This is a genomic window from Pararhizobium sp. LjRoot238, from assembly GCF_964252955.1.
Classification (GTDB): domain Bacteria; phylum Pseudomonadota; class Alphaproteobacteria; order Rhizobiales; family Rhizobiaceae; genus Pararhizobium.
On sequence record NZ_CAXUPP020000001.1, the window covers coordinates 217,755 to 273,428 of the forward strand.

Consider the following 55,674-nt stretch of genomic DNA (forward strand, 5'->3'; position numbering starts at 1 on the left):
GTTCGGCATGGCTGTGCAGGGCGGCGATCTGCTGCTCGTCCATCTTCAAGCCGTTTTCCAAGATTGGGGTGCGCGTCAGTCCGGGGCTGACGGCGTTGACGCGGATTTTTCGCTCCTTGAGATCATTGGCAAGCGTTCGGGCAAAAGAGCGCACAGCCGCCTTCGACGCATTGTAGAGGCTGAGCTCCGCCATTCCCTTGTTGGCAACGATCGAGGCATTGAGCACGACGGCCCCGCCATCCGGAACGAGCGGCAAGAGGGTCTGCACGGTAAAAAACAGGCCTTTGACGTTGATATCGAAGGTCTTGTCGAATTCGGCCTCGCTCGTTGCGCCGAAGCTATTCTTTTCCGCGATGCCGGCATTGGCGAAAAGCACATCGACATTGTCGCCGCGCTTCTCGATTTCCGCCTTGAGCTTCTCAATATCGCCGATCTTCGAGACATCCGAGACCACCGGAACGGCACGCTCGCCGAGCGCCTCCACTGCTGCATCGAGGCTCTTGCGCGTACGCCCGGTGACATAGACGCGCCTTGCCCCTTCCTTAAGAAAGGCGCTCGCCGTCGCCAGACCGATACCGGTCGAGCCGCCCGTTACAACCACCACCCGATCGTCAAATCTCTTCGTCATAAACATTCCTTCCTTATTTCCGTATTACGGTATTTCGAAATTACCGAAATATTGAAGTCTGTCAATCGGTGTGTTATCTGCGGTTCATGAGCCAGTTCTTTCATCCGTCGCGAGACGACATAACCCTGACAGGCGTCATGACCGCGCTCGGAGACCCGACGCGGCTGGCGATCGTAAAAACACTCTATTGTTCGGCAGACGGCAGGAATTGCGGCGAAGCGGCCGCCCCTTTTCCCGACATGGCACGCTCGACCCTTTCGGGCCACTTCCGGGTCCTGCGAGAATCAGGCGTCATTCAGACCACCAAGAAGGGTGTCGAGAATATCAACGTGGTACGTCTCGACGATCTCGAAGCCCGCTTTCCGGGGCTTTTGGCAAAGGTCATGTCCTATTAACGATGCCGCCAGGGCGGTGCCCAAAATAATGCTCGAGCGGCGCCGGCCGCCGACCCTCACCCCGCGCGGTGTTCGACGAGTTTGGCGAGTTGCTCGACAACGGTGCCCCAGCCGTCGTAGAAGCCCATTTCCGCATGCATGTTCCGGTCGGCATTGTTCCTGTGCATCACATGGGCCGTATAATCCGTGCCGTCCGGGTGATCCTGCAGCGTGATGATCGCCGTCATGAAAGGCTGTTCGGCAGGCCGCCAGCCACCGACCAGCGCGTTGGTAAAGACGATCCGTTCGCCATCGGCGATGTCGAGGAAGCAGGCGTCCAGATGCGGCGTGAAGTCGCCGCCATCCTCGCTCATCCGGGTGACGAACGCGCCGCCGGGGTGCATATCCATGTCCACGACCTTGCATCTGGCCGGTGCCGGGATCCACCATTGTTCGAAGCTGGCGGGATCGGTCCAGGCGCTCCAGACGCGCGAACGCGGTGCCCTGATGACACGCGAAATCGTCAGATCGAGATCGGGGTTGAAAGATCGGGTCATTGGGTTTCTCCCTTCGTTTGAGCGGCGGCAACGAACCGCTCGAGCCTGTCGGTGCGGCCTTCCCAGAGGGCGCGCTGTTCGGATAGCCATGCTTCGACCGCGGCGAACTGCCTCTTCTCGATGACACAGGTCCTGACGCGACCTTCCTTGCGCGTCCGGATCAAACCGCTGCCCTCAAGAAAATGGATGTGTTTCATGAAGGAGGGCAAAGCCATCTCGAACGGCCTTGCGAGATCGCTGATGCTTGCCGGGCCCCTGCCCAACCGCGCCAGAACGGCCCGGCGGGTGGGGTCCGCCAGCGCTTGAAAAACGCCGTTCAGCTGTTCCGAATACTGTTCCATAAGGCTAAGTATCATCGCAAGACACTTAGCGCAAGAGCTAAGTAAGTTTAATGCGGCATGGCTTTGGGAACGGCGGATCGTCAAGCCGCGTCACCTTGCCGGGAAAGGTCAGGCGTCCTGTCCAATATTTTCGCTTTGCCTAATTTATCAAAAGGAGCAAACTGCGCGCCGTGGGTGCTTTTGGTGAGCATCTCCTCAAAGCTATGGGGGGTATCATGACACTTGCAATCAATGATCTCGCGCCGGATTTCACGGCAACAACCACCGAAGGTGAGATCCGGTTCCACGACTGGATTGGCGATTCCTGGGCGGTGCTTTTCTCGCATCCGAAGGATTTTACGCCGGTATGCACCACCGAACTGGGGTATATGGCCCGGATCAAACCCGAATTCGACAAGCGCGGCGTGAAAATCATCGGCCTTTCGGTCGATCCGCTGGACCGTCATTCCGGCTGGGTGAAGGACATCGAGGAAACGCAAGGGTTCGCACCAAACTTCCCGATGATTGCCGACACCGACTACACCGTGTCGAAGCTCTACGGCATGCTTCCGGCAGCAGTATCGGGCGACCCGACACAGCGCACCCCGGCCGACAATCAGACCGTGCGAAACGTCTTTGTCGTCGGCCCGGACAAGAAGATCAAGCTGATCCTCGTCTATCCGATGACCACCGGCCGCAATTTCGACGAGGTGCTGCGCGTGATCGACTCGCTGCAACTCACCGCCAAGCACAAGGTCGCGACGCCGGTGAACTGGAAGCAGGGTGAAGACGTGATCATCGCCGGTTCCGTGACGGACGACGACGCGCGGAAGCAATACCCGCAAGGCTGGCGCGCGCCCAAACCCTATATCCGGATCGTGCCGCAGCCGCAGGGATAGTGGCGATGCTCAGGGCCAGTGCAAGAGACGCGCAAAGGAGCCGCCGATGATCTTCCGTCAGCTGTTCGATAGCGTGTCCGGCACCTATACCTACCTCATTGCCAGCCGGCATGGGGGAGAGGCGCTGATCATCGACCCGGTCCTGGAAAAGGTCGATCGCTACCTGCAGCTGGTGCGAGAGCTTGATCTCAGGCTGGTCAAGGCCGTCGATACGCATCTGCACGCCGATCACATCACCGGGCTCGGTGCATTGCGCGACCGCACGCACTGCATCACGGTAATGGGCGAGCAGACACAGGCCGACGTGGTCTCGATGCGTGTGACGGAAGGCGACCGCGTTGCGATCGAGGGCCTGAGCCTCGATGTGCTCTACACGCCCGGCCATACGGATGATTCCTATTCCTTCTTGATGGGCGGCCGGGTGTTCACCGGCGATACGCTGCTCATTCGCGGTACCGGGCGCACCGATTTCCAGAATGGCGACCCGCGCCAGCAATATGATTCCATTTTCAACAAGCTGCTCAAATTGCCGGACGAGACGCTGGTCTTTCCTGCCCATGACTACAAGGGCGATACCGTTTCGACCATCGGCGAGGAGAAGCGGTTCAACCCGCGCCTCAGGGTTCAATCGGTCGACGAATATGTCGACATCATGAACAATCTGAACCTGCCCAACCCGAAGATGATGGATGTGGCGGTGCCCGCCAATATCCATGTCGGCCTTCACCAGGAGGAGATTGCGCGTAGAGGTTGGGCAGTTTCGGCGGCCGAGGCATTGGCGCTCAGCGGCCGCCCCGACATTGCGATCGTCGACCTGCGCGAGAAGGCGGAACGCGAAAAGCACGGAACCATTCCGGGCGCGCTGCACGCACCCTATCCGGAATTGCAGGAAAACATCGGTGCGGGCGGCATGCTGCATGAGCTGGCGGCAGCCACCGGCAAGCGGATCGTCTTCTATTGCGCCTTCGGCGAGCGTTCGGCGATGGCGGTCGAGGCCGCCCAGGATGCCGGCCTGACGAGCGCCTGCCACCTCGAGGGCGGCATCGACGCCTGGAAGAAGGCGAACGGACCGGTGGTCCGATAACCCGCTTCGCCGGCTTGGCGGTGACTTGCGGGCGCGATGTTGATCGCCGGGGCAATTCCGTTGAGCCTTCGCATGGCTTGGCCACGTTTCATTGTGATGGCCGCCCCGGCAGATCGCTCGACCCAGTGGCTAAGTGGATTGCCGCAATGAAACCGCGATGGGCGCTTCTTGCTACTTTTTGTCTTCTTGGGGGAAGTCCGTCTGCCGAGCAATATTCAGTTGCCGTAGATCTGGAACTGGTCATTGCCGTCGATGTCTCCTACTCAATGGAAATCGATGAGCAGCATTTTCAGCGTCAAGGCTACGTGGACGCATTCCGCAGGCCGGAGATCCTCAAAGCCTTGCAGAGCGGAACGCTCGGCAGGATTGCGGTCACCTATATCGAGTGGGGCGGCTCGGCCGTCCAAATCGTGCCCTGGACGCTGATTGAAGGTCCGGAGACGGCGGCACAGTTTTCGGAGATGTTGCGCCAACAGCCGATAAGGCGAATCTCCTTCACCTCGATCTCCAACGCGCTTGCGTTTGCACGAGAGCTTTTTCAAACCAGCCCATTTCGAGGGGCCCAGCGCGTGATCGATGTCTCCGGCGATGGACCCAACAATGCCGGGGTCCCGGCGCCGGTCGGCAGAAATACGACCGTTGCTCAGGGCATCGTCATTGACGGCCTTCCCATTATGTTGAAGGCCGCGCCGGATTCGGCATCGATTCCGGATCTCGATGTCTATTATCAGGAATGCGTCATCGGCGGAGATGGGGCATTTTTGTTGAAGGTAACGAATGTGTCCCAATTTGCCGAAGCTATCCTGCGCAAGCTCATTATCGAGATTTCAGGACTAGAGGTAAGCGGCCCTCTGCGGCGCCAAACAGGACTGATACGGGTTGAATACCCTCAGCCCTACAATTGTTTTATCGGCGAAGAGATGCAGGAGCGTACCATTGGAAAGTAGCTCAACCTCGCTTCGCCCTGTGGCGATGGACGGTGAAACCCTCCGCCTTCCCTCTCACCGCTTCTTCTTGAACGGCTCCATGCCCTTGCGGGCCAGTTCGTCGGCGCGCTCGTTTTCCGGGTGGCCGGCATGGCCCTTGACCCAGTGCCAGGTCACCTTGTGACGCTGGTTGGCAGCATCGAGCGCCTGCCAGAGTTCGCCGTTCTTCACCGGCTTCTTGTCGGAGGTCTTCCAGCCGTTTCTCTTCCAGCCGTGGATCCACTTGCCGATGCCGTCCATGACGTATTTCGAGTCGGTGTGCAGATCGACCTCGCACGGGCTCTTTAGGCTGTTGAGCGCCGTGATCGCCGCCAGAAGCTCCATGCGGTTGTTGGTGGTCTCGGGCTCGCCGCCGCACAAGTCCTTCTCGACCTCGCCATAGCGCAGCACCGCGCCCCAACCGCCCGGCCCCGGATTTCCGGAGCAGGCTCCGTCGGTGAAGATATCAACATGTTTCATGCGGGTTGGCTTTCGGCGATAAGGCCATATTCGGCGGCAGTGGCAACGGAGCGGTGGAACTGCAACTTCTTCAGATATTCGAGTGGGTCTTTCTTCACCACCAGCGCGCCCGGCGGGGTCATCAGCCAGTCGTAAAGCCGCGTAAGGAAGAAGCGCAAGGCTGATCCGCGCGCGAGCAGCGGCAGGGCCGCGATCTCGGCTGCGGTCAGCGGCCGCACGCTCTGATAGCCGGACAGAAGCGCCATGCCCTTGGTCATGTTGAAGGCGCCGTCCTTTTCGAAGCACCAGGCGTTCAAGCAGACGGAGACGTCATAGGCGAGGAAGTCGTTGCAGGCGAAATAGAAGTCGATCAGGCCGGACAGTTCGTTGCCGAGGAAGAAGACGTTGTCCGGGAAAAGATCGGCATGGATGACGCCTTCCGGCAGGTTCTTCGGCCAATTGGCTTCGAGAAAATCGAGCTCGGTGGCGATCTCGGTTTTCAGGCCCGGCTGCACCTCGTCGGCACGGTTGCGGGAATTGTTCCAGAGCGGCCGCCAGCCTTCGACGGACAGCGCATTGCGGCGGCGGATCTCGAAGCCCTCTCCCGCCACATGCATCGCCGCCAGCGCCTTGCCGACCTCGCGGCAATGATTGGCGTCGGGCTTGCGCAGCCACATGCCTTCGAGGAAGGAGATGACGGCGGCCGGCCGGCCGGAAAGTTCGCCGAGCAATTTGCCGTCGGCGCGCGGCAGCGGCAGCGGGCAGGAAAGCCCCTTGTCGGCCAGATGATGCATCAGTCCGAGGAAGAACGGCAGGTCGTTCTGGTCCACCCGCTTTTCATACAGCGTCAGGATGTAGGAACCCTTGGTCGTGTGCAGCAGGAAATTGGTGTTTTCCACGCCCTCGGCAATGCCCTTGTAGGAGGTGAGCCGGCCGACATCGTACTGCTTCAGGAAGCCGCTGAGATCGTCTTCGGTGATGTCGGTGTAAACTGCCAAGGTCTGTTCTCGCGGTTGTGAGTTTTGAAATTGTTTTGCCGGGGCATGGATCCTCGGGTCAGGCCCGAGGATGACGGAGGGAGGGAGCAATCGCAACGGTGACGGCTGGCTTGAGAATGGCAGGAAACCCGAGGTCGTCATCCTCGGGCCTGACCCGAGGATCCATGCCACCTGCCCTCATAGCCTAATCCCCATTCACGAACGCCATGTCCTGGGCGGTCAGCGGCACGTGGCGAAGCTCGCGGTTGACGAGGAAATTCTCGGTCTCCTCGACCGTATCGGCAAGCTCGACTGCAGCATCGTAGCGCTCGCGAAAAGCCTCGATGATCTCGTTGACGATGACTTCCGGTGCCGACGCGCCGGCCGACAGGCCTACGGTAGAGATATCGCCGACCGCATCCCAGTCGATTTCCGACGCGCGCTGGACAAGCACGGATTTTTTTGCGCCGGCCCGAAGGGCAACCTCGACCAGCCGCTTGGAATTGGACGAATTCGGCGCACCGACGACGAGGAAGAGATCGCAGCCGGGAGCGGCCTGCTTCACGGCTTCCTGGCGGTTGGTCGTGGCATAGCAGATCGAATCGGCGGCGGGTGCCGTCAGGTTGGGAAAGCGTTCATGCAGCCGCTTGATGACGCCGGCCGTGTCATCGACCGACAGCGTCGTCTGGGTAACGAAGCCGAGATTGTCCGGATCCGGCGGCACGTAATTGTCCGCGTCCTCGACGGTCTCGATCAGCGAAACGGCGCCTTCGGGCAATTGCCCCATGGTGCCGATGACTTCCGGATGGCCGGCATGGCCGATCAGCACGACATGGCGGCCGAGACGCTGGTGGCGCATCGCCTGTTTGTGCACCTTCGACACCAGCGGGCATGTCGCATCGAGATAGAAAAGATTGCGGCTATCGGCATCGGCGGGCACGGATTTCGGCACGCCATGGGCAGAAAAGACGACCGGCTGCTTGCGATGTTCGGCTGGGATCTCGTCCAGTTCCTCGACGAAGATCGCCCCCTTGGCTTCCAAGCCCTCGACGACATAACGATTGTGCACGATCTCGTGGCGGACATAGACCGGGGCGCCATATTCCTTCAGCGCCAGAACGACGATCTGGATCGCCCGGTCGACGCCGGCGCAGAAGCCGCGCGGGCCGCAGAGGCGGATGGTGATCGGTTTCTTTGCGATGAGAGAAGACGCCATTTATCAGGATGCCAGAACAGTGAATACAAGTGCCAGGATCGCCGGGCCACCCTGCACCAACAGGATGCGCGGCTTGACCGACCATGCGCCATATATAGCGGCAACGATCACGCACACAAGGAAGAACAGTTTCAACTGAAAGGCAAATTCCGCCGGCGAAGCCACGAGAGACCAGACAAGGCCGGCGGCGAGAAAGCCGTTGTAAAGCCCCTGATTGGCCGCCAGCACCTTCGTTGCCTGTGCCTGCTCGGCGGACATGCGAAACACTTTATGTCCCTGCGGCCCGGTCCAGAGAAACATTTCGAGCACGAGAAAGCCGATATGCATCACGGCGGTCAAGGCAATCAGGATAGTGGCGATGATGGTCATGAACTCCCCCGGCAGTCGTTATATGCGTTGAAGGCAACGCGTCCGAATTATCTTTTCCGCCGGAAGATGAACACGCCGCTGACTGCGACCAGCGCCGCGGCCAGGCCATACCAGGTGACGGCATATTGCAGATGGTTGTTCGGCAGGTCGAATTGCGTGACGCCGCCGATCGGCATGCCGCCCGGATTGGGCGTTGCGTCCGCATCGACGAAGAACTGGACGGTACGGGCCGGATCAAGACCGGCGCTCGATGCCATGACGTCAAGATCCTTCCAGTAGAAGATGTTCTTGGCGATATCATTGTCCGGCACCACCCAGGACGGCTTCGCGGCGAGTTTGACGCGGGAAAGACCAGTGACGGTCTGCTCGCCGGTCAATTGCCCCTGCTTGCGCATCTCCGGCTCCTTGCGCTCGAAGGAGACGAAGCCGCGATTGACGAGAAGGGCGCGGCCATCGGCGAGTTCAAGCGGGGCATAGACATAGTAGCCAGTCCGGCCCTCGTAGGTCGCGAAGAAGTGCCGTTCCTTGTCGTTGAGATAGGTGCCGGTGACCTGCACCGTGCGATAGTCGATGTCCTCGCCGGAATTCGCCATCGCCTCGACTGCGGCCAGATCAACCGGCGGTGCGTTGCGGCGCTCGGTGATCGCTGCCAGCAGACCCTCTTTCCAATGGAGCCGCTGCATCTGCCATGTGCCGAGCGACAGTAGAATGGCAAGCGCGAGCAGAACAAGAACAATGCCCGCGGCGCGGCCGAACAGCCCGCCGCGCTCTCTTCCGCCTGCAGTCTCAGCCACGATCGATCTCGCCTTGGCGCGCATTGTTGCGGAATTGCAGATTGATCAGGATGCCCTTGAGTATGCGCATCAAAACGAGGCTGAAGATACTGGCAAGCGGGATCCAGAGCAGGAAATGCACCCAGAGCGGAGGGTTGATGTTGACCTCCATCCACAGCGCTGCGCCAACGACGATGAAGCCGACGATCAGGATCACGAACACCACCGGGCCATCGCCGGAATCGGCGAACTTGTAATCGAGACCGCAACTGGCGCAGGCTGGCCTCATCTTCAGGAACCCGTCGAACAACTTGCCCTGACCGCAGCGCGGGCAAAGTCCCCTGATCCCGGCCTTGACCGGATCGACCGGCGGGAAATGTGCGCTGTCTTCGTTCATCTGTTCTTTACGTCCCTGTTTGCCTTCTACTTTCCATAACGCATTCGTCGCGCAAGCGATATATCGGCCACCGCGACCTTTGGGCTCATTCGAGCGGCGTGCCGGACAAATCCATCGCCGTAAGGCAGCGTTGCCAACAATGAAAAAGGCGGGCGCCTTGGCACCCGCCTTTTCGATTTCGCAGTTGACGACCCGATCAGCCGTGGGCGAGCGGTGCGCCCCAGCCGCCCCAGACGTAGATCGAGAAGAACAGGAAGAGCCAGACCACGTCGACGAAGTGCCAGTACCAGGCGGCGGCCTCGAAGCCGAAATGGTGCTTCGGGGTGAAATCGCCCTTCAGCGCCCGCAGCAGGCAGACGAGCAGGAAGATCGTGCCCACCAGAACGTGGAAACCGTGGAAACCGGTGGCCATGAAGAAGGTCGCGCCGTAGATCGAGTCCTTGAAGGCGAACGGTGCGTGGGCATATTCGTAGGCCTGGACGGTCGAGAACAGGATGCCGAGCAGCACGGTCAGCGTCAGGCCGCTGACAAGACCCTTGCGGTCGTCGTGCAACAGCGAATGGTGCGCCCAGGTAACGCAGGTGCCCGAGAGCAGCAGGATCACGGTGTTGTAGAGCGGCAGGTGCCAGGGATCGAGAACCTCGATGCCCTTCGGCGGCCAGACGCCGCCGGTAAAGGCCGTGCGCGTTGCCTGGATGGCTTCGCCCGAAAAGAGACTTGCGTCAAAGAAGGCCCAGAACCAGGCGACGAAGAACATCACTTCCGAAGCGATGAACATGATCATGCCATAGCGCAGATGCAGCGACACGACGCGGGTGTGGTGGCCCTCATGCGCTTCCTTGATCGTGTCCGACCACCAGCCGAACATCGTGTAGAGCACGACGACAAGACCGATGAAGAACACCCAGGGGTTGGCAAGCTCGAGGCCGAACATCTTGAACGAACCACCGGCCAGGTAGCGCATGTAGGCAACGCCGCCGAAGGCCATGATGAAGGCACCGATCGAGGCCAGAAGCGGCCAGGGGCTCGGGTCGATGATGTGGTAGTCGTGGTTTTTCTGATGCGCACCGGCCATGTGATAATCCCCGATAAGTCTTTCTCGTGTCGTCGTTTCCGGCTTAGCCGAAAACGGTGATCTGTCAAAGTTTGTTGTCAGTCTCCGCCGGCTTCACCGTCAGGCCGGCAATCGGCTTCGACGGTTCGCGGGCGTAGAACGTGTAGGAAAGCGTCAGCGTGTTGATGCCCTTGGTCTCGACCGTATTGACGATCTCCGGATCGACGAAGAACACCACCGGCATCTCCATCTTTTCACCGGGCTGCAGCGTCGTCTCGGTAAAGCAGAAGCACTGCACCTTGTTGAAATAGGCGCCGGCTGCCATCGGCGTGACGTTGAAAACCGCCTGACCGGTCGTCGGCTTCTTCGACAGGTTCGTCGCCTCGAACTCAACCTGCACCGTCTCGCCGATCTTCAGTTCGATCTCGCGCTGGACCGGCTTGAAGTCCCAGGGCAGCCCCGGTGCCGTGTTGGCGTCAAAGGTCACCTTGATGGTCTTGTCGAGGATGACGTCGGAAGCCTGCTCGACGCGCTTCGTCGTGCCGTTGTAGCCGGTGACCTTGCAGAACATGTCGTAGAGCGGCACGGCGGCATAGGCCATGCCGACCATGCCGAGCACGAAGGCGAGGCAGGACGCGACGATGACGCCGTTTGCCCGGTCCTTCTTCTGGTCTGCCTTGTTCGCCGTTGTCATGATCTTTTGATCCTACTGGACCATGCCGCTGCTGAATTTGATCAGCGTCACGACATAGAAGGCAGCAACGAGACCGAAGAGCACGACGCCGAGCGCGATGTTGCGGCCACGGCGCGATTTCTTCTGGGCGTCCGTCAGTCTCACGAGTTCCATCAGGCAACCTTTCCGACAGTGAGCCACATCGTGGCAATCAGATGATCGACCATCAACGCGGAGAAGATCGCGAAGAGATAAAGGATCGAGAAGGCAAAGAGCTTTTTGGCCGGGATCATCTTCTCGTCGCCCTCCGGCATGCGGTGAACGCCGATCGAATACCAGATGAAGCCGAGACCAAGACAGGCAGCGAAGGCGCCGTAAATGGTGCTCGCAAAGCCGAGTGCGGTCGGCACGACGCCGATGACGGCCGTCAGCAACGCATAGATGACGATCTGGTTCTTGGTCGTCGCCTCGCCGCAGACATTCGGCATCATCGGCACGCCGACTGCGCCATAGTCGCGCATCTTGAACAGCGCGAGCGCCCAGAAATGCGCCGGGGTCCAGAGGAAAGTGATCAGGAAAAGCACGATGCTTTCGATCGAAATTCCGTTCGTCACGCAGGCCCAGCCGATCATCGGCGGGAATGCGCCGGCGGCTCCGCCGATGACGATGTTCTGCGGCGTCGAGCGCTTGAGCCACATCGTGTAGATGACGACGTAGAAGAAAATAGTGAAGGCGAGCAGCCCGGCCGACAGCCAGTTGACGACGATGCCGAGAATGCAGACGGAGAAGGCCGAAAGCGTCAGGCCGAAGGCGAGCGCCTCGTGCGGAAGGATCTTGCCCGCCGGGATCGGCCGCTTGGCCGTGCGGGTCATCACCGCATCGATATCGGCGTCGTACCACATGTTGAGGGCACCGGAGGCTCCGGCGCCCACGGCGATACAGAGGATCGCGATAAAGCCGATGAAGGGATGGATGTGGCCCGGCGCCAGCACCATGCCGGCAAGCGCAGTAAATACCACCAGCGACATGACGCGTGGCTTCAACAGCTCAAAGAAATCGCGCGCAGTGGCTTCCGAAAGACGGGCGCCGCCTTCCGTGCCGATTGCCTCGTGATTGTCGATGACCCTCATGTCCTGTCCTTGAATTCGTCCGGCGCGTATCCCGCGCCGTCTTGCCGGTCCTCCCCGGCGTGGAGCGAAGCCGCCGTTGCCGGCGGCTTCGGATTGAAAGCGGCGCTTACTTGATGCGCGGCAGCTGTTCCCACTGGTGGAACGGCGGCGGCGATGTCAGCTGCCATTCCAGCGTGTTCGCGCCCTCGCCCCACGGATTGTCGCCGGCAACACGCTTCCTGGCGAAGGCTTCGAAGACGCAGAAGAGGAAGATCAGAACGCCGACGGCCGAGATGTAGGAGCCGTAGGACGATACCATGTTCCAGCCGGCATAGGCATCCGGATAGTCGATGTAGCGGCGCGGCATTCCGGCAAGACCGAGGAAGTGCTGCGGGAAGAACACCAGGTTGACGCCGACGAACATCACCCAGAAGTGCAGCTTGCCGAGGAATTCCGAATACATGTAGCCGGTCATCTTCGGGAACCAGTAGTACCAGGCAGCAAAGATCGCGAAGACGGCGCCGAGCGACAGAACGTAGTGGAAGTGGGCAACCACGTAGTAGGTGTCGTGCAGCGAACGGTCGAGGCCGGCATTGGCGAGCTGAACGCCCGTGACGCCGCCGACGGTGAACAGGAAGATGAAGCCGATCGCCCAGACCATCGGCGTGGTGAAGCGGATCGAGCCGCCCCACATCGTCGCGATCCAGGAAAAGATCTTCACGCCCGTCGGAACAGCGATGACCATCGTCGCGAAGACGAAGTAACGCTGCGTGTCGAGCGACATGCCGACCGTGTACATGTGGTGCGCCCAGACGATGAAGCCGACGGCGCCGATGGCGACCATGGCATAGGCCATGCCGAGGTAGCCGAAGATCGGCTTCTTCGAGAAGGTCGAGACGATGTGGCTGACGATGCCGAAGCCGGGCAGGATCAGGATGTACACTTCCGGGTGACCGAAGAACCAGAACAGGTGCTGGAACAGGATCGGGTCGCCGCCGCCTTCAGGCGCGAAGAAGGCCGTGCCGAAGTTGCGGTCGGTCAGAAGCATCGTAATGCCGCCTGCCAGAACCGGCAGCGACAGCAGAAGCAGGAAGGCGGTGATCAGCACCGACCAGGCAAACAGCGGCATCTTGTGCAGCGTCATGCCCGGAGCGCGCATGTTGAGGATGGTGGTGATGAAGTTGATCGCACCGAGGATCGAGGAGGCGCCGGCAATGTGCAGGCCGAGGATCACCAGATCCATGGCCGGCCCCGGCTGGCCCGATGTCGAATAGGGCGGATAGACCGTCCAGCCACCGCCCGAACCATAGGCACCCGCCGGGCCTTCGACGAACATCGACAGAAGCACGAGCAGGAATGCCGGAACGATCAGCCAGAAAGAAATGTTGTTCATGCGCGGGAAGGCCATGTCCGGCGCACCGATCATGATCGGCACCATCCAGTTGGCGAAGCCGCCGATCAGCGCCGGCATGACCATGAAGAAGATCATGATCAGCGCGTGGGCGGTCGTGAAGACGTTGAACATATGCTTGCCGGCATCGATGGATGCATCGGGCTCGAAGCCGTACATCATCTGGGCCAGACCGTGAAAGATCTGGATGCCCGGCTCCTGCAGCTCGGCGCGCATGAAGACCGACAGCGTGCCGCCGATGATGCCCGCGAAGATCGCGAAGATCAGGTACAGCGTGCCGATGTCCTTGTGGTTGGTCGAGAGGAACCAGCGCTGGAAGAAGCTCAGCGGCTTATGGGCCTGGTCGTGATCATGGTCGTGCCCATGCCCCTGATGGGCGCCCGGGGCATGGTCATGAAGGTGATCGTGTTGCGCGGTTGTTCCGGCCATGGGTCGAGCTCCCCTTCGAATTACTGTGCGGCGTTTGCAGCGACGTCTACGGTCTTTGCCGCGCCGTCGATGGAAGCCATGAGTGCCTTGTTTGCGTCACCGATATTGGTGGCGGCGGCGGCAAGCCAAGTGTTGTACTTGTCTTCGCTGACCACACGGATGGCGATCGGCATATAGGCATGGTCCTTGCCGCAGAGCTCGGAACACTGGCCGTAGTAGAGACCTTCGCGGTCCGCCTTGAACCAGGTTTCGTTGAGGCGGCCGGGAACGGCATCGATCTTGACGCCAAACGCCGGCATGGCGAAGGCGTGGATGACGTCGGCAGCGGTCACGAGAACGCGGACGGTCTTGCCGACGGGCACGACGACTTCGTTGTCGACAGCGAGCAGACGCGGGTATTCGGCCTTGTCTTCCTTGCCGAGCGAAGCGCGGTCTTCTTCCTTCATCATCAGGCTGTCGAAGGTGAGCGGGCTTTCGCCGACTTCATACTCGTAGGACCAGTACCACTGGTTGCCAGTCGCCTTCAGCGTCAGGTCCGGATTTGCCGGCGGCGTGAGCTGCGCGGTCAGGAGCTGGAAGGACGGGATGGCCAGGAAGAGCAGGATGATGACCGGACCGAGCGTCCAGGCGATCTCGATCATCGTATTATGGCTGGTCCTGGAGGGAACCGGGTTGGCCTTTTCGCGGAACCGGACCACGATCCAGATCAGAAGGGCGAGGACGAACAGCGTGATCGGGATGATGAACCAGAGCGTATACTGCTCGAACCATGTAATTTCTTCCATGATTCCCGTTGCTGCCGGCTGAAAGGTAGTCTGCCAAGCGACCGGCTTGTCGGCAAAGGCGTTCGTAGCAAAAAGCAGACAGGCAATCGATGCCAGAACTGCATAAGCCTTGTTTCTCACAATATGTCTCCCTGGGCGCTTGATCAGGATCAAACCGAAAACGCAGAATCCCTGCGATACTGAAGCGCTTCAAACCACAGTTTGATGAGCGCCGCAACATCTGTCCATTCAAGCCCATGCGGCATTTTTGCGCAAAGCATGCTTTTCGCACAGGCTCTTAAGCGATGCGGCTGTTCCGAAGGTACGGCGGAGAAGACCGCACCGGCACCATCGGCATTTCACGTCGATGCCGGACCTATACCATATTAAAGACAGCCGGCACTACACGGATGTCCTCTTATATATAGCGGCTTCACCACCGGCTTTGCCGTCTGCACGTCCTGCAAGAGCCCCATTTCCGCCACACCGGACTGGAATGTACCGGGCCGGGGCTTTTCATTTGCGTGTACGCACTTCAAGAATAGCCGGACTGATTCTTAAGTTTGAGGTTTACATGGGCCTGTCCCTCCTTTCCCGGCTGCCAATCGCGGCGTTCGGACTTGCCGCCACTCTTCTATCTTATACGGCAGCGGCCCAGCAGCCGGGAGCGCAACAGCCAGGTACACCGGGTACTGTAAAGTCGAACCATGGCGCGTGGTCGATCGTCTGCGATCAACCGGCAGGGGCAACTGCCGAGCAATGCGCGCTCATGCAGAACGTCATTGCCGAGGATCGTCCGGAAGTCGGCTTGTCGGTCGTCGTCTTGAAGACCGCCGACCGCAAGGCGAAGATCCTGCGCGTGCTTGCGCCGCTCGGCGTTCTGCTGCCGAACGGCCTCGGCCTCAATGTCGATGGCAAGGATATCGGCCGCGCCTATTTCGTCCGCTGCTTCTCCGACGGCTGCTATGCGGAAGTGGTTCTGGAAGAAGAACTGTTGAAGACATTCCGCAACGGCGCGACCGCCACGTTCATCGTCTTCCAGTCGCCGGAAGAAGGCATCGGCATCCCGGTCGACCTCAAGGGCTTCGGCGAGGGATATGACGCTCTGCCTTGAGGCGGTGAGCGTCTATCGCGCTCGCTGAGGGTTTACCCCCCTCTGTCAGCTGCGCTGACATCTCCCCCACAAGGGGGGAGATCGTTCTTTTCCATTCGTGGCTCCGTGTTAGGTGGGCAGCAGCGTCGCGGCTAATCTCCCCCCTTGTGGGGGAGATGTCGGCAAAGCCGACAGAGGGGCGTAAGCTCTCCCAGCAATAATAGCCGCAACTCTGCACCGCACTTGCCCCTCCCTCCTCCGCCCCCTAAATAGAGCGCACGCCGACCATCAAGGAGCCTCGCCCATGAACACCGATCTCATCAAACTGTTCGACAGCGACGAGGCGGCCGTGCGCGAGGTGCTGGCGCAGACGCTTTCCGGCGCCGATGACGGCGAGTTGTTCATCGAGCACAGCCAGTCGGAAACTTTGTCCTTCGACAATGGCCGCCTGAAGGGCGGCAGCTTCAATACCGATCAGGGATTTGGCCTGCGCGCCGTTGCCGGGGAAGCGGTCGGCTATGCGCATGCGGGCGATCTTTCGCTTGTCGCCCTGAAGCGGGCGGCCGATGCGGTCGGCGCGGTGACCCGCGGCTATTCCGGCACCTATGCGGCGGCTCCGCAACGCACCAACAGACGCCTCTACGGCGAGGAGAACCCGATCGGCGAACCGAGCTTCGAGGCCAAGGTTTCGCTGCTTGCCGAGATCGACGCCTATCTGCGGGCCAAGGACCCGAAGGTACGGCAGGTGACGGCCTCGATCGCTGCCAGCTGGCAGGTGGTCGATATCCTGCGCGCGGACGGCGAGCGCATGCACGACATCCGGCCGATGACGCGCCTCAACATTTCCGTCGTCGTCGGCGAAGGCGACCGGCAGGAATCGGGAACCTACGGCGTCGGCGGCCGGCGCGGCTTCGGCGATTTCGTCGCCACCGACAACTGGCAGCGCGGCGCCGATGAGGCCCTGCGGCAGGCGCTGGTCAATCTGACCGCCATCGACGCGCCGGCCGGAACCATGGATGTGGTTCTTTCTTCCGGCTGGCCGGGCGTGATGCTGCATGAAGCCGTCGGCCACGGGCTCGAGGGCGATTTCAATCGCAAGAAGACATCGGCCTTTGCCGGACTGATGGGCCAAACGGTCGCCGCCAAGGGCGTGACCGTCGTCGATGACGGCACGATCGAGGCCCGGCGCGGGTCGCTGACTATCGACGACGAGGGCACACCGTCGGGCTACAACGTGCTGATCGATGACGGCAAGCTCGTTGGTTACATGCAGGACCGCCAGAACGCCCGGTTGATGGGCATGAAGCCGACCGGCAACGGACGGCGCGAATCCTACGCGCATGTACCGATGCCGCGCATGACCAACACCTATATGCTTTCCGGCGACAAGACGCCCGAAGAAATCATCGCCTCGGTTAAGAAGGGCGTCTATGCCGTCTCCTTCGGCGGCGGCCAGGTCGATATTACCTCGGGCAAATTCGTCTTCGGCTGCACCGAGGCCTATCTGATCGATAACGGCAAGATCGGCGCGCCGGTCAAGGGTGCCATGCTGATTGGCAACGGGCCGGACGCGATGCAGCGCATCACCATGATCGGCAACGACATGAAGCTCGATACCGGCATGGGCAATTGCGGCAAGGGCGGCCAGTGGGTGCCTGTCGGCGTCGGCCAGCCGCATCTGCGCATGAATGAGATGACCGTCGGCGGCACGCAGGCCTGACGGCAGGCCCCGCCACCGCAGCTCAGATCATCATCACCCGCGCCACTGTTGCCGATGTGCCCGCCATCCGTCGCGGATTCAACCGGTGTTAACGCCGCTGCCGCTACAGTCCGGTCGTCGAAACTCGATCGCCAAGCGTCGGAAAAGCCCGTGAAAGCCATGTTGCGAAAATTCGTCAAACGCGCCGCCATTACCGGGGGGCTCGAAGCCGCGCGGCTGGCGAATGCCACCGGCCTGATGCGGCGCGCGCGCGGGCGCGGCGCGATCTTCACGCTTCATCACGTCCGCCCGAAAAAGCCCCGTGTGTTCGACCCCAATGCCCATCTGGAAATCACGCCGGACTTTCTCGACACGGCGATCACCCGGCTGAAGCGCGACGGCTACCGGTTCATTGCGCTCGACGCGCTGCCCGCTCACCTCACCTCGAACGATCTCCAGCCAGTTGCGGCGTTCACGCTCGACGACGGTTATCGCAACAATCTCGACTACGCGGCCCCGGTCTTCTCCAGGCATGGCGTGCCCTTCACCGTCTTCGTCGCCGGCGGTTTTATCGATCGAACCGAAATTCTCTGGTGGGAAGTGCTGGCCAGCCTGTTGGAGCGGCAGACGAACCTCAAGTTCCAATTCGACACGGAGATCGAGACGCTGCCAGCCGCGACGCTGCAGCAGAAGCAGGCCGCCTTCGATCGCATCGCCGCCTTCATCCATGCGATCGACGAAACGACGGCCGTGGAGCGGCTGAAGGCCATGGCCAGTCTTCAGGGCGTCGATGCACTGAAGCTGACGGCTGACCTCACGCTGGATGAAGCCGGCCTCCGGAAACTCATTGAAAACCCTCTGGCCAGCCTCGGCGCCCACACGATCACGCATCGCGCCCTGGCGCGCCTGACCGACGATGCCGTGCGAACCGAGATGGAACGGTCGGCCATGCGCGTCGAGCGGATCACCGGCCGCCGGCCGGCGTCGTTTGCCTATCCCTATGGCTACAGGGGAACCGTTTCGCAACGCGATCACCGGACGGCGAAAGAACTCGGCTTCACAACCGCCGTTACCACGCAGCCGGGCACGCTGGCCGATGGCATTGAAACAGCCGCACTGCCCCGCATCTCGCTGAACGGTCACTTCCAGAAGGCGGGTTATGTCAGCGCGCTCGCCTCCGGGACGCCGTTCAGGCTGACGGGAGGCAGCTAGCTGTTTGATCCCCGACTTTGATGGTGCAATCTTCTCACAGGCACGGAGGGATTCGCTATGGGGCAGATTTTACATGGGAGCGCCACGACGCGGCCTACAATTTCGGCCGTCGGCTCAAGACCCGCAAAGGCGTTGAGGCAGTTCCCACGCTGAGATCCGCTCGAATTTCAGCAGCGAGCGCCTTAACTGCCGACGCGCTGAAGGTTCCGCTCGACTGTAGCAGACAAATATCGAGGAATGGCAGGGTCACGGGGCATCGAGCATGCCGAATAGTTAAGCGCCATTGATGTTTGACATCAATTGAATTCGTTTGAATGTGAGCAATTGATCCAGTTAAATTAACCTATGCATGCAGAAATTAACATTTTACTACCTTAGGTAAAATAACCGCATACGGCGTTCCCGAAAGCGTCTTCGAAGCCATTCCAGGCCGCACGGTCGTTATCGGCGGCGGCTACGGCCGCGAGCCGGTGAGCGCTCCCCAGAAAATAGCGGCCGCCGAATAGAGACCGGCAGACCCGACCGCGCGCGCGGTCGGGTCAATTTGAGGAATATAGCGATGTTGAAAAGCGAAGGTGGCAGACTTTCATTGGCGGATACCGGCCTGCTGATTCTGGTCGCGTTTGTCTGGGGGTTCAACTTCGTGGTGATTGCTGTCGGACTGAACAGTTTCCCGCCCCTTCTGTTTTCTGCCCTTCGTTTCCTCGTCTGCGCATTGCCGGCTGTCTTCCTTGTTCCGCGCCCAGCAGTGCGTCTGCGCGACCTGGTAGGCCTTGGCGTGGTACTTGGCATCCTTCTCTTTGCCTTTCTGTTCGTCGGCATTCACGCAGGTATGCCAGCGGGGCTTGCATCGCTCGTCATGCAGTCGCAGGTCTTCTTCACCGTGGTGCTGGGAGTTGCCTTGCTCGGCGAACGTCCTCGTCCACTGAACTGGTTTGCCATCGTAATTGGATTCTTTGGCATTGCTCTCATTGCATCCGAGCGCGGTAGCTTCGACAAGGTCTCCGCGCTCATGTTCATTCTTGCCGGCGCATTGTCGTGGGGTGTCGCAAACCTCATGATGAAGAAGATGCCAAAGACAAACATGATGCACCTGATGGTATGGATCAGCCTGATCCCTCCTGTTCCGCTTATCCTTCTTTCCCTGGCTCTGGATGGCTGGCCCGCTATCAAAATCTCGCTGGTTGACATGAGTTGGCGCGGCATCGGCGCTATACTCTATACGGGTCTTCTTTCGACGATTTTTGCGTACGGTGTGTGGGGAAATATGCTGCAACGTTACCAGACCGTCGCGGTAGCCCCATTTGCACTTCTCATTCCGTTGTTTGGTCTGGTATCCGCCTCCGTGTTCCTCGGCGAGCAACACGGCGTGGTCGATGTCGTGGCTTCGTTTCTCGTCGTAACCGCACTGGCCATCAACGTGTGGACCCCTCAACTGGAAGCGTTTTTCCAAACGCCGGCCGCCAAGCGACTAAAATCCTTTCGTGAATGACGACACGTCGCTCTCTTCTAAGCCCGGCGGTGATCAGGGATACATCCTGACCTTGCTCCAGTTGCCCTGCGGGGTATCGCGGCGGAACTCGATGCGGTCGTGCAGGCGGAAGGCGCCGTCTTTCCAGAATTCGATCGACGTCGGCTTGATCCGGAAACCGGACCAGTAGTCCGGGCGCGGGATTTCGCCGATGACGTAGCGGGCGGTGTATTCGGCCACGGCCTTTTCCAGCGCGAAGCGGCTTTCGAGCGGCCGCGATTGTTTCGACGCCCAGGCGCCGATGCGGCTGCCGCGGGCGCGGGTCTTGAAATATTCATCCGCCTCTTCGTTGCTGACGATCTCGACGGGACCGCGCACACGCACCTGACGGCGCAAGGTCTTCCAGTGAAAGCACATCGCAGCCTTCATGTTGCCGAGGATTTCCTGGCCCTTGCGGCTCTCGAAATTGGTGTAGAACACGAAGCCGTGCTGATCGAAGTCCTTCAAAAGAACCATGCGCACATCCGGCAGGCCATCGGCATCCACAGTTGCCAGTGCCACGGCATTGGGATCGTTGATCTCCGATGCCTGCGCCTCTTTCAGCCATGTGCCAAAAAGGGAAAAGGGCTCGTTCTCTTCCGTGAAGTCACCAGTTGTTAACCCAGTCTCGCTCATATTGTCTTCCAATGCCGTGATGTGGCGATAGAGCCCGAGGGCCCCGCCGCCGCGAAAAAGTGTCAGAGCCTGCCGATGCGTCCTTGGACCTCGAAGCTGCTCTTTCGAGTCTGACAGGTATGCCGTGCAAGACATAGCAAAGTGGATCAAGGACACAAAGGTTTTCTCCCGGGTGATGGGTATGGCCGCTCTGTGTATCGCCGCAGGCGCCCTGTCGGGATGCATGGGGGCCGGCCTTGGCCTTGCGGGCTCCTCCGATGTCGACAGGACCGTTGCCACCGGCTCCGTGCCGCAGCCGAGCGATGACGAGGATAACGCCGACGCCATTACCGTGCGCAATGCAGTATCCTCCGCCGATGTGACGAAGATGACCGGAAACCCGATCCCCTGGGCGAATGCAAGCTCCGGCAGCGCCGGCGTCATCAGCAGCATCGCCGAGGAAGAGGTGAACGGCACCGTCTGCCGCAGTTTTACCACGACCCGCCATTCCTACCAGGGCATCGCCAACTTCGACGGCAAGACCTGCATGCTTGGAACCGGCGAATGGTATCTCACCAGTTTCGGCCCGCGCGGCTAAGCCAAACTGCCAAATTCCGCTACCTGCCATTAACCACGCTTCGACAAAGCCGCGCGACCCAAGCCCGCACTATGCCATTCCGGCCTACCGGCTAACCGATATTTAAGCAGCCGCTTCTCATCATCGCAACCATCAGGAGCGTGCCCGGCGTGGCGCGGTTTCCTCGTTGTTTCAACAGGCTGAAACGAACCGCTGGATGCGGTGCCTCGGCCCTCAAGAACGGTGACATGCATGCGTGATCCCTATTCAGTGCTCGGCGTCAGACGCAATGCCGGACCGGACGAGATCAAGGCCGCCTGGCGGGCGATGGCGAAGGCCGTGCATCCCGACCAGAACAAGGACGATCCGCTGGCGACCCAACGCTTTGCCGAAGCCGGCCGCGCCTATGAGGTGCTGAAGGACCCGAAGCTGCGCAACCGCTACGATTATGCGCGCCGCGAGGCAGAACTGCGCCGCATGGAAGAAATGAAGCGCAAGAGCCGCGGCGCCACCGACGAAGAAACCGTCGATCTGGAAACGGCCGAGGAGATGATTTCGCGCATCTTCGGCACTGACACTCGCGGCAAGCCTCAGGAGACCGCCAAGCCGCAGGAGAGAAAGCCGGCCGCTGCCGCACCGCAAGCCAAGGTCGAGCCGAAGCCGGAAGCGAAAGCGGAACCAAAAGGCGAGGCTATATCCGAACCCGACGCAAAGCCGGAAGCGAAAGCGGAAACAGCGGAAAAACCGGCAAGCTTCGGCGGTTTTCCCCGCGCTGCAGCGCCTGCCGCCGAACTGGTCTCGGCCATCGTCCGGCGCATTCGTGGCGCCGCGAACAAGACCGCCGACAAGGTGCCGGAAATCTTCTGTGACGTCACCGTCTCGGTCGAGGACATTTTTCGTCGCGAGAAGGCAACGGCAACGCTGCCCGACGGTCAGACCCTGAAGGTCAGCCTGCCCGCCGGCACGAGCGACGGCAGCGTCATTCGTCTCAAGGAACAGGGCTACCGGCTGAACGGCATGCTGCGCGGCGACGTCGTCGTGACCGTCCGTATTGCCCAGGACGGCGCCTTCCGACCGGATGGTATCGACCTGCGCACGACGCTGCCGGTCAACATCCAGGACGCCGTGCTCGGATGCGAGACGGCGGTGGAAACCCTGACGGGCCCGGTCAGGGTGACAATTCCGGCCTGGTCCGGCTCGGACCATGTCATCCGTCTTGAAGGCCACGGACTGCCGTCTGCCGATGGCAAACGCGGCGATCTGCTGGTCGAGTTGCGGCTTATGCTGTGGGAAAAGCCGGACGAAAAAGTCACCGATCTCATGCGCAGCCTGCGCAACGGACTGTATTTGTAACGTTTTTACGACAATCCCGGTGGACGCTGACCCATTATTACCGGGACTAACAGTTCCTGATCCGCACCACGCTTGAACCACAATGGCGGCTATGCCATAGCCAATGCTCGAAAATTCAGGACCGGCGCGGCCACGAGGCGGCGCATGGTTCCGGCAGGTTTAACGATGCGGAATTTCCAACCAGCAACGGCTGACGGAAACAGAGGCAATATTGGGGGCATAACGGCATGTCGCAAACATCCGGTCTGATGAAAGGTAAACGCGGCCTTATCATGGGCGTCGCAAACAACCGGTCGATCGCATGGGGTATTGCCAAGGCAATTCATGCGCAGGGCGGCGAACTGGCTTTCACCTACCAGGGCGACGCGTTGAAGAAGCGGGTAGAACCTCTGGCTGAGGAACTTGGCGCGGTCATGGCCGGCCATTGCGACGTCAGTGACGAATCCACGATCGATGCCGTGTTCGACAACCTCGAAAAACTGTGGGGAAAGATCGATTTCGTCGTGCATGCGATCGGCTTTTCCGACAAGGACGAACTGACCGGCCGCTATGTCGACACGTCAGCAGCGAACTTCGCGATGACGATGCAGATCTCCGTCTACTCGTTCACCTCGGTCGCTCGCCGGGCCGAAAAGCTGATGACCGATGGCGGCTCTCTGCTGACGATGACCTACTACGGCGCCGAGAAGGTCATGCCGAACTACAACGTCATGGGCGTTGCCAAGGCAGCCCTTGAAGCCAGCGTCAAATATCTGGCCGTCGACCTCGGCCCGAAGAACATCCGGGTGAACGCGATTTCCGCCGGGCCGATCAAGACGCTGGCCGCTTCCGGCATTGGCGACTTCCGCTATATCCTCAAGTGGAACGAGTACAACGCGCCACTGCGCCGTACCGTCACCATCGAGGAAGTGGGCGATGTCGGCCTCTACATGCTCTCCGATCTCTCCCGTTCGGTGACCGGCGAAGTGCATCACGCCGACAGCGGCTATCACGTCGTTGGCATGAAGGCTGTCGACGCGCCTGACATCGCCGTCGCCAAGGACTGACGCGACACGAATGAATTCCGGGGCTTGGCTCAAGCTTGAAGCCCCGGTCTGTCTTGCATAGAAAATTGCATACCCCTGCCCCGGAGTTGATCCGTGCTCATTTACATGATCCGTCACGGACAAACCGACTGGAATGCGCAGATCCGCCTCCAGGGGCAGAAGGACATACCCCTCAACGACACCGGCAGACGGCAGGCGAGCGGCAATGGCCGGGCGCTTTTTTCTCTTCTCGGCAGGCAAGCGGAAAATTTCGATTTCGTCGCAAGCCCGCTCCATCGGACCCGCGAGACCATGGAACTGGCGCGGGAAGCCATGGGCCTTGCCCGTTCCGGCTACCGCACGGATGAGAGGCTGAAAGAAGTCTCCTTCGGCGATTGGGAAGGCTATACACTGGCAGAGCTGGAACTGGAGATGCCCGAGCGCGTGGCCGAGCGCGAACTGTCCAAATGGGATTTCATCCCGCCAGGCCCGGATGCCGAGAGTTACGAGATCCTCTCATGGCGCGTCGGCGCCTGGCTTTCCAGCGTTTGCGCCCCCACAATCTGCGTCAGCCATGGCGGCGTGATCCGCACGCTGTTCAAGATGTGCGGCGCGATGGAAGCCGAGGAAGCAGCCCTTGGCGCCATTCCTCAGGACAGGATCTTGAAGATTGAAAACGGCGCGATCGGCTGGCTTTGAGAAAGCTTTCGCCGTCACGGCGAAAGCATCGGATCACGACGGAAGCAACGGAAATTACTGAACAATTTCCAGATCGTTGATGACGCGCTTGCCATCGACTTCGGTGTAGAACACCAGAACCTTGACGCCTTCCTTGAGGCCATCGAAGTTGAATTCCTCGGGCGCCTGGTAGCTCTTGCCGTCATCCAGGGAAAGGCTCAGCTTGTCGGTATCGACGCTGGTAATCACAGCTTCGACATCCGCGCTTTCGGCAAATGCAGCGAGTGGCGAAAAGAACCCGGCTGCGGTCATCAATGCGGCAACGATGAAACGCATCTTTCTTGCCCTCTTCAGTGATTCATTCAATTTCATACTGCCCATTGTTTGACCCCTGATTGTGGCAAAAATTGCCCGTTGCCATGACTTTTAAAAGTTTAGCCGATCTGAAATTTTCATGGCGGACCAAATCTTGACCGACGTACCCCATCCGATCGGCGAAGCGCGGATTTGATAGCAGGATCAGCCTCTAAAGCCAATCTTAAGACTCCATGTTTACCGTCATGCCGGGGAATATGGGGTTCTTGAACGTTGACCAAAAGCGCTACAATCCGTCACCGCGCCTGGACGCTCGCGAGGCTGGCGAAACCGTCGCTTTTTCCCGCCGTCATCGCCGCTGCCGTCGTCTTCACCGGTGGCTATTTCTTTAAAGAGCAGAACCGTCAAAACTTCCACAGCGAACTGAAGAGCAACGTCGAGAGCGAGCTCAACCTGATCTCCACCCGGCTGCAGAGCGAGATCAACAACAACATCACCGCCCTTCGCGGCTTTGCCAATAATTTCTCCGTCGCCCCCGACATGCCGCAACCGGTTTTCGACCAGTTGGCGACCAAGCTGCTCCTGCAGAATCCCCAAATGGTGCGTGTCAGCGCCGCGCCCGACGCCGTTATCCGCATGACGTTTCCGCTCGTCGGAAACGAGCGGATGATCGGCACTGATTTCAAGAAATTCCGCTCCTCCAGGGTCGCCGTCGATCGCGCCCAATCGAAGGCAAAGCCGATCATCGCCGGCCCGGTGAGACTGCCGAGCGGCCGCACGGGCTTCAACCTTTTCTCTCCTGTCTTCACCAAGAGCAACGAAACGGTGGCCTTCTGGGGTTTCATGGAAGCGGTCATCGACGAAAAGGAGATTTACGGCAGCGCGCGGCTGATGGGGGCTGGAACACAGGAGGACGAGACCGATGACGGCCGCCGTCCCATCGGGATCCAGCTGGCGATCCGCGATGTCTCGGTGAAAGACAACATCCAGGATGCCTTCTTCGGCGACACCTATATCTTCGAGAAATCACCGGTCATCCGCCAGCTCGATCTCCCGGGCGGCAGCTGGGAACTGGCAGCGATCCCGGCCAGTGGCTGGGCGCAGGAGCCGGACAACAGCACCTGGCTGGACATCACCGTTCTCGTCGCAGCCGCGATCGTGATCGTTCCGATTTTGCTGGCCGGCGGCCTCGTCAACGAACGCCAGCGCAACATGGCCACGCTGCGATCCCGCGAACGGGAGCTTCTGACCGTATCGCACCGGCTCAATCTGGCGCTCGAATCCTCCAAGATCGGCATCTGGGAGATCGACCTCGACACGCAGCATCGTTCCTGGGACGAGCGCATGTATCATCTGCACGGCATGCCGCCCGGCGATGGCGCACCAAGCTACGCCGATTGGCGGCGGACCGTTCATTCCGACGACATCACCACGGCCTCGCTCACCTTGTTCAAGGCGCTGGACGAAGACCTCGAATACCGTTCGCAATATCGTATCGTCATGCCGGACGGCAAAGTCCGCCATGTGCGCAATGTCGGCTCGACGCATGCCGGCGCCGACGGCAAGGCGAAGATTACCGGCATCAGCTGGGACGTCACCGACGACGTGCTGATGACCGAGCAGCTCAGAACCGCGAAGGCGATGGCGGAAGCCAAGAACGGCGAGCTCGCCGAGGCCAAGGACCGCATCGAGCATAATGCGCTGCACGATCCGCTGACCGGGCTTGGCAATCGCCGCATGCTCGACAAGGAACTGGAAACGCTGTCGGCTGCGCGCAAGGATGGCCTGCAGAACATCGCCATCCTGCATATCGACCTCGACCGCTTCAAACAGATCAACGACACGCTCGGTCATGCAGCGGGCGACGCGATGCTGGTGCATGCATCGAAAATCCTCCGCTCCAATGTGCGGGCTGGCGACATGGTTGCCCGCATTGGCGGCGACGAGTTCGTCGTCCTGGTCGCCGACCCGCCGGGCAAGGACTCTCTCTCGAGCCTCTCGGAACGCATCATCGCCGAGATGCGCCAACCGGTCGACTACAACGGCTTCCCCTGCCGCTTCGGTGTCTCGATCGGCATTGCGGTTGCCGGCGACATGGCGATCGACGAACGGCAGCTTCTGGTCAATGCCGATATCGCGCTCTACCGGGCCAAGGAAAACGGCCGCAGTCGCTGCGAATTCTTCACCGAAGCGCTGCAGGCGGAGATCGTCACCACCAAGCGCATCGCAGACGAAATCCTCGAAGGCATCGAGAAGAACCAGTTCATCGCCTGGTACCAGCCGCAGTTCGAGGCGGGAACGCTGCGCCTTTCCGGCGTCGAAGCGCTGATCCGCTGGAACCATCCGCGCGACGGCGTTCTGACGCCCGATAAATTCCTTGGCATTGCCGAAGAGCTCAACGTCGTCGCCACGCTCGACCGGATCGTCCTTGACCGGGCGCTGATCGATGCCATGCGATGGGCTGCGATGGGTATCGACGTGCCGAAGGTCTCCGTCAATGTCTCGGCCAAGCGATTGAGCGACGACACGCTCTTGAATTCGCTGCAGGGCCTTTCGTTCAAGCCGGGCCAGCTGTCCTTTGAACTGGTGGAGTCGATTTTCCTCGATGAGAGCGACGACATCGTCACGACCAATATCGAGGGTATCAAGAAGCTCGGCATCGATATCGAGATCGATGACTTCGGCACCGGCCACACCTCGATCGTCAGCCTTTTGAAGATCAAGCCGAAGCGGCTGAAGATCGACCGGCAGCTCGTCGCCCCTATTCTGAAGGCCCGCAGCGAGCAGGCGCTGATCCGCTCGATCATCGAGATCGGCCGCTCGCTCGGTATCGAAACCGTGGCCGAAGGCGTCGAGACCATGGCGCATGCGGAGATGCTCGGGCTGCTCGGCTGCGATCTGCTGCAGGGCTATGCCTTCGCCAAGCCGCTGACCTTCGAGAAATTCGTCACATTCGCCACCAACGAAGCCCTGCAACTGGCGTCCTGACCGTTCCCTCCCTGACGAGACACACTGTTCACGCGCCAATTGCCGTATTTTGCCAGAAAGGTTTTCCCTTTCCTGCATTTTCCCACTAATAGTCACGCCGAATGAATGTCGCATGCAGGCGCCTTGAACGCCGGCGGTTTACACATCGGTTCTGGACATGTCGCACAACACCTTCGGCCATCTTTTCCGCGTTACAACCTGGGGCGAAAGCCACGGGGTCGCACTCGGCTGCGTCATCGACGGCTGCCCGCCCGGCATCCGCTTCACGCTCGCCGAACTGCAAGCCTGGCTCGACAAGCGCAAGCCCGGCCAGTCTCGCTTCGTCACCCAGCGCCGCGAGGACGATCTGGTCAAGGTGCTCTCCGGCGTCATGCTGGACGCCGATGGCGAGACGATGATCACCACCGGCACGCCGGTCTCGATGATGATCGAGAATACCGACCAGCGCTCCAAGGACTATTCCGACATCGCCAAGAGCTATCGCCCGGGCCATGCCGACTACACCTATGATCTCAAATACGGCATCCGCGACTATCGCGGCGGCGGGCGCTCGTCGGCCCGTGAAACGGCGGCGCGGGTCGCCGCCGGCGGCCTCGCCCGCAAGGTCGTGCCGGGACTTCTGGTGCGAGGCGCGCTGGTGCAGATTGGCAAGCACAAGATCAACCGCGACAACTGGGACTGGTCGCAGGTCGGCAACAATCCGTTCTTCGCTCCTGATCCGGCGATTGTTCCCGTCTGGGAAGAGTATCTCGACGGCATCCGCAAGGCCGGTTCTTCGGTCGGCGCCGTGGTCGAGGTGGTCACCGAGGGCGTTCCGGCCGGGATCGGCGCGCCGATCTATGCCAAGCTCGACCAGGACATCGCCTCCAACCTGATGTCGATCAATGCCGTCAAGGGCGTCGAGATCGGCAACGGTTTTGGCGCGGCCGAAATCACCGGCGAGGAAAATGCCGACGAGATGCGCATGGGCAATGATGGCAAGCCGATCTTCCTGTCAAACCATGCCGGCGGCATCCTGGGCGGCATTTCGACCGGCCAGCCGGTGATCGCCCGCTTCGCCATCAAGCCGACCTCCTCGATCCTCACCCAGCGGCAGTCGATCGACAGTGACGGCAACAATGTCGATGTCCGCACCAAGGGCCGCCACGACCCCTGCGTCGGTATCCGTGCCGTGCCGATCGGCGAGGCGATGGTCGCCTGCACGATCGCCGATCACTACCTGCGCGACCGGGGCCAGACCGGACGCCTCAAGTAACTTCAAGGAAGAATCCCATGCCCTTTGACCAGAAGCGCGTTGCCGATGCCATCCGGGCCTTCGAGGCCGGCGAGATCGTCGTCGTCACCGACGATGGCGGACGCGAGAACGAGGGCGACCTGATCGTCGCCGCCGTTCACTGCACGCCGGAAAAGATGGCCTTCATCGTCCGCCATACCTCGGGAATCGTCTGCACGCCGATGCCGAAGGAAGAGGCCAAGCGCCTCAACCTCAACGCGATGGTGGCAGAGAACGATTCGGCCCATACGACCGCCTTTACCGTGACCGTCGATTTCAAGCACGGCACGACCACCGGCATCTCTGCCGACGACCGGACGCTGACGGTGCGCAACCTCGCCAATCCGAATGTCGGCCCGTCCGATTTCGTCCGCCCCGGCCATATCTTCCCGCTGGTCGCCCGCGAAGGCGGCGTCCTGATGCGTTCGGGCCATACCGAAGCCGCCGTTGATCTCTGCAAGCTCGCCAGCCTGCCGCCGATCGGTGTCATCTGCGAACTCGTCAACGACGACGGCACCGTTATGCGCGGCCCCCAGGTCGCCACGTTCGCCGAGACGCATGGGCTGAAGGAGGTTTCGGTCGCCGACCTCATCGCCTACCGCCAGCGCAAGGAAACGCTGATCGAACTGGAGGCGACGTTCGACGTCGATACGCCCTATGGCAAGGCCAAGGCCCATGCCTATTCCCTGCCCTGGGACCCGATGCAGCACCTCGCCATCATCTTCGGCGACATCCGCGACGGCGTCGATATTCCGGTGCGGCTACATCTGGAAAACGTGGCGGCCGATGTGTTCGGCAAGGATTGCGCGCTCGATGCCATCATGAAACGCATGTCGGAACAAGGCTGCGGCGTCATCGTCTACCTGCGCGAAGGGTCTGTCGGCGTCGGGGCCTCGCAGACCGCCCGCAAGGGCAAACATGACCGCGAAGGCCATGATGAGGCGCAGGCACGCGAAAGCGAATGGTTGGAAATCGGCCTCGGCGCGCAGATCCTGAAAGATCTCGGCATCACCTCGATCAAGCTGATCTCGTCCCGCGAACGCCACTATGTCGGCCTCGAGGGCTTTGGAATCCAGATCGCGGCGACGGAGATCCTCTAAGCGCGCGGCAAAAAGGGCACCGGTTGTGCGTGCCGGTGTCTTTTTACCGTGACGGCGCGCTTCTGTGCGGCCCTTAGCGAGAGGCGTCGGAGCTCGCACTTCGACCAATCCCGGTCAGGCGCGAACTCACCTGCACCGCTTGCTCCATCGGCCAGCGGAAAGTATCTATCTGAATCTGGTATTTTCCAGAATGGCCAAAACCGGCCTGCAATAATTGACCGCCTCCTGCGAGATCGGCTTGCCGAGCAACCAAACTCATGATTCGACGAGGATCACGATGGACTCCGGCACCACGCCATCATAAGTCATCGCTTCAGCAGCTGCCGTGCTCTCCAGGGCTTTCTTGAGGACGTCCATGTCCGGAACGTCCATAAGAACGGCAACCCGTGTCGGGTCCTGCGCGTCAACGAATGTTCGAATGTTGGTCACGCCAAGTGGACCAAATAACTCTTTGCGCTTTGGCGATTTGAGCCAATGTTCGGCGCCCTTTGTGATGTTGTGGTAGGCAACAATTGTCGGCATTGTATCCTCCCTCTTGCGACGTGAACGTCCGACATCCGCCAGGAGTGCCAAAATCCGTCCACGTCGATTCACGGAACGCCCTATAACTTGGACTGTCAAGCAGCGTCAGGGGCGCAACGGTTTAGAAACAACGATGGCCAGGACGGGGCGCTTCCCTTGAAGTACAGCCGCGTCCGGCGGCCGTTTGGCGCGAGCGAACAACTGGCCAACGACTGCGCCCCTACCGTCCATCCGTGAACTGCACGAGATCCCATAAATTTCCGTAGAGGTCTTCAAACACGGCGACAATGCCGTACGGAGCATGCTTCGGCTCGCGCGTAAACCGGATGCCGGCTTCGAGCATGGCCGAGTAGTCCCTGCTGAAATCGTCGGTCCGCAGGAATAAGAAAACTCGACCACCAGCCTGGTTGCCTATGAACGTTTCCTGATGAGTCGAGGACGCGCGTGCGAGAAGCAATGAGGTGCTGCCCTCGCCCGCGGGCCTGACGACAATCCAGCGCTTGTCCTGCTCCGGCTGGTAGGTGTCCTCAACCAGAGTGAACCCCAATTTGTTGACGTAAAAGTCGATTGCTTCGTCGTAGTCGCGAACGACAATCGCGATAAGTGCAATAGCTTGGTTCATGGCGCCTCTGCTGGTCCGACAATAGTATCTATGGTTGCAGAATTCGGGAGCGAATACGAGTCCGCTTCGGGTCAAAGCGGGCATTCACAGTTATGCGTGACTTCCTATACCCGATCCGCGCTCAGCGGACCTCGCGCTCCCAGCCATCCAGGAACACCACCTTCTCGACGCCCGCGAACTTCGCCACCCGTGCCAGTTCGGCCTCCAGCCGCTCCATCCGGCCCGACGACGTCCGCACGCCCTTTTCCCACCAGAGCCGCTTGACGTCGAGGGTTCCGGCCTTGCGGTCCGCCTTCATGTCGATGCGGCCGACGAGGCGGTCGCCTTCAAGCAGCGGGAAGACGTAGTAGCCGTATTCGCGCTTCGGCTCGGGCACGAAGACTTCGATGCGGTAATAGAAGCCGAACAGACGTTCGGTTCGGTTGCGGTCGCGGATCAGCGGATCGAAGGGGCTGAGCACCCGCAGGCGCGCGGGCGGATCAGTGAGATCGCGCAGTGCCTCGATCCCGTCGGCAAAGGCGAAGGAGCCGCGCGGCTTGCCGTCGACCGTTTCGATCGCAACGTCCTCCAACTCTTCACGATGGCTTTCCACCCATTGCTTGGCTTCCTGCGGCGTCACCAGATCGAAAAAGGCGGCGATCTCGCCGGACGTGGCAAAGCCGAGCCGCTTCAGCGCCTCGCGGCAGGCCCAGTCGACGAAGGTGTCGTGATCGACTTCGGCCTCGTAATGCTCCTTCGGGATCACCCGCTCGGTCAGGTCATAGATCTTCTGGAAATTGTCGCGCGCTGCAATCGAGAGTTTGCCGGTATGCCAGAGGAATTCGAGCGCCGTCTTCGACGGATGCCAGTTCCACCAGCCGCCCGACTTGTGATCCTCGGCTTTCACGTCCCGCGCCATGATCGGACCGTTCGCCCGAATCCGCTCATAGGTTTCCTCGAAGGCCTGATCAAAACCCTCTCCCTGCCACTTGCGCCAGTTCTCGCGGATCTTGGCCTCGCGCCGCACGAAGCGATGCTTCCAATAGGGGAAAAAAGCCGAAGGAATGATCGAGGCATCATGCGTCCAGTGCTCGAACAGCGCCCGGTCCTTCTCGATCAATGCCGCCAAGTGTTGCGGCCGGTAGGTCTGGTTGCGCGAGAAGAGGATCTGGTGATGGGCGCGCTCGACCGTCGAGATGCTGTCCACCTGGACGAAGCCGATATCGTGGATGAGATCGAGCAGACCGTCCTTGCCGAGTGCCCGGTGCGGCGCTGCCGCCAGGCCCTGCTTGTTCAGGAAAATGCGCCGCGCATCGCGGTTTGAAACGAGAATCGCCATGGAGACAATCTAGGCGAATGTTCACACTTTGTTCAAGCCCCCAACCGAACGCCTCTTTTCAACGGACAAGAATTCGTCCTATAGAGCCTGCCTATCGACAAGCGGGGGACGCGGATTGGACATACGCTTTTCCGGCGCATCCGTCAGCTTTGGCGAGCGCACGGTTCTCCAGCCTCTGACCCTGACGCTCACCGAGCGGCGCATCGGCATCATCGGCCTCAACGGATCCGGCAAGACCACCTTCGCACGCCTGATCAACGGCCTCGTCAAGCCGACGACCGGCACCGTCTCCGTCAATGGGCTCGATACGGTGCGCGATGACGGCGCGGTCCTCGCAGCCGCCGGCTTCATCTTCCAGAATCCGCAGCACCAGATCATCATGCCGATCGTGCACGAGGACATCGCCTTCGGCCTGAAGAATCGCGGCTTGAAGAGCGACGAGATCGAGCGCAAGACAGCCGCCGTGCTCGCCCGGTTCGGCATTACACATCTGGCCAAGCGGCGGGTCCACGAACTCTCGGGCGGCGAGACCCAACTCGTCGCCATCTCCAGCGTCGTCGTGACCGGCCCCGGCATCCTCATCCTCGACGAACCGACCAACCAATTGGATCTCAAGAATCGCCGGCTTGTCGAAAACACCATTGCCGGTCTCGACGAGCACACCATCGTCATCAGCCATGACCTGCCGTTGATCGAGCATTTCGACCGTGTGCTTTTGTTCCATGATGGCAAGCTTGTTGCCGATGGCCCGGCGCAGGAGACCATCCGCGCCTATCGCGAGGCGGCGGAATGCTGAACGGGCTGAATGTCGAGGGCAGCACGCCTCTGCACAGGATGCCGGTGCGCATGAAGCTCGCCATCCTGCTCGTTCTCGGCCTCGCGTTCTATTTCGTTTCGTCCTTTTTCGTGCTTGTCCCGGCTTTTGTGCTCGCCGCCGGCATCTATTTCACCACTGGCCTCACCGTCCGCGATGGCTTCACCCGCCTGAAACCCATCCTTTTCACCATCCTGATCCTGCTCATCGCGACGGCTTACCTCACCTCGATCCGCGAAGCGGCTGAGGCTTTTTTCCGGCTGACGGCGATCGTGCTGTTTGCGGGCGCCGTGACGGCGACGACGGCGACCGGCGACTTCATCGACGAGATAACCCGGCTGCTGCAGCCGCTCGAGCGGCTTGGCCTGCTGCGCGCTGCGGATGTCGGCCTCGCCTTCGGCCTCGTGCTGCGCTTCGTTCCCGATATCTTCAACCACTACCAGTCGATCCGCGAGGCGCATCGGGCGCGCGGCCTGAAGGTCCGGCCGTTGACGATCCTTGCGCCGCTGATCATCCTGACGCTCAAGGATGCCGATACGATCGCCATGGCGATCGACGCGCGCGGCTTTCGCCGGCCCCTGGCCGGCCGGAACAGATGATGTGCGCAGCTTTTGTTGCGCTGCCGGCTTCCCTTGGACGAGAAGCCGCTTTAGATCCAAGGTTCTAATGGACAAAGGACCCGTCATGAAAACCAGAGACCTTGTGCTTGTTGCCCTCTTCACCGCGATCATCGTGGTTCTCGGCATCATCCCGCCCATCACGCTCGGCTTCATTCCCGTGCCGATCACGGCTCAGTCGATGGGCGTGATGCTGGCCGGCTGCATCATCGGCGCCAAGCGCGGCGCGCTCGCCTATCTCCTGTTCGTGCTGCTCGTGGCAGCCGGCTTGCCCGTCCTATCCGGCGGCAGGGGTGGCCTTGCCATTATCCAGGGTCCGACCGGCGGCTTCATCCTTGGCTGGATCGTCGCCACCTTCGTCACCGGCCTGATCGCCGAGCGGCTGGTGAAGGACGGCCAGAGCGAGATCAGGCAGTTCGCGGCCTTCTTCATCGCCTCCGTCGTCGGCGGCATCGTGGTGCTCTATGCCATCGGCATGCCGTGGGTGAGCATGACGACCGGCACGCCGCTTGCCGACGTTGCAACAGGCTCGCTCGCCTTCATCCCCGGCGACCTCCTGAAGGCCGGCATCGCGACGCTTGCCGCCCGGGCTGTCCTCATCGGCTACCCGCTGCTGCCGCACCGCGCCTGAAATCCGGGCGCCGCCGGGCCTCCGTTTTTCAAGGATCCGGCGGCACTGTTGAAAACGCTGCAAATGCCCTACCTATGCCATGGACCTCGCACGCCCAAAACCATAGGTTCCTGCCATGACCACGATCCTGTTCGAAAACCCGATCTTTCTGGAACACAAGGTTCCCGAAGGTCACCCGGAACGGCCTGACCGGCTGAAGGCGCTCAATCTGGCGCTGGAGCACGAGCGTTTTTCCTCGCTCTCGCGGCTTGAGGCGCCGCAGGGCAATGAGGATCTGGTGCTGCTTGCCCATCCGGAAGAACATCTGCGCATGGTCATGTCGGTCATCCCGGAGGAAGGCATCAACTCGTTCGAGGCCGACACGCATGCGAGCCCCGCAAGCCTTCAGGCCGCATTGACCGCGATCGGCGGCGCCGTTGCAGCCGTCGACGCCGTGTTTTCCGGCAAGGCCGACAATGCCTTCGTCGCCGCCCGCCCACCGGGCCATCATGCCGAGAAGAACAAGGCGATGGGCTTTTGCTTCTTCAACACGATCGCCATCGCCGCCCGCTATGCACAGCAAAGGCACGGCGCCGAGCGGGTCGCCATCATCGACTGGGACGTGCATCACGGCAACGGCACGCAGGACATCTTCTGGGACGACCCGTCGGTGCTGTTCTGCTCGACCCACCAGATGCCGCTTTATCCGGGCAGCGGCGCCAAGACCGAGACAGGCGCCGGCAACATCGTCAACGCGCCGCTCTCGCCCGACACCGGCAGCGACCATTTCCGCGAGGCCTTCAAGTCACGCGTGCTCCCCGCGCTCGATGAATTCCGCCCGGATTTCATCCTGATCTCCGCCGGCTTCGACGCCCACCACCGCGATCCCCTGGCGCAGATCAATCTGGTCGCCGAGGACTTCGACTGGGCGACGGGGCGGCTGCTCGACGCCGCCGGCAAGACCGCCAACAATCGCATCGTCAGCCTGCTCGAGGGCGGCTACGATCTCCAGGGCCTGGCCGAATCGGCCGGCACCCACATCTATCGCCTGATGAGAGGATGACCATGACCACAGTACCGCAAACCGCCGCGATCGACGTTTCGTCTCTCTCCTTCGAAAAGGCCGTCGAGGAACTCGAAGCGATCGTCTCCGCGCTCGAACGCGGCGACGTTGCGCTCGACAAGTCGATCGAGATCTACGAGCGCGGCGAGGCGCTGAAGAAACATTGCGAAGCATTGCTCAGCGCCGCCGAAAACCGCATCGAGAAGATCAGGCTCGATCGCGCCGGCAAGCCGCAAGGGGTGGAGCCGCTCGACGGGGAGTGAGTCCTGAATTCTGAGCTTGATTTCTCGGACGCGGGAACCTAAAAAGGTCACATATGACCCCTGAATGGGAGGTTTCATGTCGACGATCAGCCTGAAAGACGCAAAAGCGACGTTTTCCCATGTCATCGACAAGGCGGCGTCCGGTGAATTTGTGACGATTACGCGGCATGGCCGCGCGGCAGCCGTGCTGGTCAGTGTCGGGGCGGCGGAAGCCGCAAAGAAGGCGCTCGGAACCGACCGGCCGAGCCTTGTCCGCTACCTCAAGACGTTCCCGACTGATCTCGACATTAGCGACGACGTTTTCGTTCGCAACCCCGCCCCGGCAAGAGATGTAGACCTGTGAGCGGCTTCCTTCTGGATACGAACGCCATCTCGGTGTTTGCCCCCTCCAGAACCGAACCATCACAGGCTTTCGCGGCATGGATGGATGAACAGGAGCGATTAAATAGCATTTACCTGTCTGCCATAACGGTCCATGAAATCCAAAAGGGCATCAAGATATTGGAACACAGAGGAGCCAAATCGAAAGCCGAGGCTCTCGGCATTTGGCTTGTTGGCCTGACATCCGCCTATGCCGAAAATATCCTGCCTCTCGATGCCACGGTTGCCAGGATTTCGGGTGAATTGGAAGCTATTGCCGTATCGGCAGGCCATGCCCCAGGTGCGGCGGACGCCATGATCGCGGGAACGGCAAAAGCCCACGGCTTGACGGTCATCACAAACAATCTCAAAGACTTCACGCCCTTTGCCATATCTGCCAAGTCGCCCTATCAAATCGCAGGCTAATTTTCGGGAGACAATTAGCCGATCGACGGGGAATAGGCCTGTGGCTCGACTGACGGACAGCTTGAAGGTAAAGTGGCGCCATGAGCAAGGAACAGGTTCTGGCCACACTACGGAAAAATCGCTCGACTCTGGAGAGTGCGGGCGTGGAGCACGTTGCGCTGTTCGGGTCCTTTGCACGCGCCGAGGAAGAGGCTGGGTCCGACGTCGACGTCGTCGTCGAGTTGTCCGAACCGGTGCGGCGATCCGGCTTCGGCTATTTCGGAGCACTGGAGCGATTGAAGGCGGCGATCGAGCATATGACCGGCAGACGCGTCGATATCGTCGCCGAACCAGTTCAAAACGCACGACTGCGGCGCGAGATAGAACGGGACCGAACCATTGCCTTCTAGCAAGCCGTTGGTTCGGCTACGCGACATTGTCGCAAACGTACGACTGATCGACAAATACATGGACGGGTTGGACTTCGCCCTGTTCAAAGAAAACAATCTGGTTCGGGACGCCGTGGAAAGATGCCTGCTGCGCATTTCCGAAGCAGCCGCGAAGCTCGGCACGTTCGCTGAAGAGCAATTTCCCGACCACAATTGGGCGGGCATTCGGGCCATGGGAAATATCCTCAGGCACGAATACGACAATGTCGATGCGGAAATCATCTGAAACATCCGGGAGAACAGCCTGCCAGGTCTTCTTGCGGACGTTGAGGCTTTCCTCTCCGGACAGCAAGAGATCGAGGCCGACTGTTAATTCGCGCGTCGCCCATTGCGCGCCACCGTCAGACCTTGTTTTCATGCTTTCTTTCGGCCGCACCTGCCAAAGGCTTACGAGGACCCGCCATGAGCTTCTTCCCCGGACCAGACCCCGTCGCCGGTGATGCGCCGGCGTGTGATGCGATCGAGCATCTGATCATTCCGCGCACCAGCGATATCGGCAATCTGCAGGTGCGACGGGCCCTGCCGACGGCGAAGCGCCGGCTGGTCGGGCCATTTATCTTCTTCGACCGCATGGGTCCGGCGCTGCTCAGGGCCGGTCAGGCAGTCGACGTGCGGCCGCATCCGCATATCGGGCTTTCGACCGTCACCTATCTCTTCGACGGCGAGATCAAGCATCGCGACAGTCTCGGCACCGAAATGGTCATCGAGCCCGGCGACATCAATCTCATGACCGCCGGGCGCGGCATCGTGCATTCGGAGCGCTCACCTGAAAAGCTGCGTGGGCTACCGCAGTCGATCTCCGGGCTGCAGACCTGGCTGGCGCTGCCGGATCAATACGAGGAAATCGATCCGATCTTCACCCATACTGAAAAACGCGACCTGCCGTCCTTCAACACCGGCGGCATGGAAGGACGTGTCGTCATCGGCACATTCGAGGGCATGCGGTCGCCGGTCTCGGTGTTTTCGGATACGATCTATGTCGACCTGAGGATCGAGCCCGGCAAAAGCGCTCCTTTCGCCGCCCAATGGGAGGAGCGCGCGCTCTATATCCTCGAAGGCGAGGCGATCATCGCCGGCGATCATTTCGCCGACAATCAGCTGCTGGTTTTTCGGGCAGGCGATCCGATCACCGTCACGGCCGGTCCGATGGGCTGTCATGTCATGTTGTTCGGGGGCGCGGCGCTGGGCTCGGCGCGGCATATCTGGTGGAACTTCGTTTCCTCTTCGAAGGAGCGGATCGAACAGGCCAAGGAGGAGTGGCGCACCGGCCGCTTCGACATCGTGCCGGGGGACGAGAAAGAGTTTATCCCTTTGCCGGAACGGTAATATTCGTTAAACTCTTTGTTTGCGCCGCAAGAAAACCCGTTTTTGCAATCCATGTCGATTCCGTTTAAAGACGCGGGTTCCTGCGGACACCCACATTTGATATCGCGGCTCTACGACGAGCCGCGGGAACGAAGGCCTTCAGCGTGACACAACTGCCAGTCAATACCATGCCGGCGACTCCCCTTCTCGATCAGGTGACCTATCCCGACGATCTGAGGAAGATCGACGACAAGGACCTGCCGCAACTGGCAACGGAACTGCGCGCCGAAATGGTCGATGCGGTGTCGCGCACCGGCGGACATCTGGGCGCAGGCCTTGGCGTGGTCGAGCTGACGATCGCCATCCACAAGGTCTTCGACACGCCGTATGACCGGCTGATCTTCGATGTCGGCCACCAGTGTTATCCGCACAAGATCCTGACCGGCCGCCGCGACCGTATCCGCACGCTGCGCCAGGAAAACGGCCTTTCCGGCTTCACCCGCCGCGCCGAAAGCGAATACGATCCCTTCGGCGCCGCCCATTCCTCGACCTCCATCTCCGCCGGCCTCGGCATGGCGGTTGCGGCCGATCTCTCCGGCGAGCCGCGCAATGTCATTGCCGTCATCGGCGACGGCGCCATGTCGGCGGGCATGGCTTATGAGGCGCTGAACAATGCCGGTGCGCTCGATGCGAGGCTGATCGTCATCCTCAATGACAACGACATGTCGATCGCCCGGCCGACCGGCGCGATGAGCGCCTATCTGGCGCGCCTCGCCTCCGGCCGCACCTATATGGGCTTCCGCGAGCTCGGCAAGAAGCTGACGGCCTATCTCGGCAAGTCGGTGGACCGGGCGATCACCCGCGCGGTCGAGCATGCGCGCGGCTACGTGACCGGCGGCACGCTGTTCGAGGAAATGGGCTTCTATCATATCGGCCCGATCGACGGTCACTCCTTCGATCATCTGCTGCCGGTGCTGCGCAATGTGCGCGACAATTCCAAGGGTCCGGTGCTGATCCACGTGGTGACGCAGAAGGGCAAGGGCTATCCGCCGGCGGAGGCTGCCGCCGATAAGTATCACGGTGTCAACACCTTCGACGTCATCACCGGCGCGCAGGCCAAGGCCAAGCCGAATGCCCCCGCCTATACCTCTGTCTTTGCCGAAGCTCTGACGCAGGAAGCAGGCTACGACGACAAGATCGTTGCCGTCACCGCCGCCATGCCCTCCGGCACCGGCCTCGACAAATTCTCAGCTGCCCATCCCTCCCGCTGCTTCGACGTCGGCATTGCCGAACAGCATGCGGTGACCTTTGCGGCTGGTCTCGCTTCCGAGGGCTACAAGCCGTTTGCCGCGCTGTATTCGACCTTCCTGCAGCGTGGCTATGACCAGGTGGTGCACGATGTGGCGATCCAGGGCTTGGCCGTTCGCTTCCCGATCGACCGTGCTGGTTTCGTCGGAGCCGACGGGCCGACGCATGCGGGGTCGTTCGATACGACCTATCTCGCGACCCTACCCGGCTTCGTCGTCATGGCGGCGGCCGACGAGGCGGAACTGAAGCACATGGTGCGCACCGCAGCCGCCTATGATCAGGGGCCGATCTCGTTCCGCTATCCGCGCGGCGAAGGCATCGGCGTCGAGATGCCCGAGCGCGGCCAGATTCTCGAGATCGGCAAGGGCCGGGTGATGAAGCAGGGCTCCAAGGTAGCGCTGCTCTCCTTCGGGACACGCCTTGCCGATTGTCTGCTTGCCGCCGAAGACCTCGATGCCGCCGGCCTTTCGACGACGGTCGTCGATGCGCGCTTTGCCAAGCCGCTCGATCAAGACCTGATCCGCCAGCTTGCCCGCCATCACGAAGTGCTGATCACCATCGAGGAGGGTGCCGTCGGCGGCTTCGGCAGCCATGTGCTGCAATTCCTCGCGCATGAGGGTCTGCTCGACAATGGCCTGAAAATCCGGCCCATGGTTCTGCCGGATATCTGGATGGAACAGGCGAAGCCCGAGGCCATGTATGCCAAGGCCGGCCTCGACCGCGCCGGCATCGTCTCGACGGTGTTCCGCGCGCTCGGCCAAAAGGAAATCGGCGTCGAGGCGACAGGCTGACGGCCCACTCCGGCACCGAGACCACCCTGACCTGCCGCGCAAGGCCCTGCTATCCGGCATTATTTGCCGTTAAACAGCCCATAAGCCTTGCCATACCGGCCTCGACGCGCCATGACGGGCCATGTCAAACGAACCCAAAACAACCGTCCGCCTCGACCAGCTGCTCTTGAACCTGGGGCTTGTCGCCAGCCGTTCGCGCGCCCGCGATGCGATCCAGCGCGGCACCGTCACCGTCAATGGCCGCACGGTCACCAAGCCAAGCTCCACCTTTCCCGAGGACGTGACGATCGGCATCGACGATCCGGTCCAGGCCTATGTTTCGCGCGCGGCGCTGAAGCTGAAGGCGGGTCTGGAACATTTCAAGCTGTCGCCGGAGGGGCTGGACTGCCTCGACATCGGCGCCTCGACCGGTGGCTTTACCGAAATCCTGCTGCACAACGGCGCGGCGCATGTGATTTCGATCGACGTCGGCCATGGTCAATTCCATCCGCGGCTGGAGGCCGATCCGCGCGTTACCAATATCGAAGGGCTGAACGCCCGCGTGCTGGACGAGGACCATCTCGACGGCCATGCCATTTCCTTCGTCGTCTCCGACGTCTCGTTCATCTCGCTGAAGCTTGCCCTGCCGCCGGCGCTTGATCTCGCCGAGCCCGGCGCCCACTGCATCCTGCTCGTCAAGCCGCAATTCGAGGCCGGCCGCGAGGCCGTCAGCAAGGCGGGCCTGCTCAAGGATCCGGACAGCGCCCCCGCCGTCGCTGCCGAACTGGAGCGCTGGCTCATCGAGGACATGGGCTGGGAAAGTCTCGGCCTTATCCCCTCCCCGATCTCCGGCGGCGACGGCAACGAGGAATATCTTCTGGCCGGTCGCAAGCCCATGGACGATGACGCCCCCTTGGACGAAGAACTATGAGTACCGAGACGCTGACCATCGAGAAGCTCGGCACGTCCGGCGACGGCGTGACCCGCGGCCCGTTCGGGCCGGTCTATGTGTCCTTCACGCTGCCGGGTGAAACGGTGGCACTGGCGGTCAACAAGGACAGGGGCACGGTGATGTCCATGTCCGATCTCTCGCCGGATCGCGTTTCGCCGAAGTGCCGGCATTTCGGACCGGACGGCGAAAACGGCGCCTGCGGCGGTTGCAGCCTGCAGCATGCCAGCGACAGCCTCTACCAGGATTTCAAGCGGCAGCTGGTCGTCGATGCGCTGAAATCGAAGGCGCTGCAGGCAGAGGTGGCGCCCTTGGTGCTTGCCCATCCCGGCGAACGCCGGCGCACGGTGTTCACGGCACGGCGCACCGAGAAGGAACTGCTGCTCGGCTACAATCAGGCCGAAAGCCACCACATCGTCTCGATTTCCGAATGTCCCATCGCAAGCCCCGGCATCGTGTCGCGGCTTGCAATCATCCGGACGATCGCCAATGCCATGGCCGTCAACGCCGAGCCCTTTCGCATCACCGTGCTTGAAACCCTCTCCGGCCTCGATCTTGCCTTCGAAGGCATCAAGGCGATGGACGATCGGCAGCGGCGCATGGCAATCGAAACCGTTCTCGGCCAAAGGGGTGTTGCCCGTCTCAGCCTCAACGGCGAAATCCTGGTCGAGCCGGTCAAGCCCGTCATCGATTTCGGCGGCGTTTCGGTCTCGCCGCCCCCCGGAAGCTTCACCCAGGCGACAAAGCCCGCCGAAGAGGCGATGGCAGACCTGGTGATGGCGCATCTCGGCAAGGCCAAGCGCGTCGCCGATCTCTTTGCCGGTTCCGGTACCTTCTCGCTGCGCATTGCAAGGAAAGCCCGCGTCCATGCGGTCGAGGGCGAAGACAAGGCACTGAAGGCGCTTGATTTCGCAGCCCGCAACACGCAAGGCCTGAAGCCGGTCACGGTCGAGAAACGCGACCTCTTCCGCCGGCCAATGATGGCCTCGGAACTGAAGATCTACGACGCCATCGTCTTCGACCCGCCACGCGCCGGCGCCGAAGTTCTGGCCAAGGAAATCGCCCGCTCCGGCGTGAAGAAGGTTGTTGCCGTCTCCTGCAATCCGGTGACATTGGTGCGCGACCTGCGCATCCTCGTCGATGCCGGCTATCGCATCACCTCGGTTACGCCGATCGACCAGTTCCTCTGGTCGTCGCATGTGGAAGTGGTGGCGACGCTGGAGAAATGATGGGCGCTTCCCCGTCGTCGGTCGCAAAAAATCAAATTGTGCGACCGACCTTCGTGAAAGTTCTTTTCGGCATTCTGACGCCGATCTAGTTCCGGCCTCCGAGCGCAAGGCGGCATGCCAGACCGGCAAATACTGTGGCGAGAAGGTACTGCGGCACCTTCTTGAACCGCCCGATTTCCCCTACCCTTGTGCGGATGTGACCGCTCAGAAGGATCACGGCGCCGTTTACCAGAAAGCCGATACTGTTCAACACGGTTGCGAGAACAAATGCCTGCAGGATCATTGATCCCGCTTCCGGTTTCATGAATTGCGGGAACAATGCAAGCACGAACAACGCCATCTTGGGATTGAGCAGGTTTGTCGCCAGACCCTCACCAAAAATTCTCTTCGTGGATAGCCGTGCCAAATCTGCAGATGGCGAAAAGCCGGAACCTTCCGATCGGATCGTTTTCCAAGCCAGATAAAGAAGATAGGCGCAACCTGCCCAGCGGATGAGGTCATAGGCAACAGGCACAGCCAGGAAGAGTTGAGAAAGCCCCAGCGCCGCCGCCAGAGCATGGCAGTAGGTCCCGAGCGCGATGCCCGCATAGGTTAGAAACCCTGCCGCCCGCCCTTGACATATGCTCCGGGAAGCAATGAGGAGCATGTCGGGTCCGGGCGTGGCAGTAAGCACCACGGATGCGGCGGCAAAAATGATGATCGTGGAGAAATCCGGCATATCGTTTTCCTTCGAGTTGGCCGGAACTCTCGATTACCAAGATTCCTTTTTTTATCAAGACCACACCGGACGATATCGCCAGTTTCGCGATCAAAGCTCCGATTTGCGAGATCGAAAAAAGAGCCCGGCTTCTCGGAAGCAGGGCTTTTCTTCATTAACTGATCTGCCGCACCTGTCAGGCTGCGCGGCGACCGTAAGCCGGCTGCCGTGCAACAGGTGCCACCTGGCTGCCACCCAGGTTGAACTGCGAGAGCAGCTCGTTGAGCGCCGCGGCTTCGGAAGCAAGACCATGGCTTGCAGCGGTCTGTTCCTCAACCATGGCGGCGTTCTGCTGGGTGCCCTGGTCCATGGTGTTGACGGCCGTGTTGATTTCCTGAAGGCCGGTCGATTGTTCGCGGGTGGCCGTCACGATCGCGCTGATATGGGTGTTGATCTCCTGGACTTCCGAGACGATCGCCTGCAGCGACTGGCCGGTCTCTCCGACGAGCGTCACGCCGGCGCGAACCTGCTGACCGGAGGTGGTGATCAGCGCCTTGATCTCCTTGGCCGCGTTGGCCGAGCGCTGGGCGAGTTCACGCACTTCCTGGGCAACGACGGCAAAGCCCTTGCCTGCGTCGCCGGCGCGGGCGGCCTCGACGCCGGCGTTCAGCGCCAGCAGGTTAGTCTGGAAAGCGATATCGTCGATGACGCCGATGATGTTGCTGATCTCGCCGGACGATTTTTCGATACCCTGCATGGCGTTGACGGCGTTTCGGACGACTTCGCCGGACTTTTCGGCGCCGGCGCGGGTGCGGGCAACCAGTTGGCCGACTTCCTCGGCGCGACGGGCGCTATCCTTGACTGTCGTGGTGATTTCCTCGAGTGCCGCGGCGGTTTCCTCGACGGAGGCGGCCTGCTGTTCGGTGCGTCGGGCGAGATCGTCGGCCGCATGGCGGATTTCGCTGGCGCCGGCATCGATCGCCCGGGCGTTGGTTCCGACGGCCTGGAGGGCATGGTGCAGCTTGGCGACGGAATTGTTGAAGTCGGCGCGCAGGCGGTCGAGGTGCGAGACGAAGGGGATGTTGATGCGGTAGCCGAGGTCACCGTCGGCAAGGCGTCCGAGCCCGGTCGCCAGCGCTTCGACGGCCTGCTGGATATCGGCCGTTTCCTTCGCCTTCAGGGCTTCGCGCTCGCGGCGCTCCTGTTCCGAAAGCGAACGGCCGGATTCGGCTTCGCTTTCGAGGCGCACGCGCTCGATGGCATTGGTGCGGAAGACAGCGACGGCGGCGGCCATGGAGCCGATCTGGTCGCGACGTTCCTGGCCGGGGATTTCCGCCTTCAGGTCACCGGCAGCGAGCCGTTCCATCGCTCCCGTCATATCGGTGACCGGGCGGATAACGAGGCGGCTGAGCAGCGTGGCAAGGAAGCAAATCATCACGCCGACGGCAAGGAGCGTGGCAATCGTGGCGGCGATCCGGAACTGGCCGATGGCGGAATAGGCGACATCGGCATCGATCGCAAAACCGACATACCATTCGACCGAGGGCAGGCCCGCGACCGGCACGAAGCTGACGAGCATAGGCTTGCCATCAAGCTCGGTTTGCGTGATCGAAGAACCGATAGACGGTGTGGCCGCCGGGAAGGCATCGGCAAGCGTCTTGGTGACGAGCTTTGCGTCCGGGTGAACGAGGATCTGGCCCGACTTATTGACGAGGAAGGCAAAACCTTCGCCGCCGACATCGACGGACTTGATCATGTCGACGAGGGTCTTGAGCGAAAAATCGCTGCCGGCGATGCCAAACAGCTTGCCATCGCGCTTGACCGGAACCGCTGCGCTGATGATGAGGTCGCCGCTCGATGCGTCGATATAGGGATCGGTAAGCACGCTGGTATCGGCTTTGGCGGCCTGCTGATACCACGGGCGCTGGCGCGGGTCATATCCTGCCGGGAGGGGCAGATCCGGCCAGCTGGTGAATTTGCCTGTCTCGTCGCCGACATAGGTGCTGAGGAATTCCTTCTCCAGAACACCGTTCTTGAGTGCACCGACGAGGCCGGCCTGATCGGCGGCGCTGCCGGCAGCGTTGGCGGCCATGGCGGTCAAGGTGACGCGGCCGTTCAGCCAATTGGCAACGCTCTGGGCGGCCTGCTTGCCGGAGGACGCGATGTTCTCCTCGACGGCCCGTGTCGTCACGGCGTGCTGGAGACTGTCGATGTAAACGGAGAAGCCGGCGAAGGCGGCGACAACAACAAGGGACGCGGCGATGAGGATGCGCGTCATCAGATTCGATCTTTTGGACAAGGCAGGCTTCCTTATTGCAGTTCGGATTTTCCCCCAAGGGGCGCGAGTGGCTGCGCAAACGGGATCGCCCGCCGGCGCTGTGGTGCACGGGGCCGCTCCTGGGTTTGCGAGAATGAAGACATGCCCGGAAGGGCGAAGACGGCGCGCGTCATGCGGCCTGGGTGGGGCCGGATATGCCGCCCCTGATCGCCAGACCATAGCCGGACGCACTTAAGGCAGCGTTAAAATTCCATGGCCTGAAACGCCGGGTTTCCGAGGGCTTTCCGACTATTCGGCCGCCTGCCGCAAAGCCGAAAGCAAGGCCGGTTTTTTCAGTCCCCAAGCGGTCGCCAGATGCATCGATGAAGAAATACCGGCATCGAGCATGAAGGGGCCTGGCGTATCCGCTTTCACCCGCGAGGCGGGTCTCGGTTTCAACGGCGTTCCGTGCCCCATGCCCTCGATCAGGTAGAATTCGACCGCGACCTTTCCGGAAGCAGTCTTCCAGACACGGCGGATATGACCGTCCACCTCGCTCTGCATGAAGGCATCGCGTTCGAGCCCGTGCACATCGAGCCACTGCTCAAGCAACGCCTCGGCATTCGAAAGCGAGACGGTGTGGTCCCGCGTCCCGTGCCAGATGGAGACCACGGGAAAGTCGCGATTGACAGGCGATGCGGCACGCACGAGATTGCCCCATTCCTGCGGCGTCCGCTCCGGCGCATTCTTCATGGCGGCAAGCGCCCGGTGCACGTCGCGGGCCGCACCATAGGGCAGGCCGGCAATGATGCCACCGGCACGAAACACCTCGGGATAGGCGGCCAGCATCGCCGCAGTCATGGCGCCGCCCGCCGAGAGGCCGGTGATGAACACCTGCTTGCGGTCGATACCGTGCGTCGCCACCATCTTGGCGACCATCTGGCGGATCGACATCACCTCACCGCGGTCGCGGGCGACGTTGCTTGGACGAAACCAGTTGAAACAGAGATTGTGGTTGTTGGAGTGGGTCTGCTCGGCATAGGCAACAGCAAAACCGCGCTCGCGCGCCAGGACCGACCAGCCGCTGCCGCGGTCATAGGCTTCGGCCGTCTGGTGGCAGCCATGCAGGACGACGACGAGCGGCGACTTCTTCGGCAGGTTCGCCGGCACATATTTCAGCATGCGCAGACGGCCCGGATTGCTGCCGAACGCCTTTACTTCCTCAAGCTTTCCAACCGATCGTGGTTTTATTGCTGGCGGAGCCGGCACCGGTGCCGGTACCGAAGTAGCAGAAACAAGAGCCTTGCGCGTGACCTTGACGGCCTTGGCGAGGGTCCTTTCCCATCGCCGGTGCTGCCTCAGCATATCGGAGAGGGAAAGCTTGAATCGAGACCGCATGGACGAATCCTTGGTTTGCCGGCACGCCTCCCATGCCGAAACTCCTCCACGCAACAGGCTGCAATATGGGTCTGATCTCGCCATCCGGCAAGGCAGGCCGGCAGAGAATCGCCTCCGACCAATCGTCGCGCGTTAGTCAGCGGCGCATGAAAGCCTCGAAGGCGGCGCGTGCTTCGGCACTCTTCAGTTGCGCGGAAAAGTGTTTCGCCTCTTCTTCGATGCGCGCGAGCACGTCGGACCGGTCGCCACGGATCAACCGGCGGGCGATGCGCAGGGCTTCCGGCGGTTTCCTGGCGAGGTTCGCGGCGAGCGCCAGCACCTCCTCCTCGATCGCGCCGGCACCGGTGATCTTCCAGATCAGGCCGGCTTCCTGCGCTTCCTCGGCCGTAAAGGGCTCGCCCGCGGCCAGAAGCGCAAAGGCGCGCTGGTGGCCAGCAATGCGCGGAACGATCAGGCTGGAGGCTGCCTCCGGCACCAGCGCCAGATCGACGAAGGGCGTCCTGAACACCGAGCGCTCCGAGGCGATCGTCAGGTCGCAGTGGAGGTGAATAGTGGCGCCGATGCCGATCGCCAGACCATCGACACCAGAAACGACGGGCTTGGCAGCGCCCGCCAGCGCGCGCAGGAAGTCGAGCACCTCCTGCCCCATGGTTCCGCCCATGGCAAAGGCCATGAAATCGGCCATGTCGTTGCCGGCCGAAAAACAGCCCTCGGTTCCGAGAAAGGCGGTAACGCGGATGGCGTCATCGGTGCCGGCAACGGTGAGCGCATTGGCCATCTTGGCGTACATCGCCCTTGTGATGGCATTCTTCTTCGCCGGTCGGTTGAACCGGATGACCTGAACGCCGGGGTAGTCTTGCGGCCGCTCGATCAGAACGTCATCGGTCATGGCAGTCTCCTTCAGGACCAAGGGTTCAGGCCCGGTTGTTCAGACAAGTGCGATGCGGGCGGCGGCAAGGCTTGCCGCGCCGTTGACGATACTGTTCTTGAGCGCCGCCGTTTCGGACAACAGGTTCTCGGCGGCAAAACGGCAAAGCGCGATGCGAGCATCGCGGCCGCCGTCGCCCGCCTCCGCCAGCCCGCCCTTGGCGAGGTAGACGCCGGTCAGCGTCAGGCCGAAGAGGCGCTGGTAGGCGGTCGCGCCGGCAAGCGTCTCGGCCGATTTGCCTTCGGCCAGACGGGCGAGCAGCCACTCGGTCGTCTCTTCAAGATCGGCGATCGCGTCCTCCAGTCGGCTGCCGGTCTCGCCGAAATCGGCGAGGTTGGATGCGCCCACTTCTTCCGCAACGGCCTTCAATTCAGCGATGAAGCCGCGGACATGGCCACCATCCGACAAAGGCAGCTTGCGGGTAACGAGATCGATGGCCTGAATACCGTTGGTGCCCTCGTAGATCGGGGCAATCCGGGCGTCGCGCAGATAGCGTGCTGCTCCGGTCTCTTCGATGAAGCCCATGCCGCCATGGATCTGGATGCCCATGGAAGCGACATCGACACCGACATCGGTGCCGAAGGACTTGGCGATCGGCGTCAGGAGGCTGGAGCGCTCCTGCCAATAGCGGGCAGCATCACCCTCGGAAACATGCGCCCGATCGACGGCGCGGGCGCACGCGAATGCGATGGCGCGGGCGCCCTGGGTCAGTGCCTTCATGGTCAGCAGCGTGCGGGCAATATCTGGATGTTCGATGATCGGGCTCATGCCCGTTCCCTTCCAGCCCGGCGCCTTGCCCTGGGTGCGTTCGCGCGCATAGGCCAGCGCGTGCTGGGTCGCAGCATCAGCCATCGCCACCCCTTGGATGCCAACGGCAAGGCGGGCATTGTTCATCATCGTGAACATGCAGTTGAGACCCTTGTTCTCTTCGCCGACGAGATAACCGATGGCGCCCTTCTCGTCACCGAACTTGCCGTCGCCATAGACCATGGTGCAGGTCGGCGAGGCATGGATGCCGAGCTTGTGTTCGAGCGAATGGCAGAACAGATCGTTGCGGGCGCCGAGCGAGCCGTCCTCATTGACGAGAAATTTCGGCACGAGGAACAGCGAGATGCCGCGCGTGCCTTCCGGTGCGCCGGCGATCCGCGCCAGCACCAGATGAACGATGTTGTCGGTCATCTCGTGTTCGCCCCAGGTGATGAAGATCTTCTGGCCGAAAATGCGGTAGGTGCCGTCGTCGCGGCGCTCGGCGCGGGTCTTCAACACACCGAGGTCGGAGCCGGCATGGGGCTCGGTCAGGTTCATCGTGCCGGTCCATTCGCCGGAAATCATCTTGGCGAGGAACACGGATTTGAGCGCATCGGACCCGTGCTTCTCCAGCGCGTCGACGGCGCCCATGGTCAGCATCGGCGCCAGCGCGAAGGCCATGGAGCCGGCATTCCAGAATTCCATCGCGGCGATATGCAGCATGTGCGGCAGGCCCTGGCCGCCGAACTCCTCCGGTGCCGTCAGGCTGTTCCAGCCGCCCGCGGCCCAGTTGCGGTAGAGATCACGCCAGCCATCCGGCGCCCTGACCTTGCCGTCGATCAGCCTCGAGCCCTGCTTGTCGCCGATATCGGCAAGCGGCGCCACCTCTTCATTGGCGAAACGGCCTGCTTCACCGAGGATCGCATCGACCAGATCCTCGTCCAGATCGCCGAAAACGCCTTCGGCCAGGTCCTCGCTGAGGCCCGCCACGTGCTTGAGCGTGAACAAAACGTCGTCCACCGGTGCCTTGTACATATCGTCTCCTCCCGCAGTCACATGACAGCATTGCCGTCCAGCAGTCCAGCAATGGAATATTCGTCGGTTCGAGAAATTATTGATTTTTACGTAAACGTCAATATTCGATTGGATGGATCGTTATTTCTGCTCACGGTTGGCGCTGTAACAAAACTGTCATGAAACCCGAATAAAGCGAAGTCTGGCCTCCTCCCGGGATCACGCCGCATGAATCTCATCTCCTCGGAAATCCCAGGCCTCGTCTGGGGCTACCGTTTTCTGCCGGGCGAAAGCCGCTGCCTGCGGATCGCCACCGATTCCTCCATCGACGCGCTGATGGAAGGCGAAGGGTGGGTCTGGCTGCATCTGGCGCTGAGCGATGCCCGCACCCCTGCCCTGATCGAGCGCATCACCACCCTGCCACAGAGCGCGCTTTCGACGCTGGCCAGCCATGACACGCAGGCGGCCGTGACCGTCTCCGACGACATGATCTATGGCACGCTGGTCGATTTCGAGCGCACCTTCGACGCCGTGACGAAAACCATCGGCTGGCTGCATTTCGCCGTGACCGAAAAGATCATCATCACCACGCGTCTGCATCCGCTGCGCAGCATCGACCGGGTCAAGGTCGCCGTCGAGAAGAACGCCCGCTGCGCCCGGCCCATCGATCTGTTCGAAATGATGGTGGTCGAGTTCCAGCGCACCCTGATCAGCCTCGTGCTGGAGTTGACCGAAGACCTCAACGAAATCGAGGACGACGTCTATGGCGAGGCGGGCCACAACCACCAGCCGCGCCTCGCGCCGCTGCGGCGAACGGCCGTGCGCCTGCACCGGCATCTGCGCACGCTGCTGGCCTTGTTGCGGCGCGCCGGAACATCGGAAGAGGATGAAGTACCACCGGGCTTCATCGACGTGGCGGAGCGCCTGTCAGACCGGCTGGAATCCGTCGACCGTGACGTTTTTGCGCTGCAGGAACGCGCCCGCCTGCTGCATGAAGAAATCGACAGCAAACTTTCCTCGGAAACCAACCGCCATCTCTACATCCTGTCGCTGATGACGGCCTTCCTGCTGCCGCCGACGCTGGTCACCGGTTTCTTCGGCATGAACACCAGCAGCCTGCCCTTTGCCGACGGCGTGCACGGCACATTGCTCGCCGGGCTGTTCATCCTGCTTTCAATGGGCTTTGCCTGGACGATCCTCAAGCGGATCGGAATTCTTTGAAAGCCACAAAAAAGCCGGAGACAACGTCTCCGGCCAGTTGGTGCTTCAAGAAGCCAACATCAATAGGGCGAAATGCACTGCTGGCGCGGGCCGCCATAGGGCTGATAGGTGTTGTCGTAGGCGCGGTAGCTGCGGTAGCGGGCATAGCACCATTCGACATGGCTGCCGCCGTAGCGCACAGGCGGCTGTGCGATTGCCCCGCCGATGATCGCGCCGGCTGCGAAGGCACCGAGCGGGAACCAATATCCGTTATATTGGCGGTAGCCGGGCCGGTAATAGGTATAGCCGCGGTGACCGTTGTAATAGTAGTAGCCGCCACGGCGATAATAGCCATGCCCGTCATACCTGCCATAGTCACCGCGTCGGCGATAGTACTGGGCTGCCTCGACATCGCTTGCGCGCTCTGCCTTCAGAGGCACGGGGACCGAAGTGAAAGCCTGCGATGGAGTGAAGGACGTGGCCAGCAATACGGCCGAAAGCGCGAGCGACGCCACTCTTGAACTAAAAACACCCATGGGTTTCTCCATTCGATTATTATCTGACAAGATTGCCTAGCCGTCGAAAACGGTCCGCAGCCGGTTTTGTTCCGCGGACCGCCATAGCTAATCATTTTCGCAGAATTCGCGATAGACTTGTTTATCTTTCGTTAACCATGATTTAGCACTCTCTTGTGATGGAAACGCGCCGGAACATCAGCCTGGGCCTGTTTTTCCGCCTCGCCGTCTTTCTCGGTGTCGCGTTGGTCTCCGGCGGAGTCCAGGCGCGAGATGTCACTCCTTGGAAATCGCCCGACAACGCACTGGTCATCGACGCCTACGAGATGAACATCATCGACTGGGACGAAATGATGAAGAACAAGCGCATCACCGGCTTCATTTCCAAGGCCTCGGACGGGCTGCCCGAGAGCTTCGCCTGCACCGGCAAGCACGGCGGCGATACCGTCGCCCACTGCAAGACGATGTGGCGCAAATATGCCGTCAGCCGCGAACTCTATCAGACACGGCGGCTCATTGCCCGCGCAAACGGGCTGCTCTGGGGGGCCTACCACCTCGCCCGGCCCGGTAACCCGATCGACCAGGCCAATCATTTCCTCGATTATGCCGAACCTGGCGATGACGAGCTGATGGCAATCGACATCGAAGGCATCGACGCCGAAAAATACATGTCGCTTGTGGATGCCGGCATCTTCGCCGGGCACATAAAGACCCGCACCGGGCGCTACCCGATGCTCTACACCAACCATGCGACAGCCAAATACATCGCTGCCAACCGCGACCGTTTCCCGATCCTGTCACGCCTGCCACTCTGGTACGCCCGCTACAAGCCGCGCATCCGCAATGTCTTCCCGATGGGAAACTGGCACAGCTACGCGCTCTGGCAGTTCTCGTCGGCGGCAAACTGCGGCAGGCGGCGCTGCCCCTACCGCGTCGCCGGAACCCTGACCGACATCGACGTCAACGTGGCAGCGATGAATGCCAAGGCATTGAAAGCCGTCTGGGCGAAAGGCGAGCTTCTCCCCGCAAAACCGCTCGACAAACCGCTGCTGATCGCCAGCGGCAAAGGCCGCATTTCCGCCGGCGCAGGCATCGGCGTCGATCTCACGTTGACGGGATCAATTCGCAGTGTCGGATGCGGGCGATTTTCTGTTCCAGCCGCATGTCCAACGTGGCGGCGCGAGGCTCACTGGTATCGGTGAGCGATAAGCGGCGGTCGTTTCCGCCGCCGCTCGCTTGATACTATACCGCCGCCGGGGCGCCGCGCTGGCTTGGCCGGCCATACGGCAAAGGCGCAGCCATCACCGCCGCTACTGCATAATTCTTAAATCGGAATCGATTTAAGGAATTATGCAGCAGATCAAAGTGTTACAGCGACCTTTGCGCGTCTGGACAGACGCGCGGCGCTGTATGTCGGTCTCAAGGCACGCGACAACAAATGCATGACGCCACCGCCGCCGCCGGCGTCATGCGGTTGAACGCGCGCCTGCAGGAAGAGACAGTCGTAACGCTCGCCTCGCTTGAGCGGCCATTCGCTTTCCAGGAAATCAAGGGCTTCGTGGACGCTGCCGAAGGTGCGCTCCAAATCAGATCGTTCAAGGGGAGTTTTGGCCAATTCCGACCAGCCGGGATCAGATACTCGACGGCCCCTCCCTACGCAGGAAGGGGCCAAAGGCATACGTTCTGAAATCGCCGCAAGGTACTCGCCCTCGCACATGCAATTCTACTAGATAAGCACACGCTAACAAGTAACGTTTTTTGACCTTCGTGCCGCGTGCGTTACCGAAGACATGAGGAGGGCGCAAAAAAGGAAGGAATTCATCGGCGGCAAGACCGCCGCTGCGAAATGTTTCAACTTCGCCATATCGCCCGAGGTCAATGACGGTCACAGCGCTAACGGAAACCGTGTCTCCGTCAACGAAGGAATATACAATTTTGCACGTGCCTATCCATTTCTGGCGGATGTTTGATCCATATCAATGAAGGTTGCGCCTTTTAGTTATTGCTATTTGAACAATCGATCATCAAGCTGGCTGCATGTTTTTCGAAACGATCCAGTTTTAAGGTCATCTCCAAGAGTTTTTTTTGCAACAGAGCTGCTGTTAGCCTTGGGGCTTGATGGAGAGCGATACGTCTGATTAAGACTCATGAAAATGGACCGCATATTTGCCTCGTAAAAAGAGTCCACGGTTCACCAGTTTTCACATCGATAATGCTGATGCTGACCAGCTTTCTGAGCACTACGCAAAAATGGGAGCAAGAATGGTCATCGAACCTCTTGCAACGCATAAATATGTAACGGTTGAGGACTATCACCAATACAACACTGGTTCATTCAGAACTTGGACCGGCGCATATCCTTCGGGCATGCAAATCAAATTCCCTGAGCCACCGGACGCCTATGCGATCTATCTTCCAATCGCGGGTAGACTCGACATCGACATCGGCTCACAGCGTTTCAAATGCGGACCCGACAGCGCATTTATAGGCGACATGTCGACGTTTGAACGGCTCTGCCTGCACGAGGGTACGCGGGCTACGGGTATCGCCTTTGGCAAGGACGTGGTTATAAGACAGCTCAGCGAACTGCTTGATGCTCCAGTCAATAAAAAGCTTGAGTTTTCCGCAGTGATGGACGGTACGGCAGCCGCGATTACCAGAATCTCCACGGTTTCGGCACTGCTCTGGACCAACCTTGCAAACGAGCCAGAGAATGTTGCTTCAGCGAAGTTCGCCGAACTGCAGTTTCAGTCTTTGGTCGTGCTGTTGCTGGAGGGGGTGCCCCACAATTATTCGGCCGCACTGGCCTGCCGCGTTTCGCCTGCGATGCCGAGGCATGTCAAGCGGGCTATCGACTTTATGGTCGCAAATGTTGCGATGCCGATTACAATTGCTGAAGTTGCCCGCGCGTCCGGGAGTAGCGTTCGTAGTCTTAATCTGGGATTTCAACGATTCAAGGGGACAAGCACCCTTCAGTACCTCCGCCAAATCCGGCTCGAAGGCGTCCGCAGAACCCTGACCAGCGATGTCGATCATGGCGCAATATCGCAAATAGCGCAGCAGTGGGGCTTCACACATATGGGCCGCTTCGCCGCCCTCTATAAAGAAGCGTTTGGCCAGTCGCCTTCCGAAACTGTGCGATCCTCGGGAACGCGTTGGCGGCCTTGATTGTATGCCCTATGATCCACGGCACAAAGGGTTCTCCCCGCTGAAATCGTGCATGCGACTCCGCAAAATCTGGGAAAATGACGGTCACAACGCGCCACAGCGCTGACGGAGAGATATCCAATTTTGCGCATAATATCCATTTCCGGCACATGCTTGATCGTCATCAACAAGGGCGCGTTTTAGTTAATACTGTTTAAACAATTGACCATCAATTTGGTTGCATGTTGTCTCTCGGACCAATCACATTTTTGAAAATCGATATCCGGAAATATTGAATGCAACATGATCTCACGAACGGCATGCTAGCCGTTTTCCAAAAGTCGCTGGCAGAATGATTTTGCTTTTTGACACCAAGCGCCGAAACCAAAATCATACGAGGATACGACGATGAAACGACCAAGCATCAAAGCATCGATGGTCGGCATATTTGTGTTGATAGGCATTATTTTCGGTGGCTTTGCCGCCATGTCCCTTTCCGCGATGTCGTCCCTGAACGGCTCCACGCATGAGATCGCCGTAAACTGGCTGCCGAGCGTGGAAGTCGTCAAGAACATGAAGATTGCCCGGGGCGAGGTTCGCATGACCTATGCCAAGCACATCCTGTCCCTCACTCCGGAAGCCATGGCAGAAGTCGAGACCGAAATAGCGGCGAAGAACAAGGCATCAGCCGATGCCATCAAGGCCTACGAGCCGCTGATTTCATCGGACCGTGAAGCCCAGTTGCTGAAAGACATATCAGCTGGGGTTGCGGCCTATGAGCAGATGGCGACAAAGATGCTGGAATTATCCCGCGCCAACAAGAACGAAGACGCCACCAAGGTCTTCGGGACAGTCATGACCGAGCAGGCCAAGATAAACACTGCCCTTGTTGATGAGCTGGTGCAGATCAATCTGGACGGCGCAAAGCACGCCAGTGAAAAATCAGTAGAGACCTACACTGATACCGCCAATCTGATGTATCTGCTCATCGGGTTCTCTGCCCTGATCGTTGTTGGTGCGGTGTTCTTTGTCATGTCCGGCGTGGTCAAGCCGATCACGCGGATCACATCATCGATGAGCGATCTGGCGGGTGGCGACACGGCAACTGGCATTCCCTTTGCTGGTCGCGCCGACGAAATCGGCGAAATGGCCGGCGCAGTGGATATCTTCCGTCAGGCGGCAATCAGCAACAGGCGGTTGGAACAGGAAGCCGAAGCATCCCGTGTGCAGGCCGAGGCTGATCGCATCCGTCTGACAGCGGAAGCAGAGGC

The 55,674-nt window shown here is 60.7% G+C and carries 58 protein-coding genes and 1 pseudogene (2 of these 59 running past the window's edge); 32 read left to right on the top strand and 27 right to left on the bottom strand.

What is annotated here, in order from left to right; genetic code table 11:
• Positions 1-628, bottom strand: the 5' portion of a protein-coding gene (locus ACSQ3F_RS01190) for an SDR family oxidoreductase (protein ID WP_436098530.1). The gene continues 131 nt to the left of window position 1, outside the view; the window shows 628 of its 759 coding nt (coding positions 1-628); its start codon is at positions 626-628; the stop codon falls past the left edge of the window.
• An 86-nt stretch (positions 629-714) separates the two neighbouring features.
• On the opposite strand from ACSQ3F_RS01190, the gene ACSQ3F_RS01195 reads away from it, so the two are divergent.
• On the top strand, positions 715-1,023 hold the full coding sequence (locus ACSQ3F_RS01195; RefSeq protein ID WP_037124505.1) for a helix-turn-helix domain-containing protein: 309 nt from the start codon (positions 715-717) through the stop codon (positions 1,021-1,023).
• Between the two features lie 56 nt (positions 1,024-1,079).
• On the opposite strand, the gene ACSQ3F_RS01200 is transcribed toward ACSQ3F_RS01195, so the two are convergent.
• Both ACSQ3F_RS01200 and ACSQ3F_RS01205 read right to left on the bottom strand, forming a co-directional pair.
• Positions 1,080-1,559 (bottom strand): SRPBCC family protein, encoded by a 480-nt coding sequence (locus ACSQ3F_RS01200; RefSeq protein WP_436098531.1) that lies wholly within the window; start codon positions 1,557-1,559, stop codon positions 1,080-1,082.
• Positions 1,556-1,900: an ArsR/SmtB family transcription factor gene (locus ACSQ3F_RS01205; RefSeq protein ID WP_436102008.1), complete on the bottom strand. Its 345-nt coding sequence runs from the start codon at positions 1,898-1,900 to the stop codon at positions 1,556-1,558. The genes ACSQ3F_RS01200 and ACSQ3F_RS01205 overlap by 4 nt, the downstream gene beginning before the upstream one ends.
• A 215-nt stretch (positions 1,901-2,115) precedes the next feature.
• Between ACSQ3F_RS01205 and ACSQ3F_RS01210 the strand changes: the two genes are divergently transcribed.
• From ACSQ3F_RS01210 to ACSQ3F_RS01220, 3 genes are all read left to right on the top strand, one after another.
• On the top strand, positions 2,116-2,778 hold the full coding sequence (locus tag ACSQ3F_RS01210; protein ID WP_436098532.1) for a peroxiredoxin: 663 nt from the start codon (positions 2,116-2,118) through the stop codon (positions 2,776-2,778).
• A 46-nt stretch (positions 2,779-2,824) separates the two neighbouring features.
• Entirely contained in the window at positions 2,825-3,862 is a 1,038-nt protein-coding gene (locus ACSQ3F_RS01215; RefSeq protein WP_436098533.1) for an MBL fold metallo-hydrolase, read from the top strand.
• Between the two features lie 146 nt (positions 3,863-4,008).
• Positions 4,009-4,809, top strand: coding sequence for a DUF1194 domain-containing protein (locus ACSQ3F_RS01220; protein ID WP_436098534.1), 801 nt, complete (start codon positions 4,009-4,011; stop codon positions 4,807-4,809).
• A gap of 54 nt (positions 4,810-4,863) precedes the next feature.
• On the opposite strand, the gene rnhA is transcribed toward ACSQ3F_RS01220, so the two are convergent.
• The 12 genes from rnhA to coxB form a co-directional block, all read right to left on the bottom strand.
• Positions 4,864-5,307: a ribonuclease HI gene (gene rnhA / locus ACSQ3F_RS01225; RefSeq protein WP_436098535.1), complete on the bottom strand. Its 444-nt coding sequence runs from the start codon at positions 5,305-5,307 to the stop codon at positions 4,864-4,866.
• Entirely contained in the window at positions 5,304-6,284 is a 981-nt protein-coding gene (locus tag ACSQ3F_RS01230; protein WP_436098536.1) for a homoserine kinase, read from the bottom strand. The genes rnhA and ACSQ3F_RS01230 overlap by 4 nt, the downstream gene beginning before the upstream one ends.
• Before the next feature lie 184 nt (positions 6,285-6,468).
• Positions 6,469-7,479: a 4-hydroxy-3-methylbut-2-enyl diphosphate reductase gene (gene ispH, locus ACSQ3F_RS01235; protein ID WP_436098537.1), complete on the bottom strand. Its 1,011-nt coding sequence runs from the start codon at positions 7,477-7,479 to the stop codon at positions 6,469-6,471.
• Positions 7,480-7,482: 3 nt separating this feature from the next.
• Positions 7,483-7,848: a DUF1304 domain-containing protein gene (locus ACSQ3F_RS01240; RefSeq protein WP_436098538.1), complete on the bottom strand. Its 366-nt coding sequence runs from the start codon at positions 7,846-7,848 to the stop codon at positions 7,483-7,485.
• 47 nt (positions 7,849-7,895) lie between these two features.
• Positions 7,896-8,666 carry an SURF1 family protein gene (locus ACSQ3F_RS01245; protein ID WP_436098539.1) on the bottom strand — a complete coding sequence of 257 codons (771 nt, stop codon included), beginning with the start codon at positions 8,664-8,666 and terminating at the stop codon, positions 7,896-7,898.
• Positions 8,635-9,018: a DUF983 domain-containing protein gene (locus ACSQ3F_RS01250; protein WP_436098540.1), complete on the bottom strand. Its 384-nt coding sequence runs from the start codon at positions 9,016-9,018 to the stop codon at positions 8,635-8,637. Before ACSQ3F_RS01250 ends, ACSQ3F_RS01245 begins: the two co-directional genes overlap by 32 nt.
• Before the next feature lie 196 nt (positions 9,019-9,214).
• Complete coding sequence (locus ACSQ3F_RS01255) at positions 9,215-10,093, bottom strand: cytochrome c oxidase subunit 3 (protein ID WP_436098541.1); 879 nt, start codon at positions 10,091-10,093, stop codon at positions 9,215-9,217.
• 64 nt (positions 10,094-10,157) lie between these two features.
• Positions 10,158-10,766, bottom strand: coding sequence for a cytochrome c oxidase assembly protein (locus ACSQ3F_RS01260; RefSeq protein WP_436098542.1), 609 nt, complete (start codon positions 10,764-10,766; stop codon positions 10,158-10,160).
• Between the two features lie 12 nt (positions 10,767-10,778).
• Positions 10,779-10,919 carry a hypothetical protein gene (locus ACSQ3F_RS01265; protein WP_436098543.1) on the bottom strand — a complete coding sequence of 47 codons (141 nt, stop codon included), beginning with the start codon at positions 10,917-10,919 and terminating at the stop codon, positions 10,779-10,781.
• Complete coding sequence (locus tag ACSQ3F_RS01270) at positions 10,919-11,875, bottom strand: heme o synthase (RefSeq protein ID WP_436098544.1); 957 nt, start codon at positions 11,873-11,875, stop codon at positions 10,919-10,921. Before ACSQ3F_RS01270 ends, ACSQ3F_RS01265 begins: the two co-directional genes overlap by 1 nt.
• Before the next feature lie 106 nt (positions 11,876-11,981).
• Positions 11,982-13,694: a cytochrome c oxidase subunit I gene (gene ctaD, locus ACSQ3F_RS01275; RefSeq protein ID WP_436098545.1), complete on the bottom strand. Its 1,713-nt coding sequence runs from the start codon at positions 13,692-13,694 to the stop codon at positions 11,982-11,984.
• Between the two features lie 20 nt (positions 13,695-13,714).
• Complete coding sequence (gene coxB / locus ACSQ3F_RS01280) at positions 13,715-14,599, bottom strand: cytochrome c oxidase subunit II (protein ID WP_436098546.1); 885 nt, start codon at positions 14,597-14,599, stop codon at positions 13,715-13,717.
• Between the two features lie 433 nt (positions 14,600-15,032).
• On the opposite strand from coxB, the gene ACSQ3F_RS01285 reads away from it, so the two are divergent.
• The 4 genes from ACSQ3F_RS01285 (at position 15,033) to ACSQ3F_RS01300 (ending at position 19,954) form a co-directional block, all read left to right on the top strand.
• Positions 15,033-15,572: an invasion associated locus B family protein gene (locus ACSQ3F_RS01285; protein WP_349437616.1), complete on the top strand. Its 540-nt coding sequence runs from the start codon at positions 15,033-15,035 to the stop codon at positions 15,570-15,572.
• Between the two features lie 283 nt (positions 15,573-15,855).
• Positions 15,856-17,271, top strand: coding sequence for a metalloprotease TldD (gene tldD / locus ACSQ3F_RS01290; RefSeq protein ID WP_436098547.1), 1,416 nt, complete (start codon positions 15,856-15,858; stop codon positions 17,269-17,271).
• 159 nt (positions 17,272-17,430) lie between these two features.
• Entirely contained in the window at positions 17,431-18,462 is a 1,032-nt protein-coding gene (locus ACSQ3F_RS01295; protein ID WP_436102009.1) for a polysaccharide deacetylase family protein, read from the top strand.
• A 559-nt stretch (positions 18,463-19,021) separates the two neighbouring features.
• Positions 19,022-19,954, top strand: coding sequence for an EamA family transporter (locus ACSQ3F_RS01300; RefSeq protein ID WP_436098548.1), 933 nt, complete (start codon positions 19,022-19,024; stop codon positions 19,952-19,954).
• A 33-nt stretch (positions 19,955-19,987) separates the two neighbouring features.
• On the opposite strand, the gene pdxH is transcribed toward ACSQ3F_RS01300, so the two are convergent.
• Entirely contained in the window at positions 19,988-20,833 is an 846-nt protein-coding gene (pdxH, locus tag ACSQ3F_RS01305) for a pyridoxamine 5'-phosphate oxidase (protein WP_436098549.1), read from the bottom strand.
• Here pdxH and ACSQ3F_RS01310 point away from each other — a divergent pair.
• The 4 genes from ACSQ3F_RS01310 to ACSQ3F_RS01325 all read left to right on the top strand — a co-directional run bounded on the left by ACSQ3F_RS01310 (position 20,733) and on the right by ACSQ3F_RS01325 (position 24,241).
• Positions 20,733-21,185 carry an RT0821/Lpp0805 family surface protein gene (locus ACSQ3F_RS01310; protein ID WP_436098550.1) on the top strand — a complete coding sequence of 151 codons (453 nt, stop codon included), beginning with the start codon at positions 20,733-20,735 and terminating at the stop codon, positions 21,183-21,185. The genes pdxH and ACSQ3F_RS01310 overlap by 101 nt on opposite strands.
• A gap of 231 nt (positions 21,186-21,416) precedes the next feature.
• Positions 21,417-22,517, top strand: coding sequence for a DnaJ C-terminal domain-containing protein (locus ACSQ3F_RS01315; RefSeq protein ID WP_436098551.1), 1,101 nt, complete (start codon positions 21,417-21,419; stop codon positions 22,515-22,517).
• Positions 22,518-22,744: 227 nt separating this feature from the next.
• The gene (gene fabI / locus ACSQ3F_RS01320) at positions 22,745-23,563 is read left to right on the top strand and encodes an enoyl-ACP reductase FabI (protein ID WP_436098552.1); all 819 of its coding nucleotides are present in this window, start codon (positions 22,745-22,747) and stop codon (positions 23,561-23,563) included.
• Between the two features lie 93 nt (positions 23,564-23,656).
• Positions 23,657-24,241, top strand: a complete 585-nt coding sequence (locus ACSQ3F_RS01325) for a histidine phosphatase family protein (RefSeq protein ID WP_436098553.1) — start codon at positions 23,657-23,659, stop codon at positions 24,239-24,241.
• 54 nt (positions 24,242-24,295) lie between these two features.
• Here ACSQ3F_RS01325 and ACSQ3F_RS01330 read toward each other — a convergent pair whose 3' ends face one another.
• Positions 24,296-24,556 (bottom strand): DUF1344 domain-containing protein, encoded by a 261-nt coding sequence (locus ACSQ3F_RS01330; RefSeq protein WP_436098554.1) that lies wholly within the window; start codon positions 24,554-24,556, stop codon positions 24,296-24,298.
• A gap of 252 nt (positions 24,557-24,808) precedes the next feature.
• On the opposite strand from ACSQ3F_RS01330, the gene ACSQ3F_RS01335 reads away from it, so the two are divergent.
• The 3 genes from ACSQ3F_RS01335 (at position 24,809) to ribB (ending at position 29,896) form a co-directional block, all read left to right on the top strand.
• On the top strand, positions 24,809-27,523 hold the full coding sequence (locus tag ACSQ3F_RS01335; protein WP_436098555.1) for a bifunctional diguanylate cyclase/phosphodiesterase: 2,715 nt from the start codon (positions 24,809-24,811) through the stop codon (positions 27,521-27,523).
• Between the two features lie 157 nt (positions 27,524-27,680).
• On the top strand, positions 27,681-28,778 hold the full coding sequence (aroC, locus tag ACSQ3F_RS01340; protein ID WP_436098556.1) for a chorismate synthase: 1,098 nt from the start codon (positions 27,681-27,683) through the stop codon (positions 28,776-28,778).
• A gap of 17 nt (positions 28,779-28,795) precedes the next feature.
• Complete coding sequence (gene ribB / locus ACSQ3F_RS01345) at positions 28,796-29,896, top strand: 3,4-dihydroxy-2-butanone-4-phosphate synthase (protein WP_436098557.1); 1,101 nt, start codon at positions 28,796-28,798, stop codon at positions 29,894-29,896.
• A 255-nt stretch (positions 29,897-30,151) separates the two neighbouring features.
• On the opposite strand, the gene ACSQ3F_RS01350 is transcribed toward ribB, so the two are convergent.
• From ACSQ3F_RS01350 to ACSQ3F_RS01360, 3 genes are all read right to left on the bottom strand, one after another.
• On the bottom strand, positions 30,152-30,418 hold the full coding sequence (locus tag ACSQ3F_RS01350; protein WP_436098558.1) for a hypothetical protein: 267 nt from the start codon (positions 30,416-30,418) through the stop codon (positions 30,152-30,154).
• A 220-nt stretch (positions 30,419-30,638) separates the two neighbouring features.
• Entirely contained in the window at positions 30,639-31,040 is a 402-nt protein-coding gene (locus tag ACSQ3F_RS01355; protein ID WP_436098559.1) for a VOC family protein, read from the bottom strand.
• A 121-nt stretch (positions 31,041-31,161) separates the two neighbouring features.
• Positions 31,162-32,358, bottom strand: a complete 1,197-nt coding sequence (locus ACSQ3F_RS01360) for a winged helix-turn-helix domain-containing protein (RefSeq protein WP_436098560.1) — start codon at positions 32,356-32,358, stop codon at positions 31,162-31,164.
• A gap of 115 nt (positions 32,359-32,473) precedes the next feature.
• On the opposite strand from ACSQ3F_RS01360, the gene ACSQ3F_RS01365 reads away from it, so the two are divergent.
• From ACSQ3F_RS01365 to ACSQ3F_RS01425, 13 genes are all read left to right on the top strand, one after another.
• Entirely contained in the window at positions 32,474-33,154 is a 681-nt protein-coding gene (locus ACSQ3F_RS01365) for an energy-coupling factor ABC transporter ATP-binding protein (protein WP_436098561.1), read from the top strand.
• Positions 33,148-33,771, top strand: coding sequence for an energy-coupling factor transporter transmembrane component T family protein (locus ACSQ3F_RS01370; RefSeq protein ID WP_436098562.1), 624 nt, complete (start codon positions 33,148-33,150; stop codon positions 33,769-33,771). Before ACSQ3F_RS01365 ends, ACSQ3F_RS01370 begins: the two co-directional genes overlap by 7 nt.
• A gap of 85 nt (positions 33,772-33,856) precedes the next feature.
• Entirely contained in the window at positions 33,857-34,420 is a 564-nt protein-coding gene (locus tag ACSQ3F_RS01375; RefSeq protein ID WP_436098563.1) for a biotin transporter BioY, read from the top strand.
• 115 nt (positions 34,421-34,535) lie between these two features.
• Positions 34,536-35,462 (top strand): histone deacetylase family protein, encoded by a 927-nt coding sequence (locus ACSQ3F_RS01380; protein WP_436098564.1) that lies wholly within the window; start codon positions 34,536-34,538, stop codon positions 35,460-35,462.
• A gap of 2 nt (positions 35,463-35,464) precedes the next feature.
• Positions 35,465-35,725, top strand: coding sequence for an exodeoxyribonuclease VII small subunit (locus ACSQ3F_RS01385; protein WP_436098565.1), 261 nt, complete (start codon positions 35,465-35,467; stop codon positions 35,723-35,725).
• 76 nt (positions 35,726-35,801) lie between these two features.
• Entirely contained in the window at positions 35,802-36,068 is a 267-nt protein-coding gene (locus tag ACSQ3F_RS01390; protein ID WP_436098566.1) for a type II toxin-antitoxin system Phd/YefM family antitoxin, read from the top strand.
• Complete coding sequence (locus ACSQ3F_RS01395; RefSeq protein WP_436098567.1) at positions 36,065-36,511, top strand: type II toxin-antitoxin system VapC family toxin; 447 nt, start codon at positions 36,065-36,067, stop codon at positions 36,509-36,511. The genes ACSQ3F_RS01390 and ACSQ3F_RS01395 overlap by 4 nt, the downstream gene beginning before the upstream one ends.
• An 80-nt stretch (positions 36,512-36,591) precedes the next feature.
• A complete protein-coding gene (locus tag ACSQ3F_RS01400; RefSeq protein WP_436098568.1) occupies positions 36,592-36,900 on the top strand; it encodes a nucleotidyltransferase family protein in 309 nt (102 codons plus the stop codon).
• Between the two features lie 58 nt (positions 36,901-36,958).
• Complete coding sequence (locus tag ACSQ3F_RS01405) at positions 36,959-37,165, top strand: HepT-like ribonuclease domain-containing protein (protein ID WP_436098569.1); 207 nt, start codon at positions 36,959-36,961, stop codon at positions 37,163-37,165.
• Between the two features lie 176 nt (positions 37,166-37,341).
• Entirely contained in the window at positions 37,342-38,265 is a 924-nt protein-coding gene (locus ACSQ3F_RS01410) for a pirin family protein (protein WP_436098570.1), read from the top strand.
• A gap of 167 nt (positions 38,266-38,432) precedes the next feature.
• Positions 38,433-40,343, top strand: coding sequence for a 1-deoxy-D-xylulose-5-phosphate synthase (gene dxs / locus ACSQ3F_RS01415; protein WP_436102010.1), 1,911 nt, complete (start codon positions 38,433-38,435; stop codon positions 40,341-40,343).
• A gap of 121 nt (positions 40,344-40,464) precedes the next feature.
• Positions 40,465-41,253, top strand: a complete 789-nt coding sequence (locus ACSQ3F_RS01420; protein WP_436098571.1) for a TlyA family RNA methyltransferase — start codon at positions 40,465-40,467, stop codon at positions 41,251-41,253.
• Positions 41,250-42,500 carry a class I SAM-dependent RNA methyltransferase gene (locus ACSQ3F_RS01425; protein ID WP_436098572.1) on the top strand — a complete coding sequence of 417 codons (1,251 nt, stop codon included), beginning with the start codon at positions 41,250-41,252 and terminating at the stop codon, positions 42,498-42,500. Before ACSQ3F_RS01420 ends, ACSQ3F_RS01425 begins: the two co-directional genes overlap by 4 nt.
• Before the next feature lie 85 nt (positions 42,501-42,585).
• Here the strand turns inward: ACSQ3F_RS01425 and ACSQ3F_RS01430 are convergent, their stop codons facing one another.
• The 5 genes from ACSQ3F_RS01430 to ACSQ3F_RS01450 form a co-directional block, all read right to left on the bottom strand.
• Entirely contained in the window at positions 42,586-43,218 is a 633-nt protein-coding gene (locus tag ACSQ3F_RS01430; RefSeq protein WP_436098573.1) for a LysE family translocator, read from the bottom strand.
• Between the two features lie 175 nt (positions 43,219-43,393).
• Positions 43,394-45,496: a methyl-accepting chemotaxis protein McpU gene (mcpU, locus tag ACSQ3F_RS01435; protein WP_436098574.1), complete on the bottom strand. Its 2,103-nt coding sequence runs from the start codon at positions 45,494-45,496 to the stop codon at positions 43,394-43,396.
• A gap of 267 nt (positions 45,497-45,763) precedes the next feature.
• Positions 45,764-46,852, bottom strand: coding sequence for an extracellular catalytic domain type 1 short-chain-length polyhydroxyalkanoate depolymerase (locus tag ACSQ3F_RS01440; RefSeq protein WP_436098575.1), 1,089 nt, complete (start codon positions 46,850-46,852; stop codon positions 45,764-45,766).
• Positions 46,853-46,988: 136 nt separating this feature from the next.
• Positions 46,989-47,741, bottom strand: a complete 753-nt coding sequence (locus tag ACSQ3F_RS01445; protein WP_436098576.1) for a crotonase/enoyl-CoA hydratase family protein — start codon at positions 47,739-47,741, stop codon at positions 46,989-46,991.
• A 39-nt stretch (positions 47,742-47,780) separates the two neighbouring features.
• Complete coding sequence (locus ACSQ3F_RS01450; RefSeq protein ID WP_436098577.1) at positions 47,781-49,562, bottom strand: acyl-CoA dehydrogenase; 1,782 nt, start codon at positions 49,560-49,562, stop codon at positions 47,781-47,783.
• A 207-nt stretch (positions 49,563-49,769) separates the two neighbouring features.
• Between ACSQ3F_RS01450 and ACSQ3F_RS01455 the strand changes: the two genes are divergently transcribed.
• Positions 49,770-50,762 (top strand): transporter, encoded by a 993-nt coding sequence (locus tag ACSQ3F_RS01455; protein WP_436098578.1) that lies wholly within the window; start codon positions 49,770-49,772, stop codon positions 50,760-50,762.
• A gap of 59 nt (positions 50,763-50,821) precedes the next feature.
• Here the strand turns inward: ACSQ3F_RS01455 and ACSQ3F_RS01460 are convergent, their stop codons facing one another.
• Positions 50,822-51,277: a BA14K family protein gene (locus ACSQ3F_RS01460; RefSeq protein WP_436098579.1), complete on the bottom strand. Its 456-nt coding sequence runs from the start codon at positions 51,275-51,277 to the stop codon at positions 50,822-50,824.
• Between the two features lie 158 nt (positions 51,278-51,435).
• Here ACSQ3F_RS01460 and ACSQ3F_RS01465 point away from each other — a divergent pair, with 158 nt between their 5' ends.
• Positions 51,436-52,458, top strand: a complete 1,023-nt coding sequence (locus ACSQ3F_RS01465) for a glycoside hydrolase family 25 protein (protein WP_436098580.1) — start codon at positions 51,436-51,438, stop codon at positions 52,456-52,458.
• Between the two features lie 1,060 nt (positions 52,459-53,518).
• Positions 53,519-54,424: an AraC family transcriptional regulator gene (locus ACSQ3F_RS01470; protein ID WP_436098581.1), complete on the top strand. Its 906-nt coding sequence runs from the start codon at positions 53,519-53,521 to the stop codon at positions 54,422-54,424.
• Positions 54,425-54,726: 302 nt separating this feature from the next.
• On the opposite strand, the gene ACSQ3F_RS01475 is transcribed toward ACSQ3F_RS01470, so the two are convergent.
• Complete coding sequence (locus tag ACSQ3F_RS01475) at positions 54,727-54,978, bottom strand: hypothetical protein (protein WP_436102211.1); 252 nt, start codon at positions 54,976-54,978, stop codon at positions 54,727-54,729.
• On the opposite strand from ACSQ3F_RS01475, the pseudogene ACSQ3F_RS01480 reads away from it, so the two are divergent.
• Positions 54,869-55,674, top strand: a pseudogene (locus tag ACSQ3F_RS01480) (methyl-accepting chemotaxis protein); it runs 1,066 nt beyond the window's last position. The gene ACSQ3F_RS01475 and the pseudogene ACSQ3F_RS01480 sit on opposite strands and share 110 nt — an antisense overlap.

Bases quoted from the DNA above. Each gene is read 5' to 3' on its own strand.
- ACSQ3F_RS01195 (WP_037124505.1), top strand. From the start codon at position 715: ATGAGCCAGTTCTTTCATCCGTCGCGAGACGACATAACCCTGACAGGC.
- ACSQ3F_RS01200 (WP_436098531.1), bottom strand. From the start codon at position 1,559: ATGACCCGATCTTTCAACCCCGATCTCGATCTGACGATTTCGCGTGTC.
- ACSQ3F_RS01205 (WP_436102008.1), bottom strand. From the start codon at position 1,900: ATGGAACAGTATTCGGAACAGCTGAACGGCGTTTTTCAAGCGCTGGCG.
- ACSQ3F_RS01210 (WP_436098532.1), top strand. From the start codon at position 2,116: ATGACACTTGCAATCAATGATCTCGCGCCGGATTTCACGGCAACAACC.
- ACSQ3F_RS01215 (WP_436098533.1), top strand. From the start codon at position 2,825: ATGATCTTCCGTCAGCTGTTCGATAGCGTGTCCGGCACCTATACCTAC.
- ACSQ3F_RS01220 (WP_436098534.1), top strand. From the start codon at position 4,009: ATGAAACCGCGATGGGCGCTTCTTGCTACTTTTTGTCTTCTTGGGGGA.
- rnhA (WP_436098535.1), bottom strand. From the start codon at position 5,307: ATGAAACATGTTGATATCTTCACCGACGGAGCCTGCTCCGGAAATCCG.
- ispH (WP_436098537.1), bottom strand. From the start codon at position 7,479: ATGGCGTCTTCTCTCATCGCAAAGAAACCGATCACCATCCGCCTCTGC.
- ACSQ3F_RS01240 (WP_436098538.1), bottom strand. From the start codon at position 7,848: ATGACCATCATCGCCACTATCCTGATTGCCTTGACCGCCGTGATGCAT.
- ACSQ3F_RS01245 (WP_436098539.1), bottom strand. From the start codon at position 8,666: ATGCGCGCCAAGGCGAGATCGATCGTGGCTGAGACTGCAGGCGGAAGA.
- ACSQ3F_RS01250 (WP_436098540.1), bottom strand. From the start codon at position 9,018: ATGAACGAAGACAGCGCACATTTCCCGCCGGTCGATCCGGTCAAGGCC.
- ACSQ3F_RS01255 (WP_436098541.1), bottom strand. From the start codon at position 10,093: ATGGCCGGTGCGCATCAGAAAAACCACGACTACCACATCATCGACCCG.
- ACSQ3F_RS01260 (WP_436098542.1), bottom strand. From the start codon at position 10,766: ATGACAACGGCGAACAAGGCAGACCAGAAGAAGGACCGGGCAAACGGC.
- ACSQ3F_RS01265 (WP_436098543.1), bottom strand. From the start codon at position 10,919: ATGGAACTCGTGAGACTGACGGACGCCCAGAAGAAATCGCGCCGTGGC.
- ACSQ3F_RS01270 (WP_436098544.1), bottom strand. From the start codon at position 11,875: ATGAGGGTCATCGACAATCACGAGGCAATCGGCACGGAAGGCGGCGCC.
- ctaD (WP_436098545.1), bottom strand. From the start codon at position 13,694: ATGGCCGGAACAACCGCGCAACACGATCACCTTCATGACCATGCCCCG.
- ACSQ3F_RS01285 (WP_349437616.1), top strand. From the start codon at position 15,033: ATGGGCCTGTCCCTCCTTTCCCGGCTGCCAATCGCGGCGTTCGGACTT.
- tldD (WP_436098547.1), top strand. From the start codon at position 15,856: ATGAACACCGATCTCATCAAACTGTTCGACAGCGACGAGGCGGCCGTG.
- ACSQ3F_RS01295 (WP_436102009.1), top strand. From the start codon at position 17,431: ATGTTGCGAAAATTCGTCAAACGCGCCGCCATTACCGGGGGGCTCGAA.
- ACSQ3F_RS01300 (WP_436098548.1), top strand. From the start codon at position 19,022: ATGTTGAAAAGCGAAGGTGGCAGACTTTCATTGGCGGATACCGGCCTG.
- pdxH (WP_436098549.1), bottom strand. From the start codon at position 20,833: ATGCATCCCGACAGGGCGCCTGCGGCGATACACAGAGCGGCCATACCC.
- ACSQ3F_RS01315 (WP_436098551.1), top strand. From the start codon at position 21,417: ATGCGTGATCCCTATTCAGTGCTCGGCGTCAGACGCAATGCCGGACCG.
- fabI (WP_436098552.1), top strand. From the start codon at position 22,745: ATGTCGCAAACATCCGGTCTGATGAAAGGTAAACGCGGCCTTATCATG.
- ACSQ3F_RS01330 (WP_436098554.1), bottom strand. From the start codon at position 24,556: ATGCGTTTCATCGTTGCCGCATTGATGACCGCAGCCGGGTTCTTTTCG.
- aroC (WP_436098556.1), top strand. From the start codon at position 27,681: ATGTCGCACAACACCTTCGGCCATCTTTTCCGCGTTACAACCTGGGGC.
- ribB (WP_436098557.1), top strand. From the start codon at position 28,796: ATGCCCTTTGACCAGAAGCGCGTTGCCGATGCCATCCGGGCCTTCGAG.
- ACSQ3F_RS01350 (WP_436098558.1), bottom strand. From the start codon at position 30,418: ATGCCGACAATTGTTGCCTACCACAACATCACAAAGGGCGCCGAACAT.
- ACSQ3F_RS01355 (WP_436098559.1), bottom strand. From the start codon at position 31,040: ATGAACCAAGCTATTGCACTTATCGCGATTGTCGTTCGCGACTACGAC.
- ACSQ3F_RS01360 (WP_436098560.1), bottom strand. From the start codon at position 32,358: ATGGCGATTCTCGTTTCAAACCGCGATGCGCGGCGCATTTTCCTGAAC.
- ACSQ3F_RS01370 (WP_436098562.1), top strand. From the start codon at position 33,148: ATGCTGAACGGGCTGAATGTCGAGGGCAGCACGCCTCTGCACAGGATG.
- ACSQ3F_RS01375 (WP_436098563.1), top strand. From the start codon at position 33,857: ATGAAAACCAGAGACCTTGTGCTTGTTGCCCTCTTCACCGCGATCATC.
- ACSQ3F_RS01380 (WP_436098564.1), top strand. From the start codon at position 34,536: ATGACCACGATCCTGTTCGAAAACCCGATCTTTCTGGAACACAAGGTT.
- ACSQ3F_RS01385 (WP_436098565.1), top strand. From the start codon at position 35,465: ATGACCACAGTACCGCAAACCGCCGCGATCGACGTTTCGTCTCTCTCC.
- ACSQ3F_RS01390 (WP_436098566.1), top strand. From the start codon at position 35,802: ATGTCGACGATCAGCCTGAAAGACGCAAAAGCGACGTTTTCCCATGTC.
- ACSQ3F_RS01400 (WP_436098568.1), top strand. From the start codon at position 36,592: ATGAGCAAGGAACAGGTTCTGGCCACACTACGGAAAAATCGCTCGACT.
- ACSQ3F_RS01405 (WP_436098569.1), top strand. From the start codon at position 36,959: ATGGACGGGTTGGACTTCGCCCTGTTCAAAGAAAACAATCTGGTTCGG.
- ACSQ3F_RS01410 (WP_436098570.1), top strand. From the start codon at position 37,342: ATGAGCTTCTTCCCCGGACCAGACCCCGTCGCCGGTGATGCGCCGGCG.
- dxs (WP_436102010.1), top strand. From the start codon at position 38,433: ATGCCGGCGACTCCCCTTCTCGATCAGGTGACCTATCCCGACGATCTG.
- ACSQ3F_RS01420 (WP_436098571.1), top strand. From the start codon at position 40,465: ATGTCAAACGAACCCAAAACAACCGTCCGCCTCGACCAGCTGCTCTTG.
- ACSQ3F_RS01425 (WP_436098572.1), top strand. From the start codon at position 41,250: ATGAGTACCGAGACGCTGACCATCGAGAAGCTCGGCACGTCCGGCGAC.
- ACSQ3F_RS01430 (WP_436098573.1), bottom strand. From the start codon at position 43,218: ATGCCGGATTTCTCCACGATCATCATTTTTGCCGCCGCATCCGTGGTG.
- ACSQ3F_RS01440 (WP_436098575.1), bottom strand. From the start codon at position 46,852: ATGCGGTCTCGATTCAAGCTTTCCCTCTCCGATATGCTGAGGCAGCAC.
- ACSQ3F_RS01445 (WP_436098576.1), bottom strand. From the start codon at position 47,741: ATGACCGATGACGTTCTGATCGAGCGGCCGCAAGACTACCCCGGCGTT.
- ACSQ3F_RS01450 (WP_436098577.1), bottom strand. From the start codon at position 49,562: ATGTACAAGGCACCGGTGGACGACGTTTTGTTCACGCTCAAGCACGTG.
- ACSQ3F_RS01455 (WP_436098578.1), top strand. From the start codon at position 49,770: ATGAATCTCATCTCCTCGGAAATCCCAGGCCTCGTCTGGGGCTACCGT.
- ACSQ3F_RS01460 (WP_436098579.1), bottom strand. From the start codon at position 51,277: ATGGGTGTTTTTAGTTCAAGAGTGGCGTCGCTCGCGCTTTCGGCCGTA.
- ACSQ3F_RS01465 (WP_436098580.1), top strand. From the start codon at position 51,436: ATGGAAACGCGCCGGAACATCAGCCTGGGCCTGTTTTTCCGCCTCGCC.
- ACSQ3F_RS01470 (WP_436098581.1), top strand. From the start codon at position 53,519: ATGGTCATCGAACCTCTTGCAACGCATAAATATGTAACGGTTGAGGAC.
- ACSQ3F_RS01475 (WP_436102211.1), bottom strand. From the start codon at position 54,978: ATGTTCTTGACGACTTCCACGCTCGGCAGCCAGTTTACGGCGATCTCA.